Consider the following 55,374-nt stretch of genomic DNA (forward strand, 5'->3'; position numbering starts at 1 on the left):
TATAGCTTATTTTAATTTATTCGTTAGGAAGTGTCAAGAAATTCATTCTAATTATTGAAACTTTGTCAATAACGAAATTTTCTTACTTTAGCGTGACTGGTTAGTCATCATCATGGCAGAGAAGACTCGCCTTGTCGTCTCATTACCGCATCAAGTAACATCTATCTACTCTAATAATTCAAAAAACAAAAAAAACCGCTGGATAGCCGTTTTATCAACGTATCTACCTTGCGGTTTATGAATCTGGACTAACTAATACCATCAGATTTTATCTAATTTCAGCACCAAACTCAACTAATTTCTTCGTGATTTTAGTCACAGCTGCTGTGATTTCATCATCTGTTAACTGATTTTCAGCTGACTGGAAGGTCAAGGTATAGGCCAAAGATTTCTTATCGGCCGCAACGTTTTCACCTGTATAAACATCGAAAAGTTCAGCTTTGATCAAGGTTTTGACCTTGCTTGATGTGATGACGTCAAGGATTTCTTGGTTAGTTGTGACCCGATCAACCAAGAGGGCGATATCGCGTTTAGACGCTTGGAATTTTGGAATGTCTGTAAAGATGACTTGTGCTGGTTGTTTCTCTAACAAGGCAGTCAAATCAAGACTTGCCACATAAGTTGCTGGAATGTCGTAGGCTTTGGCAGTCGTTGGGTGAACTTGACCGATAAAGCCAATTTCAAGCTCATCAACCAAAATACGTGCTGTCCGACCTGGATGGAGCTCAGCGATTGCTTGATCAGCTTCAAAACGAACGTTGTCAAATTTGACGAGCATATTTTCAACCACACCTTTGGCAGCATAGAAATCATAGCCTTTACCAGTCATGGCAATCGCGACTTGTGGTAATTCTGTTGGGCGGTTGTCTGTTTCGTTTCCGAATTTCGCAAAGACTTGACCGATTTCATAAACTGCCAACGTGTCATTGCCACGCGCCAAGTTATAACGCACGATGTCTAGCATACCACTGATGAGATTCAAGCGAAGTGTGCTGCGTTCTTCACTCATCGGCATCGCAAGCGCTGTTAAGTTATCTGTTGGTAATTTCGTGAATTGCACTGCTTTTTCTGCTGTCGTCAATGAATAAGAGATAACTTCTGACAGACCAGCACCTTCAAGGTTAGTGCGAACATCACGGCGGAAAGCCTGCATACCTGTCAACTCACCAATTGTGTTACCAGCTTGCGGTAAGGTATTGGGAATATTGTCATAGCCATAAATCCGAGCCACTTCTTCGACAAGGTCTGCTTCGATTGCGATATCCCAACGGCGTGGTGGGACTGTCACGTCAAATGTTTCACCAGAGACAGCTGTTGTAAAACCGAGTTTATCGAAAATCGCCACAACGTCAGCTGAGTTGAGGGTCAAGCCAAGCGCACGGTTAATTTTGTCTAACGTGATTGAAACCGTTACATCTTGCGCGACAAAGTCATTGCTTGAAACAACGCCTGAAGTGATGGTACCGCCGGCCAATTCAACGATCATGGCAGCTGCGTAGTCCAATGCCGTTTCTACATCAGCATGGTTGATGCCTTTTTCAAAACGAGCACTTGATTCAGAACGCAAGTTGAATTTTTGAGAGGTTTTACGGATACTTGTTCCGTCAAAAATTGCCGACTCAAGGGCAACACTAGTTGAACTGTCAGTGATTTCAGTGTTTTCGCCTCCCATGACACCCGCAAGTGCCACTGGCTGACCGCCAACTGTGATGACAATGTCTTCTGCCGCTAAATCGCGCACTGCGCCATCCAATGTTGTCAGTTTTTCACCATTTTCAGCTTGACGGACGAGGATTTTCTTCTCGTCAAATTTAGCAAAATCAAAGGCGTGAAGCGGTTGGCCAAAGTAGAGGAGGACGAAGTTGGTCACGTCCACGACGTTGTTAATTGGGCGGATGCCTTCGTTCATGAGGCGGTTTTGTAGCCACTGTGGACTTGGGGCAACGGTGATGCCTTCGATGATGCGCATTTTGTAAGTCAAGACTTTGTCTGTCGTGACGTCTACTGCGATTTTTTCTGATGTTTTGGTGTCAGATTCTGTGACAACTTTTCCATCAAATTTGACTTGTTTGTTGTCGTAGATTGCTGCAACTTCATGAGCGACACCACGCATAGATAGCGCATCTGCACGGTTTGGTGTGATGGAAAGTTCCAACACGTCATCGTTCATCTCTAGGTAATCAAAAATTTCTGCACCATTTTCAGCGTCAGCTGGTAGGTAGTAAATCCCTTCAGCATAGGCTTTAGGCACGATATTTTCTGGGAAACCAATTTCTTGGAGGCTGCAGATCATACCAAGACTTTCAACGCCACGGATTTTCCCTTTTTTGATTTTGTGATTACCTGAAATCCGAGCACCCGGCAGAGCAACGATAACTTTGATCCCCGCTTTAATATTGGGCGCGCCACAGACGATTTGTGTTGGCTCATCTTCACCAACATTAACTTGGCAGATGTTCAAGTGTGTTTCTGGAATTTCTTGCGTGCTGATCACTTCACCAACGACTAATTTTGATAGTCCTTCACTTCGTGTTTCAACACCCTCAACTTCAATCCCACTGGTTGACATTTTTTCTGATAGGTCATGTGATGTCACGTCAACGTTGACGAGTTCTTTTAACCAATTATATGATACTTGCATTTTTTAGACTTTCTCCTTATTTGAACTTCAAGCTAATTTCCTAGGAAAAAAGAGATTTTACGAACCTGCGCAAGCGAAGAACCCTTAAATCCTATTTTTCTACGAAAGTTTGCGACTATGTCGCATCGCTTTTCCGTATCATTTTATTTGAACTTCAAGCTAACTTTCTAGGAAAAAAGAGATTTTACGAACCTGCGCAAGCGCAGAACCCTTAAATCCTATTTTTCTACGAAAGTTTGCGACTGTGTCGCACCGCTTTCAGTATAATTTTACTTAAACTGCTCACTCATCCGCGCATCACCTAAATAGAAACCACGGATATCGTTAATGCCGTATCTCAACATGGCAATCCGCTCTTGACCTAAACCAAAGGCAAAACCTGAATACTTCTTGCTGTCGATGCCGGCCATTTCAAGAACATTTGGATGCACCATACCCGCACCGAGGACTTCGATCCAGCCGGTCATTTTACAAACGTTACAGCCTTTTCCGCCACATTTGAAACATGAGATATCCGCTTCAACAGATGGTTCTGTAAATGGGAAGTAGCTTGGACGCAGACGGATTTTACGTTCTGCACCAAACATTTTCTTAACAAGCGTATCAAGCGTGCCTTTGAGGTCGCTCATGGCGATGTTTTCGTCAATCACAAGCCCTTCAATTTGGTGGAATTGATGACTGTGGGTCGCATCATCTGTATCACGACGGTAAACGCGTCCCGGTGAGATCATTTTAAGTGGCCCTTTGGTAAAGTCATGCGCATCCATTGTCCGTGCTTGAACAGGACTTGTATGCGTGCGTAACAAAATGTCAGAAGTGATATAAAAAGTATCTTGCATATCACGCGCTGGGTGATCCTTAGGCAAGTTCATACGCTCAAAGTTATAGTAATCCGTCTCAACTTCGTACCCATCAACGATTTGGTAACCCATGCCAAGGAAAATATCTTCGATCTCTTCCGTCGTTTGTGTCAAAATATGACGATTGCCTTTGGTTACTTTTTTACCAGGCAGGGTCACATCAAGTGTTTCATTTTCAAGTTTCTTGGCAATGATTAAGGCTTCAATCTCAGACTTTTTACTTTCTAAAAGACTGGTGATTTCATCTCTGAACTCATTAGCCAGAGCGCCTAATTTAGGGCGTTCTTCATTTGATAAATCCTTCATCCCTTTGAGGATATCCGTCAACTTACCTTTTTTCCCAAGAACTGAAACACGGAAATCATTCAAGGTTTTTTCATCAGCGATTTTGGGTAATTTTTCAAGTGCACTTGTACGCAAATCAGCGATTTTTTCTTGTAAAGTCAATTTTTTATCTTCTTTCTATTTTGGCATTTACTTTTGGTAGTTAAGTAATGACAAGAAAAAATACCGCCGTCATCACTCCAACGTAAAGGAGCGAAAACCGCGGTACCATCCTAATTCCTAGATTATCTCTAGCTTTATTATCATTATTTAATTGAGAAATTGACGTGAAACACTGTTTTTAAAAACAGTCACATCAATATCTTATTGAAGTGAACTTCACAAACCTGCCGCTAAATGGCTCTCAGTCATAACCATTTTCCCTGTTAACTTATCAGTCTGCTACTCTTTTCAATGTATAAGAAAATCATACTAAATTTAGACGGATCTGTCAACTTTCTTAAATGAGAGAATACGCCCTATGCTTAATCCTGCCCACGATTAAAAATCAAGTTCAAGATAATCGCCACAAGGGTTGCCATGACAATCCCGTTATTGAGGAACATCCCGACTGTATCTGGTAGCGCTTGGAAGAGTGTTGTCCCGTTAAAACCGACACCTGATGCGACTGCCATTGCTGCGATGAGTAGATTGTGTTCATTGTTAAAATCAACACGACCCAACATTCTGATTCCTTGAATCGTCACCATGCCAAACATGACTAACATAGCACCACCCAAAACAGGGGCAGGGATAATCTGTGCACAGGCACCAAATTTAGGCAACAGACCTAAAATCACTAGGAAACCTGCCGTGTAGAAAATCGGACGGCGCGTTTTGATCCCTGATAACTGAACCAAACCGACATTTTGTGAAAAGCCTGTATAAGGGAAGGTGTTGAAAATCCCACCTAATGCCACGGCCAAACCTTCTGCCCGGTAGCCATTTCTCAATCGTGTTTCAGAGATCTCATCACCTGTGATATCTGAAAGCGCCAGGTAAACGCCCGTAGACTCCACCATGGACACCAAGGAAATGATCGTCATCATCAAGATCGATGAGAAATCAAAGATCGGTTTTCCGAAGAAAAATGGCGTTGGGATATGGATCAGCGGTGCTTGCGCGATCGGTGAGAAGTCGACGACGCCCATGAAAGCTGCGACGACTGTACCGATGATGAGGCCGATGAGGATGGCGATGGAGCGGATAAAACCTGTCGTAACCGCATGGATGAACAGGATGACGAGAATCGTCACGACCGCTAAAATCACGCTGGAAAGTTCTGGTTTGGGGATGTTGTTGCCCATGTTCCCGATGGCGACAGGAATCAGCGTGAGGCCGATGGTTGTGATGACGCTACCTGTCACAAGCGGTGGGAAGAACTTGCGGATTTTTGAGAAGAAGCCTGAGATTAAAATGACAATCAAGCCTGAAACGATGATAGAGCCAAAGATGGCACCCGAACCGAGCTTAGCTCCGATGATTGAAAGGGGGGCGACGGATTGGAAGGCAACACCTAGGACGACTGGCAAGCCGATACCGAAGTATTTATTAACTTGGAGTTGTAGGAATGTCGCAACGCCACACATGAAAATATCTGTCGAGATCAGGTATGTTAGCTCTTTAGTCGAGTAACCGAGTGCACCTGCGATCATGATCGGCACTAGGATAGAGCCGGAATACATGGCGAGCAAGTGTTGTAGACCTAGGACTGCTGATTTGGAATGTTTGATTTCTTGAGTCTGCATGTTATAGGTCCGCCTCCGCAAAGATAACTTGTCCTTGATCAAAGCCTGCGATTCTAGCTAGGCTGACAACTGGGATGCCTGTTTCTTCGACCAAAGCACGGCCTGTCTGAAATGATTTTTCAATCACGATGCCAACACCTGCGATTTGCACGCCCGCTTCTTTTAAAATGTTGATCAAGCCAAGTGCCGCTTGCCCATTTGCCAAGAAATCGTCAATGATCAAGACTTTATCATTTTCCGATAAGAACTTGCGAGAAATCTGAACGGTCGATGTGATTTTTTTCGTAAATGAATAGACCTCAGCCGTTAGCAACTCATCATTCATGGTCACATTCTTGGCTTTTTTGGCGAAAATCATGGGTACGTCGAGTTCTTCCGCCACATAGGCTGCAGGCACATTGCCGCTGGCTTCAATGGTAACAACTTTGGTGATGCCACTGTCCGCAAATTTTTGAGCAAAGGTTTGCCCGATTTGGCGCATCAACTTAGGGTCAACTTGGTGAGTTAAAAAACTATCAACTTTGAGGATATCATCCCCCAAAACTGTGCCATCACGTTTAATTCTTGAAACTAATGCTTCCATCTTCAACTTTCTATCCATTAAAAAAGGCTCTGCGAAAAAAAGATCGCAAAGAGCCTGACTCCTTGCTTATTGTTTGGCATTACGGTGCCAAGTAGAGACGCTCGACCAATTACGAGCATAAATAAGCTGTTATTTTTAAATATATATTCTATATCCTGTCGGACCAATAGACATATGTCTGTGGCTGACGATAAAAACATCAAATGAATTTGATGATCTCCTATATTTTAGCATATTTTCTAAAACAAAAAAAGTGAAATAGGTTTTTATTTGTTATCTTCTGTTTAAGAATTATTGTTAATATAAAATAATTGCTGTTAAGATATCATGATAGATATTTAGGTGAGTCAAGTAAATTGAAAACAATAAAAGTATGCTTGAATAGCACTTTATTGTAGTGTCATCAGTGATAAATAAAGTTATTTCATCCAGAGATAAAATCAAAAAACGCACAATGGGTCATGGCAAAACAGGAAAAATAGGCAATTTCTGACAAGAATATCAAAAAAGAAAAAGCCTACAAACGGCTTTGCACTGAGATTAAAACCTTATATGCCACAAATAGGAATCGAACCTACGACCTTCACCTTACCATGGTGCTGCTCTACCGACTGAGCTATTGCGGCGTTATTTTATTTTACTTAGTTTGGAAGTTAAGCTCCTGCTATTTTTAATTGAAAGAGCAGCATGAAGTGGGAATTCTGCGATTTCCCTTATCCGCAGATTCGGGGCAGTGCCCCGAACTCTACCGACTATCCTAATGCTGGAAACAGGAATCGAACCTGCGACCTACGCGTTACGAGTGCGTTGCTCTACCGACTGAGCTATTCCAGCAGGATTAAATATTGTTTTAGGTTAAGATTATTAGAGACGTTGCTATTCTTAAAAGAGCAACATCTAGTGAAAATTCTGCGAATTTCTTTAGCCACCGATTCGAAGCAGTGCTTTCAAACTCTACCTTTCTATTTTACCCAAAAATTAGCTGTTTGACAAGAAATTTTAACAAAAAAATAAAGATAGCTTTTTACTGATCTTTACTTATTTTTTATTCCAATATTTAACGTATACTTTACTACTTTGAGTTTAAGAAATTAGCAATGTTTCAATCGCACGCGCAGCATCCTCATGAATAACTGGGAAGAATGCCCCCAATACCATGGCCCCTAAGATAGCGCCACCTGCAATCGGTTTTTCCCATTTGTAAAAGATTAGCGCACCAATCGTTGCACCAATACCGACAGGAATGGAAGCAACTGTTGCTGATAAAATAATCAGTGGTCCTAAGAAGCGACCTGCTGAGTTACCTGCACCCATCATGATATCTGCACCAAATGTACAGTTTGCAGAATTCACCGTAAATTTCCTAATCGCAATGATAATCCCACCAATGAGTAGACCAATTCCTCCACCAGTCAGCAAGGCTAACGGGAAATTCTTAATCGGTGCATCAACCCCAACACTCATTAACAAAGCTGGAATCCCAATCCCAACACCCGTTAACAAAGAACCACCTAAATCCAATATCCCAACAAGAGAGCCTTCCAGTATCCGTGCAAACAAGAAACTTGCGCCAAAAGCAGCTGCAGCACCGTAACCCTCACCGTCCATGCCGGCTTTTAACATGGCAACAACTGATACTTCATTAAATGCACCTACACCATAAGTCACATACATATGGGTTCCTGCAAAGGCTGCAGCACCCATTAAAGCGACGATAATCGGAAAAGCCCAATCTGCATACCAAAAACTTGTTGCTTTTTTGCTTTCTATTTCCCGCTGTTCAATTTCCCATTGTTCTTTTGATTCCATTTTTACCTCCTCATATCACTTCATCACGTTCTGAGTATCTTTATTTCACTGTAAATAGATCATGGAAATTTTGCAACCATTTTGGAATGCCTAATTTAAACTGTTCTATCAAATTCAGATCGAAACCACGGAAGAAGGCACTCAAGACAAATAAGATAATCACAGTTACAAACAAAATTTTAGTGAGTCTACTCCAACCTAACTCATCTACACCTTTACCGACAAGTATCCCTAACACAACACCTGGTACAGCATTTCCCATGATCAATTGTGCGAGGCCGCCAAATAAAGTGCCCCAAAAACCAGTTCTCTTCCCTGCATCCAAGGCAGCTAACCAAAAAACTATTGGCATTACGGTACTAATGAGCAGAGTTGCTGCTGGTACCAGAACATCTACTGCTGTAACTTGTAAGCTTGATGGAATGGCTGATGATGTGGCATTTAAGAAAGTTACGATACCAGCACCAATAACTGCACCGACAATCGCCATTCTTTTAGGACTATGCACGGTTTCTGAAATATTTTTATTTCTTGACAATAGGGCAGCTGCTGCCCAGTTTGGTAAAATACGATGTGTCACATCTTGTGTATAAGCACCAGCACCAACTGCTGATGCCCAAGCATTAAAGAAGAAGCCCAAACCAAATGAGAAGTGAGATGCAGCATCACCTTCACAGGCGTTCATTTCTCCTAATGTTCTAAACGCTCCTAGTGCTTGAACGGTTGGCGAGTGAAACATTCTTGCAGCACCTAAAGCTGCAGAAAATCCCATTAGGCCACCGATAATCACGGATTTAAGTACTACAATTAAAATCTCCAATGTCTTTCCTCCTTGAATGGATAGAGTCTATTAAACAAACGTTTCATCTCATAACCGTTTAAAGGCAACAGATTTCAAGCTATTTTTAGTCTTTACTGCCTCCTTTTGGACGTCAACAAATGTTACCTTGTCCATTGAAACAACAGTCATTTCAACGTGTACCAATAAATTGACAGTATAACTAACTTTTTCTCTTGCTAAAAAGAAGAAACAAAATTTTTCTGTGTGAGTCTCTTTAGTTGCCGAAAGTGCTACACCACACGTATCTTTCGCTCACCATTGCCCACGCGCTCTTTAGCAGCCATAAAATGAAGTGTGATATACGAGATAAATGATTCGTCTTGGGCGATTTTCAACCCTAGTTCCCGTGCGATAAGTTGCCTTATTTTTTCAAACAAGGCGATCTCATTTTTTTTGATTGCCTTCAAGAAAGGATTATAACCGTTCAGATAATGGTGTGTTCGCTCTAAGCTCAAGGTGAGATGGGCCGCTAAATTCTGAAATAATAAACTATCTTCATTAAATGGAATCTGGACCTCTTGCGTAACAAACTCTACCATTCGACTTGTAAGCTCTAAAACATTAACAGGTGTTGTTGCACTTAAGTCAGTATAAACATAATCATACTCTGCTTTAAGTAAGGGCTTGTGATAAATTTTTTCCAGTTCGCTTAATAACGAAGCTGTAAAACCTGTTTGCTCCCCTAAATTTAACAATTCTTCTCCATCACCAATCGGGCAATCTTCGATCATGCGCACCAATGAAATGGTCAACCTAAGCGCCAAGGTAAAAAGCTCAAAATAAGTCGTCTCATGAATGATCTGTTCTGAAAGAAGTGTGCCAATTAATTTCAGGACAGATTCGTAATAGATAGAAAATGTCGGCGGTAGGATGGACTCAAAATAATTAAATGACGCCTCTTTTTCAAAATTGGTCAACTTTGACATCATCATAAATAAGTCATAGTCAGTGAAGTTTTCTTGAATCAACCTTTCTAACAACATACGTCGTCGCCGTTCATCACCCGCAACACTAAATCCTAAGTGATTGGCAATCAATTGAACATCGTTGGCAGTGAATAATGCTTTGATTTGCTGTAAATCAAATATAATTGTGTTTTTAACAACACCATATTCATCTGAAAACGAAGTTGAACTAATGGGTTTGTCAAATAGTAAAAGTTGAATCATCATTTGTTTTTTGCGCATCTCAGCATCAAGCGGTGCACACAAGCGTTCTGTGCCCAATAATTGATTCAGTAAGTTTTTACAGGTTGCATCATCTCCTTCTACAAAATAGCCTAGACCAGGTTTAGAAACTAATAAAACCTCCGCGTCCTTTAACCATTTCCGGATATTTACAATGTCACTTTTCAAAGTTCTAGGACTGATGTCATTTAAAGCAGCAAGCTCAACAGCTGTTTTAGATGAACGAGACGATAGTAATTCTATCGTTGTATCAATCTCCCTTTGTGTTAATTGCATGTCATTTTCTCCTAACATCATTAGTATACAACGGATTTGAGCACTTGAAAATACAGTTAAATTGCACGAATGCATCGTGCAAACTCAAATACCTCGTTTACAAAAAAATCCCCCTGACAAACTACTGTCAAAGGGATAGAGACTTATTTATTTCAAAGTTTCAGCCATCATGGCATGAAGTGTTTTGACATCCTCAACATTTGTATCACCTGTCGTTTTGTCGATGATAGATGAATACACATGCGGAATAATTTTCTTAACACCTGCATCTACTGCAATTTGGACGATTTCTTGGAAATTTTCTAAATCAATCCCACCTGTTGGTTCAAGGTAGAAGTCATTTTCGGCACAGGCTGTAGCAACTGCCTTATACTCTTCAAGATGTGTTAGGCCTTTCATGTTGAAGAATTTGATCGAGCTACCACCCATATCTTTCAAAAGTGCAATAGCCGTTTCGATTGGAACAATGCCTGCAGGTGCTTGAGAAGACAATGGTCCTGTCGCTAGATTAACCATCCCAACAGTTCCTGTTGGTGACACAAGGCCGTTAATAATGGTATCATTTTGTCCCAAAAGCGCACGACTTGCACCAACACCAGTAAAGACTTGATTAACGTGCTGAGGTTGCAAAACTTCTGATAAACGTGCGACCATGGCAGATTGGTTAGGATCCCCTGCACCAAGACCTACTGACAAAGCGTTATCAGTTGCCGCAATATAGCGTTTCATATCTTCAATTGCAGCTTCATCAGTTGCGTAATTTTTCGATAAAACGCCAAGCACAGCATGACCTTGGGCAGCTTCATAACAGGCTTTGGCATTTTCAACAGAGTTCGCGAGAACATTTAAGCAAAGACGATCTTCAAGGTAGTTGGGTGTTTTTTTCATTATATTTTTCTCCTATTATCAATTATTTATCTCATGACATCCAAATCGTCATGTTTCATTTTTTCTTGTATAAAATGTTGCGTTAAAATCGGACTATCACCATATGTTGTATGGGCTAGTTGCGTACTTGTTGCAGCAAAATCAACAGTTTCTTGTAAAGACCACTGGTCAATCAAACCTTGAATAATTCCTGCCGCAAAAGCATCTCCCGTCCCAATGCGATCATAGGTTGTGACGACTTTGTCATCAGAATAAACGACTTCTTGTTTGTCTGAGAGAAAGCCACGAACAAATTTTGTCTGTCCCTGACTTGACTTTTCAGTGCCACAAAAATAGTCTAACTCATACGCTTTGACGAACCGCTGGTATAACTTTTCAACCGGCTCATGTGCTGCATCAAACGGCATCTCCAAAAGTAAGGTCAAATCTTGCTTACCACCAATTACGATATTAGCCTCTTTGAGAATCTCCTGATAGTCTTGAATTAAGCTTGAGCGTTCTTCTAATTTAACCAAACTCATGCGATAATTAAAGTCAAAACAAAGCGGAATACCTAACTCTGTTGTCAATTTAGCAAGCTTTAAAGCCTTTTTACGCCCAACTTTTGATGTTGACAGGGCAATGCCGCAAATATGTACTAAATCCATACCAGATAAGGCTACTTTCATCTGATTTTCTGAAATTCCGGTTGTACAAAAAGCACTTTCACTCCGATTCAGATATGTCACCTGACTTGGTCGATTGCCAAAGCCCATTTCAAGAAAGTAGGTTCCGATATGGTTGCCATTATAAATCAGATGATGGTCTTGAACACCCAGTCTTCGTATATTTGCTGCTGCAGCATGACCAACTGGGTTTTCTGGTAAAACGCTCAATAAGTGCGTTTGTACACCATTTCGTGCTAAACCTGACAGGATATTCAACCCTGTACCACTATAGCTCATGTCAAGTGTATCCGTCTGGTCGATCATTTTAAATTGTTGCGGACATAATCGCAACATCACTTCGCCAAAGGCTAAGATATGCTTCATTTTAGGACCCCATAATCGTCTGTAGTTTGTTGACAATTGCGGTCATTTCAGCACGATCAACAGCTCGAATGTCAAACTCAATGATGCCATTATTGGCCTGATATTCTCGTGTATAGACTGCCAAATCCCCTACTTTTAAATCTGCAATGACTTGTAGAGCTGATGTTTTCTCTGACGTCACTTTAACACTGGCTCTATAAATATCACGTCCTGCTGAATCTTGGACTTCCTTGGCAGATAGTCCTGAGATACTATTAAGTTCGCTGATAAATGGCGCGAGACGCGCTTTCATGCTATCTCCGTCCTCACTACCATTAGCCAAATAGGCTTCTAAAGCAGTCACAAAACCGATGATGTTGTCTTTACCAATCTTCATCGCACGACCAATGCCCTTGTTTTGAAGCTGAATCCAAGGGATATAGGGATCACGTCCAAGTACAACCGCACTTGATGGCGCTTCGATGGCTTTAGCACCTGAGTAAATGACAAGATCAGCACCTTGTGCATAGTATTTTTTCAAATCTTCCTCTGCAGCAGCATCGACGATTAATGGTAGGCTGTGTTTTTTAGCGATTTCAGACATTTGCGGAATCGTCAGCATACTTTTTTGAACAGTGTGATGACTTTTGATATATAGAAGAGCTGCGGTCTTGTCTGTTATTTCGATTTCAACCTGCTCTGGTGTACACTCGTTTGCCCAGCCGGCTTCAACCAGATGACCACCACCAAGTGTCACCATGACTTCAACACCTGTACCATAATTAACATTATGGCCTTTAGGGATGATAATGTCACGCTTTGATATACGGTCTGTTAGATGGTGATAAGCATGGTAGACATCGCCTTGACCAATAACTGCAGCCGTTGACAGAGCGATACCGCTACTTGCGCTTGAGACAACTGTTGCATTTTTAATATCTAACAACTTTGCAATATACTGCCCTGTTTTAACTGTCAAATCTGCCATCTCAAAGAAAGTCTGACCTGCCTCTTTCTGTGCCTGAGCAACTGCATCAGTGACTTTTGAAACACCTAAGATTGTCATTTTCCCAGAGGCATTAATGACTTGCTTGAGGTTGAATTTTTGATGAATTGTCATATTTTCTCCTTTGCTATCTCGTAAACTTTTCCTGCAATAACTGCGGCTGTTGGCTTAATTTGGACAGAGGTCTTGACTGTTTCCTGATTGGAATCAATCAACTGTTTATCAGCGTCATCTGTGACTTGGAATATCGTGATATCTGCATCAAACCCAACAGATAAGTTACCTTTTCTGCTAAGTCGCAAGGCTTTTGCTGGTGCCTTCGTCACACGATGAATGACTTTTTCAAGCGAGTAGCCGATACACATTAATTTCTCCATCGTCGTGGCTAGGTTATAAACGGGACCGTTCAACCGATTTCTTGAATAAATATCAGTTGAAATTGAGTCTGCTAAGATATTCTCTGCTTTCGCTTGCTTCGCCACTTGAAAATTAAAACTGTCTGTCCCATGTCCAATGTCAAAATGGATGCCTGCTTCATAGGCTTTTTTAGCAAACTCTTTAATTTGACCTGACTTATCTAAAATCCCATTGTCCTTGCCGTTAAAACAATGTGTGACAATATCGCATGATTCTAGATAAGTCATCAACTCTTCTAAGGCAACGGGTGCTGTTCCAATATGCACCATGAGTGGTAAATGCGCCTTTTTTTGAAGCGCCTTTGCCATGACCAAAGGTTTGACACCATTTTGGCCGATAACACTTTTGCTCATCCGAGCTTTGATACCAATAATAAACTCACTGAGTTCCTTAATGCGCTCTAAGTTCTTAGTTTCATCAACTTTTGACAAATCTGCTAACTCATCTTGGTGAACAATCCCATCTCTTGAAATATTGAGCAAGGCATAAACATTCGTCTTAGATTTTTTAGTGAGTTCATAAAATTCACGGATATTATTTTCACCAGTTGACCCTGCATCAACAATGGTTGTTACGCCATTCTTAACGCCAACTTCATCTGGGTAATCATAGTAAAGCGACATGTTTTCATAACAGTGCACATGTGCATCTATCCATCCAGCTGAAATAAACTGTCCTTTAGTATCAAAAATCTCACGGCTTTCAGCGATAATCTCTGCTGAAAGTGCTGAGATTTTCCCAGACTCTATCCCGATTTCAATCGGCTGATGATCCAAGGTTCTAGCATTTTTTATAATTAAATCATACATCCTCTATCTCCTTTCACTGTTAGCTTTTAAAACGGAACTTTGTCCAAGGTCGAATATAGTCTAATAAAATCAACTCATCCATTTGAATGCTACCCACTTTATTTTTCCGTTCATCTCTGTGAGGCTCTAAAACAATTTGTAATTCATTTTTATACTTACCAAACTGATCATTACCAATCACAATATCACCAACTTGAAAAATCTGTTCATTATCATGCGGTGGATTTTCTTGTTTATAATCCTTACGAACTTGTGTAGAGCGTACCATCTGTGAAGTAATATCACCACGTCTAAAATGCTGGTTCTCAAGCACAATCTCTTGTTCTACTGGATTTGCTGTTGGTAAAAGATCAAGCGTGAAAGCGATTTGATAACGATTCAGCTGACCTAAGGCGACCAACTCTGCTTCACTTGCATACGCATTGCCGACGATAACATCATCAATCAAACCTGTCGCAAACAAGTGCTTAGCCTGTACCTCTACTGGCAAATGGCGGTGCATCTCAAGTGTCGGCAAGCCATCATTAATATCCCAAGGTCCACCTGTCGCCACCTGACTTGATACAAATGCCGCAGTTCTGATGCCATGCTTTTTGAAGCGCTTAGAGCATGAGTTAAAGAACGCTAAAGGTAAAGCACTGCCCTCTTGCGGATAGAAATTGTGACAGCCGTAGATATAGGGTTCGTTGGCTTCATAGGTCAAAATGTTATCCAAATATGCGACATCATTTGACATATTTAACTCGATAATCAAGCCATACGGATTAAAAGACAGCTTCGCTTCTTTATTACCATCAAAACCAGCATCCAAGCGCAAGCCGTCTGCACCTAGTTCAGCAAAAAAACTTAAATCATCATATGAAATCTGTAACTCATCAAAAATATTAGGCGCAATATCTAAAATCACTTCATAACCTAATGCTTTAGCAGCTGAAATAATCTTTGAAAACTTCTAAGCAACTGCCGCCTTGCCCTGTGTTACTTCAAGCATAGACATGAAAATCCGCTCAAATCCTTGTGCCTTAGCAAAGGTAATGTAGGCTAAATCCTCTTCAAATACACTATTATCTGGATAAACTGATATTCCTAATCTTCTAAACATTCTTGTTCTCCTTTACGATCTTTTTATCCCACGTCTCTGTATGCTTATGATAGCGCCAGAAAATCAGACAAGCACTCATGATTGTCACGACAAGCACAAAATAAAGCAAGTGTGTCAAAATAGTCAAGCCCATACCAACTAAGATGGCAAGTAAACAAAACGGGACTAATTTGAGCATAGAGACTGTTTTGACAATCTTTGGAACATGATTTTTTTCCAAGCAAACCATGCTAGCGATAAAAACGATGACTGAGAGGATCGCGACATCATAGGTCATAAGTGACTCCTTTAGATTATTTTCTTATGTTACAGGTTGCTACCTATCCAGAATCATCTGAACAAGCCTAAAACTATGTAACTTTGGCTTTCGCCAAAGCATTTTTTAACTCTCAGCACCTTCTGATGCTAATTGTTCTTTTTCAAAAACTTTGAAAAATGGATAATAGATGACCAAACTCACTAGGAAGTTTATCACGACGAGAATGCCAGCCATAATATGCCAATTGGTTACCATCATTGCGCCAATTGGCGATGGTACCGTAAAGACTGTCCGAGATACTGTCATTGGAATAATGTGTGTAATCGTTGCAAGATAAGCAATCACAGTCATCACCAAAGGAGACAAGATAAATGGAATCGTCAAGGTCGGATTCATCACAATCGGTGCCCCAAAAATAATCGGTTCATTGATATTGAATAGACCTGGTAAGAAACCAATTTTACCTAACTCTTTCAGATAAACAGACTTAGAAGTCAAGAATAGACAAACCAACGCCAAAGTTGCACCCGCGCCACCGATCCAAACAAACCATTGTAAAAACATTTCCGTGAAGATGTTAGGCATGTCAGTTGCTGCGACATGATTTGAGAAAGCATCCATATTTTCAGCAATAGAACTTTCCCAGAAAGGACGAATCACTGGTCCCATGATTGCAGGCCCATGGATCCCCAAAATCCAGAAGAAACAGATCAGGAAAACTGTCACTAAACCACCGAGTAAGCTATTCCCCGCAAGGAAGCCTTGCAATGGCATCAGCAGATTTGAAAGCGTTGCATTGATATCAAAGCCGAGCATATGCCGAATTACCCAAAAGAGGATCAAACATGCACCCGCTGGAAATAAGGCAACAAAGGAATTGGCAACTTCTGGTGGCACCCCTTCTGGCATTTTAATCGTAATATTTTTGACCTTCATAAAGCGATATATTTCAACTGAGATAATCGCTGTAACAATCGCGCCAAACAAGGATTGTACGCCTAGATTGGCAATATTAAGATAACGACCAGCGGCAACAACCTCAGTTTGTAGGTTTGTTTTTGCTACTTCTTCAAATAAGCGAACTGGCTTAATACTTGTGACGATAAACGACATGACCGCAATAATACCAGCTGTCAATTGATCTAGTTTATAACTTTGAGCAAGCGAACTTGCGATCCCAAAAGTTGCATAGAGTGCCAAAATACCAACTGTAAAGCGATAAGGGATATCCAAAATAGGTAAATATGGTGTTAATTTCTCAGCTACTGCTGGAATTGGAAAATTAAGAAAAATAACGAAGAATGAGCCAACCAAAGTCAGCGGCAATGTCGAGATAATCCCTTTTCTGACAGCAAGCATATGTCGCTGTCCCCCGATTTTAGCAGCAATAGGCGAGACCTTTTGCTCTAAAAATGTAATCAATCCGTTCATACAGACTCCTTAAGTAAATAGTGAGTCGGCTTACTTTGTCTCTAGATTTTGGCATGAGTCCATACGAACGTCTTCGTTATCATCAATCAGACTTGCCACAAGGTAATACCAACGATTCAGAAAACACGAAAGAAAGCGTTTCCTTAATTATGATTATAACATTATAATGTTTAATTAGTCAAGAAAATAAAAAAAGAAAATCAAGTTATTTTAAACTTCATAATCGATTAAATATGGTGTGGCACTAGAATCGTAATAAGACGTTGTGTATTCCACAAGTTGACCCATTTCAGAAAAAGCTGAACGTGTCCGCTTTAGAACAACGTCTGAGAGATCCGGTAGAACCTGATGTAACCATTCTGGCGTTTTTTGAGCACAAAAGGCATCTTCTATTTTATAAATATCAACACCTTGCTTGACCAAAAAAGAGTAAAATGAAAACTGATCTGAAGCCTTATCAGGTAAACTATCTGCTTTTTTCAACGGAAAATAATGCTTAACAAAGATGCTTGAAACACCGTCTAATTGATACATCCGATGAATTTCATAGATAGTGTCAAAATCAAATTTATCATTAATCGTAACATCTTCAGATTTCCCGATATAAGCAATTGATTTTTGGACCGCAACACCATGGTCATTTAAAATTTTTGTAAAGGTTTTAACTTTATTGAAAACATTGATAGGCTGATTACTGATGACTTTAGTCCCGACTCCACTTTGTTTATGGAGATAACCACCCTCAACGAGTAGATCAACAGCCTTACGAACCGTGATTTTACTCACGTTAAACTGGATTTCTAACTCATTTTCAGTCGGAAAAAGGCTACCAACTTCATATTTTCCGCTTATCAGATCAGCTTTTAAAACATCAAATACTTTCTGATACAAAATCTGATTTTTTTGCCTCATTTTAAACTCCTAACTTAACAAAACTCGATACCGCCTCACATTGTCTAATCTGCGCTGCAATAAAATCATGCGCATCATCAAACACAAGTGTCTCAAACTCACGATCATCAAATCTCAGATTGAAACGATAGCTTTCCTCATCATGTTTGACAATGTAGCCATAAGCTTCAAGCGTCTTGACAAAAATATCAGGACGTTTTTGTTTGACGACCTCTTTTTTAACAAATTTGAGTAAGAATGTCGTCATATATTTAAGGGCATATTCTAGATCAACGTCACCGATGATCTCATAAATTTGTTGTTCAAAAGGTGCTAAGTTCACTCTTTTTTCAACATGGTAAAAATAATTGGCCAAGTTTTCAACTGTTCGACCAAAGTCAGATGAAAAATGTAATGAAATACCGTTGGTTTGATTAGCTAAAGTTTGTTGGACTTGTGAGGCTTGGAGTTTTGCAATCAACTCAGCGCCTTCAGCCACAAAAAAAGGTTGATCAAAGTTTAATTGCTGTGGTTCCATTGCTGGTAAAGTCATGTCGAAATCAGCATCTGTAAAGACTTGAAACTGATTGGTATAACGCTTGTCCTCTCGTGAAATCAAGCCTGCTTGAACAAAATCTTCAATCTGACGTTCTAAATTTTGAACGTCACCGAAGGTTGCCTTAATTTTCCGTAAAGTCACATCGTCTTGATCAGCCAAAAAATTGATCAAATCTTGGAAAAATGGTCGTTGCGTTAAGCGGTTATGATTGAAAATCTTAATTTGCATTTGTTAGGGATCCTATATATTCTAAAGCTGAGTATGTTGCTAATGTTGCTGGGTTGCTGCCGAGCTGACCTAGTGGTACGGCCAGTCCAAGCTGATTAAAATAGTCTTGCCAGTAGGCTGAGATCAAATTTTCTCCGTCACCAAAAGACATGGCTGATTCTGATAGTTTGACCTGATCAGCAAAAGCCACAACGACCAACTGAGAGCAATAAAAACCCGCAGCATCTGGATAAAAGCTGTGGTTGTATGGCTTTCCTAGATGTCTTCTAGCTTCTAGTAGTACGGTTGTTGCATCCAGGTCGGCCAATCTAAAAACATCTACTGGTTGATTTTCTATTACAAAATCAGCCATCGTTTGTTCGACCACGCCATGTTTAGTCGTTGCGTGGATGACTGTTGTTTCACTGCTTGCAATGGCTACATGGGTATAAGCGCCCGTAGATTCAGAAATGGCTGTCGCAAATTTGTTCGCTTCATTTGGGTGCGTTTTGACAAATAATAAGTCAGCTGGTTTTATTTCAAATGTCATGATTTTCATTATACCAAAAATCTAGTTGTTTTGTTGTCTTTCTTGGTTATAAAGCATGCATAAAAAAAGCACGCTCTCGCGTACTTTCTTATAAACCGTATTTTTTGTTGAAACGGTCCACACGGCCGTCGGCTTGTGTGAATTTAGCTTTACCAGTGTAGAATGGGTGTGAATCTGATGATGTTTCCACACGGATTAATGGGTATGTGTTGCCATCTTCCCATTCAACAGTTTCTTTTGAGCTTTTTGTAGAGCCGCTCAAAAATTTGAAGCCTGTTGAAGTATCCATAAATACAACTGGTCCATAATTAGGATGGATGTCTGCTTTCATGTTCGATATTTCCTTTCTGCCTTGGGCTGTTTGCCAGTCCAAAGTAATCAATACTAGATTATTCTATCAAAATTTAAGGGTAATTTCAAGGCTTACAATCAATTTTCATCAACTAATTTGATATCAACACCAAGTGATGTCATTTTTTCGATGATATTATCATAGCCACGTAAAATGAACTCAACATTTGAGATTTTAGTTTCACCGTCGGCCATAACACCGGCGTTAACCAAGGCTGCACCAGCACGTAGATCTGTTGCTATCACTTCTGCACCGTGTAAGTCATTCGGAGCGTGATAAGTAATCTCACCGTTATTGGCCACGATATTAGCACCCATTCGTGCCAATTCAGCCGCATGGTTAATTCTTTTTTCATAGATGGTATCGATGACTTTACCACGTCCATTAGTCATCAAAAGTAAAGGGGTGATTGGTTGTTGCAAATCTGTCGCAAAACCTGGATATGGGACGGTTTTAATGCTGACTGATCTTAGATTTTCTGATTTCAAGACTTCAATCGAATCATCTCGGATGATCATCTGAACGCCCATCTCTTCGAGTTTAGCAATGAATGACTCCAGATGTTCGTAGATCACATTATTCACGATAACACCATCACCAAAAGCAGCCGCAAGGCTCAAATAGGTCCCTGCTTCAATCCGGTCAGGAATGACTGTGTGACGCGCACCACCTAATTTTTGAACACCATCAATCCGGATGACATCAGTACCTGCACCACGGACTTTCGCGCCCATGTTATTAAGCAAAGTCGCCACATCAATAATTTCAGGTTCACGCGCTGCATTTTCGATAATCGTCCGCCCCTCAGCCTTAACAGCAGCTAACATCGTGTTAATCGTTGCACCAACAGATACCATATCCATGAAGATTGTCGAAGCGCGCAAAGGGTTACCATCAGTCGTCAAATGCATCGCATTTTCCTTGAAGGTCATGCGTGCACCTAGGGCTTCAAAAGCCTTGATATGCAGGTCAATCGGACGAGGTCCCAAGTCACAACCACCAGGCAAGCCAACTGTCGCTTCACCAAATTTACCCAACAAAGACCCATTAAAGTAATACGAAGCACGCAAAGAATTAATCTTACCATAAGGTAGCGGTTTCGACTCGACACCACGTGGATCAATGACGACAATCCCCGCCTCAATATCACGATCAATCTTAGCGCCCATAATTTCTAAAATTTCAATTAAACTCGCCACATCAGAAATATCCGGCACGCCTTCCAAAGTCACCACATCATCCGCCAAAATGGTTGCAGGAATCAAGGCAACGACTGAATTTTTTGCACCAGAAATCGTCACTTCTCCTGAAATGCGTTTTCCTCCATTAATTACTATTTTTTTCATTTATTTATTAAAGTCCAATTCTTAAAATTCAAATTCATGCTCATCTATTTTACCATAAAAATAGAAATTTGACACCCTGTAGCCCAATAAAAAAGCAGACCATGGTGGCCTACTTTTTCAGTCATTTTTATCATCTATTCAAACACAAATTGGAAGTTATGAAGCATGTTCTCATAATAACTAATATATGTATAGTGCCAATTAAAACACGGTTTTTCAGCACATTCATAACTGATTAATAACCTCTTGATTATCGAGGTAATATTAGAACTAGGCACACTTTTGGCGCACTAAATCTCGCTATTCCATTTCTTAATTTTCTCAGGTCTAAAACCAGACCAAAATTCTAATTCCTCTTCAGTCTCATCATCTATGATTTTAATAAATGGCAATGAAGTAATGTTGTACTTGGCTTTCAGTTTTTCGACCTTCTTCTCACTCCAGGTGCGTTTAACTTCATTATGGCTATCTAACTCAATAGAGTTGGTTTGCTCCGAATTGCCGTAGTAAGTGTTTTCGTATGGCATACCTAGACTATCCATTAATTTAGTAGTCATTTTACAAGGCATGCAATGTGGCTTTGTGTATATAACTGCGTGGATATTGCTCATTTTTTATATCTCCTTCTTATTCAAGTACACCTTTAACATAATGCTTGTAGTATACTTTTGGCATCTTATCTTCTTTCATCGCAGCTGTATGCTCAGATAAATAGAATCCTTGCCATTTCATCATGCTACGATCGTGATAGTTGCGGATCTCTTCAAACTGACTGTAGCTTCTGTCTACTCATGGCATGTGTTTCTCCTTATGCAAAAATACTGTTAGTTTTATTAACTAACAGTATACTATATTTTAAGGATTTTGCATACAAAAAAAGCCCTACAATTATCTGTAGGGCTTTTTTTATATACTCTAAAAATTTAAAACTTGGCCGGCATAAATCAAATCAGGATTACTAATCCCATTTGCTGAGATCAGAGATTCAACTGTCGTGCCAAACTGTGCTGCAATACCACTCAACGTGTCACCGTACTCAACCACACAATAGCTTGATTTGGCTACTGATTGACCGCCTACAACGTTTAAAGATTGTCCTTGGTAAATAATGTTAGGATTGCTTAAAGCGTTAATACGAGCCAATTCTTGCCATGTAGTACCATACTTCACAGCAATCGTACTTAGATTTTCACCGTACTGAACGATATGAGTTTGGCTAACATTAGTAGCTGGTGCAGCTGTTGATGCATCTAATGTCTCAACATCATACACGCTCAACCAACTCATGATACCATCAAGCAAGACTTTATCGCCTGATTTCTCTATGATTTGGTAAGATGTCCCTTTGACCCACTGTGGAATCGCTTCACCAGTAGAGTAGTTGTTAGCGCTAAAGTTGACTTTAACAGTCATGCCAACTTCTTTGGCGCTACCTTTGACTTTATCAGCCTCTTTACCTGCATCAATTGCTGGTGTTTCGGTAACTGGTTTAGTGGCATTACCGTTTTTATATCCGTTATCGGTTACACCTGATAGATCGATATTACCATCAAGGCCACCTGCCACATATGTTGATGTAAACTGGAAAATTTGGATGTTATCCCATGATGGAAAGTAATTGTAATTTGGCACTGGTGTCACATTATAATCTGGATACTCACCAAGCCAGAGACCAAACTTATCAGAAATTCGTTTCAAGTCCAAGTTATTTGTCAAGAAATGCTTATATCCGTAAAGTAAAGGTGTATACCCTCGATCTTTGATGTACTGCAACGACCACAGAATCACATCGGTGTTCGCCACACCGTCCTCAACGTCAAGCGCCACAATAGACCCTTTAGGTGTCTGAACTTGAGCAAGCATGGTGTCTAAGATATTCTTGGCCAAAGTTGTATTGGTCACACTCTGATACCAAATATAAGTGTGGGCACGTTTACCCTGTGCAATTGATGACTGGACTTGTGAGGCATAGGTTGATTGCCAATAAATCCCAACGCCATTATAACCACCAATCTGTGAGATTGAAAACTTGTCATGGGCATAACCGAACTGTCCTTGATTACCTTGATAGACAGCCCAGTCCACACCTTGGTCACCAACTGCCGCAAAAGCTGGATTAGCGTAAGCAAAAAGCCCTAGCCCAATGGCTAAGACTGCTACTGTTTTTTTTAGTTTTTTCATTTGTTCACGTCCTTTTCTCTGATCTGAATGAAAATATCTTTCATTTTTTGAGGTAACGGAAGGAATTCACTCACGTTTTCAATGAATGAAATTCCTTCATTTGCAATATAGAACATGATGACGATTTCACGCAGAGGAACACCATCTCCGATAATTTTCTGCATTTCTACAGATACTGCAATCACAACAAAGATCAATATCTTTTTAAAGATCCCTTTAAAACCTACTGAGCTAGATACTTCCTTGTTAACAAACGCCTTGCCAAGTCCTGTCAGATAGTCAACTATGACCAATACAACAATTGCGTGTGTCAGCACGTCCAAGCCCCCTAATATTCCAGTAATTACACCACCAACTAAACCAAACAGCATTGAAGCTGTGTTAAAATATTTTTCCATTTTTCCTCTTTTCTAGTATTCTACTGCTATACTTGTAACGAACGTATTTGACATATTATTAGAGTCACTAGAGTTCCAAGCGCTCGACCCGCCACTCATAAAGCGAAGCATACCAAACCGTAATTCCGAATTAGATATTGCTCCTGTAGAGAGAATCTCTACTTCCCATACCCGATAAGCGCCACCAGAAAGCACTTCCATTTCTGGAATCAACTGCTGCGATACATACTTCCATTTCAAATTATAGTTTGAATAAGAATTGCTAATATCCAACGTGATTCGTAAAAATTTGTTATAACAAAGCAGGTCAATGTGCAGATACTTGACACCTGTCAAATCTCCTAATTTCAATGCCTTGGAATCACTATTTGCGTTTGCGTCAAATTTTCCAGTCCAGATGACACCTTTTTTCATATGGCTAGCGACAATTTTGGTTAGCGTCACAGTAGCACCAGTTGAAACATATGAATAGAGCGGGAACGTATAGATTAGCCCGCCGTTGTTCAAATCTTGTTGGTTCAGCACCTCTACCAGTTCTAATCGTAACTGGTTATTGACAGGCACATAATCGCTAGTGCCTGGCGTTCCTGTTGATGTATTGTCCTGAGTCAGGTCAATCGTGATACAAATATAGCCTGTCTTGTTAGCCTGCGCTGTCAATTGCACTTGTTGAGTATTCTCAATCAATCTACCTTGCACAAGCGCCTTGCCAGATGCAACATAGACGTTCAAACCTGTTGCGGTCACTGTCATTCCTGAGATGACTTTATTATCTGAGCTTTGCGCCAGATAGCTGTATAGCTGTGCATCCGCTTCTGGCGTGACTTTCGCCTTGTCAAATTGATAACCTTGTAATGTCATTTTTCTCTCCTTAATTTAACAACTCGCTGAGACGACTCTTTACATGGCCAAATTTCAGCGTAACCCTGTCAGAATCGCTTGGATATTCATAACCAGTCAAGACCGATTTATAAATTTTTCCACTTTTGTAAATTGTGGCCAACATGCCAAGATTTAACTTTTCAACACTGAAAAACTCATTGTCTTTTGACATCGTGAAACTGATCTCGTGTGAGTAGTAGTTTCCCTTAAGTTCGCTGTTGGCTAAATCGTCATAGCTAGGCTTATCAGTCGCTGTCGTATCGTATATAGCCACTTTAGTTGTCGTAGGTTTAAACACAGCAGGGTCAGCATAATTACTTGTGATGTCGTTGTTGGTAGTTAGATAACGTTCAGCGAGTACATTTGGTCCTTCTGAGTTAGTTGTGTTTTTGTTGACAATTAGCAGATGATTTTGGGTATTTTTTCCAACTTCCGTTGTGGAAACCTCCCAATCTTGAAAATCTGCAATATTATCTTTAAGCTGCATAGTGTCAGTCACTGCTTCAATAACCGTCTTGATTCGACCGTTTTCAAACTTATCAAATCGCCACACAACGTTGTATTTCTTGAAGCCATTAATGGCATAGCTCATCAAGTTTGTAGCCTTTGGTGGCTCATCTGGTTGGTAGATGTGTGGCGTGTTTGTCTTGACTTCGATATCTAAGATATTCAAATCCTTAGACGCATCTTGTAATAGATACCTATTAATCAAATTCTTGAAGTGTTGCTCAAAACTCGACCCGCTCATACGTGTTGCTGGGAACTCAAAGTTTACAAGACCTAGCAAGTCTTTTGCAACCACTTTTTTATCTTCATAGCTCGAAATAACTCCGAAAAATGAAACCGCTGAACTATACATGACTTTAGCTAAAATAAAATCGCCACGAACGAATGAAGCGTCGTCTGGTAATTCAAACGTACTGGCATCTTGTGTGATGTAGTCTGGCTGAATGCTTGCCTTAGAAACGATAATAGGTTCTTGTGTAATCGCTCCTTTACGGTCAATGATCCAAATATTAACCTGTTCACTCATACTGTGATATACTCCTCTCTGTATACAAATGACACGTCACCAGTGTTGTGGAATGCTAACGTGACATGTCCCTCTGGTATCGCAATCAAATTAGACCTTGATAGGTCCTGTTGTTGGTAGACGTCTGAGATGGTGCCATCTGGTGCTATCAGCTTCATTCTCTGATTTTGTACGATACTTGACACAACCAACCTATACCCATCAGGCACATCAATGTTGTAGCCATCTGACTGTAACACTTTTGATCCATCTAATATTTCCCAATATGGATTTGTGCAGGGGCCATGCACTGTTATTTCAACAGGTGACCCTTTTGCTGACCCAATGTAAACTGAGTTATTCTCAATCTGAAACACGCCAGATTTACCGTTATAATCTGATTCGTACACAAATGGATAAACATAGTAATTGTTACTTGGTTTGCCAGAATAGAAGTCTGATGGCATATCAGACACATCGCCACGAATCAACATCGGTTCACGGAAATAAGTCGACATCGTAGCTAGTGTTGACCAGTTCTGGTTGATTAAGTACAACTGAAACACACCATCCTCAGGCACAACAAATGATATTGTCGCAGTCTTGAAACCTGATGAACTAGCTGTAATGCCAAAATCAGAGTACTTGTAGTTCTTCTCGCCAGTGCCATATCCAACTCTGATTACTGGTCTGTCATAGTCTGGATTATTGTCTGTCTTGATATCGACACGAAAAGATAAACGGTCGCCTTTTCTAACTTTAAGTCCCCAGGCATTTATGAAACTAGAAAGCTTATTGTTGCTTGACGTTAGTTTCAGAATGTTAGAATTTGGTTTGTCAGAAGCAGGTACCTGCAGTTGATAAGTACCTTCTGGATCGCTCATATTCGACCAATCCTGCATATTGTTTAAGAAGTTTGGATTGGCAATCAAATTTCTAGGCTTGTTAGTGCCTGCGTATATCTTGCCATCACCTTCGGTATCTGAGTTTGGCTTGTAGGTTTCAGATATTTCTTTATAGAAAGGTGTGAGAAAGTCGAAGATAACCTGTTCAAGCAGTACTTGATTTGTGTTTATATCTGACTTAGTAATCTCATTAAGGATGCAGTCTCTAAACAGTTCAGTTCCTTCTGTGATATAGACAAGTCTGTATGGTGGATAATTCAAAAACTCAACGAATTTTCGATATTCAACCATTTCTGAATTATCGTCACCAAGACCAAAATAGAGATTTAGTTTTAGGGTAGAGGCTTTCATATCAACCCCGCTGCTTTTAAAACTAGCCCCAGCATTAAAAATATTATTTTCAATAGCTGCACCAAAACCCTCAGGACTTACAGAAAAAATAGAGTCTAAATCATCTAAATCTACTAAGTCGTTTTTGGCATTGTATATTTTAAGAGTCGTTCCAAAAATCATCTATACTCTTGACCTCCTTGTCATTTCTTTTTCGAAATAATCTAAGACACTTTTGCCATTTAAAATGACATCCATGTCCTTTTCATATATCAATTGAAGTAATTGAATTACCTTGCTTGTGCCAGGATCTAACACTGAACTTGACGTGTCAACCCTTGAAACACTTGTTGGTTTAAACGTTGCATTATAACCAATAAAAGGCAAAGGTTGTTGGTTATTTAAACCATCCGCAAAATGTGGGAGACCACGCTTAATTTTCTCAGTATCAGAAGCCTTGTCAATTCTGGTGTTTTTAGGCAAAGGTAGCATGACATCACGGCCTTTTGGAATGAATGAGAATCCATTAGGAAGAGTAATCAATTCTTCGTATAGCGCACCTTTTTGGTCATTCACAAGCGCGAATTGGCCAAATGGAAGTCCAGGTGAACCATTAGCAAATCCAAGCGCCTTTTTAGCCGCTGATCCTAAATTGTTAATCATGTTATTGATACTAGTGGTAAAACCTCCAGTATCAGCCTCTAGTTTGGTAGTTTTACTATTTGGGATTTTGTTAATAGCTTCCCATGCATTTGTTGCGGGTACTGTTGTGTTATCCTGGGCATTTAGCTGCTTGGTAGGAGTTTCGGTTGTATTGAATTTGTTTATATTTTCTTTGGCAAATGCTACAGGTTGACCAGTCGCGTCAACACCATTAAACAATTTCATCAAAGCGGGGTATTGGTTAAATTCTTCAACGCTACCTTTACCAGTTAGCACTTTATTAATCAAGTCAGTGTTATTGGCGACAAATTGCTTCTCTTCCGGATTCATTGATTTATAATTATTTAAGTTCAACTCAGAATTAATCATCTTAGCAATCAAGTCAGAGTCATTAATCATTAAATCTTTAGTTATAATATTATAATCATTATAATCATTGATTGATTTTATGGAATTTACGATTTTTTCATCATCAACATTTAATGACGCTTTCTTCTCCTCAAGCGTCATGCTATCCCATTGTCCGGCTTTGAAAAGCGCATCCATTAGTTGTTCTCGACCTTTTACGGTAAGTTCCCCTGTCTTAGGGTCTAGCTCCAAATTTGACCACTCAAGGCCAGCTTTTGAGATTAGCGTGGATATAGTCTTCATCTTCTCAGACATAGAGTTATCCAAATCGCTCATTTTAGCCCTGAATTCACTGACAGATACTCCAGCTTTCTGGGCGTATTCTGCTATCAAAGCATCCTTTTGATTAATATCGCCTTTGAAAGCTGATACACGTTTTGCGTAAATTTCAATCATTGCTTCTTGATGATTTTTTTCAACTTCTTGATATTGCTGACTATTTTTACCAAAGACTTCTACAGCTTTTATACGTTTTTTGTAGCTGTCATCTTCTTGGGTAGCTATCTCATCCAGACTTTTAATATAGGCTTTGCGCTCTTTTCCGTTCATTTCTTCAACGGTTTTACTTGTATCTTCAAGCATTTTTATTTTCTGTTGGGCGCCAAGACCTAAAGCTTCAACTTGCTCAACAGATAAACTTTTTGTTATTCCAAGAATGATACCCTTCTCTGCTTCCGTTAAATGTCTTTCATTTTGGCGTGCATTATTCATGATATCCGAAACTCTTTGTGTAGAAGCTGAAACCTGAGCTTCTTGCTCTTCATTAAGTTGTTTCTGTTTTTCGGCCAATTCCTTAGCTTGTTTCTGCATATGAATTGGTAGCAACTCAATGCCATCAGCAGTGTCTTTCTCATCCTTTTTGTTAGCTTTTTTTATACCATCTTCAATATCTTTCAAGTTTTGAACGATATCTTTTGAAGCAGTGCTATAGCTGTTTTTATAAGCAGTCAGTTTTGTTTCAGTATCGTTGACTAATGTTTCGGTTTTATCAAGGACATTTTTTTGAGCTTTAGTAACATCATCACCCCAATTAGTTGCTTGAGATGCCTTGTAAGCCTCATTAATTGCCCATATCCCACCAGCGACAATAGCAGTCGCACCAACTGCAATAGCTGCAGGACCTGCAAGAGCAACAAGAGAAGCACCTAAACCGCCAATACCCGCAGCACCGCCTGCAGCAGCTGCACTTGATTCAAAAAGCCCCATAGCACCTGCGCCAATTCTCAAGGCACCGCCTACTGTGGAAATTCCTTTAGTGATTTTAGTAAGTCCAACAACGGTTGGACCAGCTATTGCGACAATCCCGCCTATTTTTAATATACGGTCTATGTCATCAGCACTCAGCTTACTAAGCGTGTCAGACAATGATTTGACAGACTTTTGAAGCTGTGGCATGTACTTTTCAGCAATATCAATCAAAGCCTCACCAAGCGGTAACAGGGCTGTCTGAGCTTCACGGAAAGTAGATTTAGCACGAGCTCCAAAAGTTTCATTTTGTTGCTGTTTGACCTTTTCCATCGACCCTGCGACATTATCATAAGTACCATTAACATCATTCAATGATTCAATAATCTTCATGGCATTATCTTCACCGAGTGCAGACCAAACAGTACTAGCAAGCGAAAGTTTATCTTGTTGGTTAGTAGTACTTTCTAGGTCGCTGATGATAGATTTAAATACATCTTGTGATGTACGATTACCATTTTTGAACTCAGAAAATACGTCTCTCGTCCCTTGAGAGAAACTACTTAAATTTTTCTCAATTCGGCCATCATTAAGCGAAATCGCAAACTCTTTGACGAAGTCATTGACCTTATCAAGATTATAAGCACCTGACTTTAGACCATTATCAAGTACTGCAAACATGCCCTTAGCATTAAACCCAGCCTGTGACCACAACTGGCCATACTCAGCTAAGTTATCACCAAGCTCACCAGTCTTATCAAGACCAGTCTGTACGCCTTTGACGTATAAATCCATAGCATCATCAGCAGACAGACCAAAGTTAACCATTAACGAATTAACACCACGCAGAGACTCGCCCATATCCTGACCGAGTGTGTCTCGTAAGACCATTGCGTTTTCGGTTACTTTTTTAATTTGGTTATCTGGAATATCACCAAGTTGTCTTTTGACTTGAATAAGCGATTCAGCAACGTCATCAATGCTTTCGCCAAAGCCATCAGAATAGATGCCCTGAATAGCTTGCTTGGTGACTGCACTCTGCTGTTCAGTCAATCCAAGAGAGCTAACAACTCGTGCATTAGCTGATTCAAAGTCTGATGCCATTTTACCGACAGCAGTACCTAAACCAATCACTGGCACTGTCAATCCAACCGTTAGTGCTTTACCAAGCGTCTCAGTCTTTTCGCCTAACTTGCCTACTTTTTCCCAAGCTGCGGCATTTTGGTCAAGATTTTTCTTTACCCTGTCAAACGCTTGGTCAGCTGATGAGCCGTACATCTCCATCTCACGCTTAGCCATTTTGAGCGTTGTACTCATCTTGACACCCATAGTGTCCCTGAGTTCCAAAGCTCGTTTAGTTGCTGTTTCAAGCTCTTTGGAGTCGACATCACCTAGAGCACGTTTAGTCTGCACCAAAGACTTGACGACATCATTAGCTGACTTGCCAAAACCATTTTTATAGATGTTCTCAGCAGACTTTGTCAGTTCCTTGACATCTTTTTCAGTCATGTTCAGGCTTTTTTGGATATTTTTAGAAGCTGCTTCCATTGCCGCAGCAGTATTTTTAGAAGATTCCTTAAAACCTTTCTCGACTTCTTCAGCCGTCAATTTACCTTCTTTTTTGACGGCCGCCATTGCAGATTTAAAGCCTTTATTATCGGCAACAACTGAGGCTTTCAAAGTAGCTAACTCTATAAATCCAGCCATTAAACATCACCTCCATATCTTTGATACTTTTCAATTGCTTTTTCGTCTGCTGACGTTTGACGAATACGCCAACACGTTTCAAGAAATTTACGACCATCATCACTTTTGCTCATATTACTCAACCATGCGTCACGCAGATAGAGCTTATACTGACTGTACGGCAAGTCTTGGACTTTATCCAAAGGCACGCCAGAGTAATCAGCAACAGCCTTATAATCGCTTGTATTACTTGTTAAATCCTGTTCCCACTGCTCTTTTTGAAAATACTTGTCAATTAGAGCATTCAAGACATTAACGTCTTGCGGAACAGGAATCATAAGTTTGGGTGTTCATCAACCTCTGAGATAACCCCAATCGCTGCGCTAAGAATTGCTGTCAATTGTACTGAGTTTAGCTGCTCAATATCTTCAAGTGTGAATTCTCGGCCTTCCTTATTTGTATTGAGAAACTCTAAAGTCAGTTCGTAGATACGAGAAAACTCATTCTCGGAACGGTTCACTTTGTTAACAAAACGTGTAGATGGCATTGGAATATGTAATTCTGAGCCGTCAATCCAGATAAAGTCAATTGTTTTTTCGGTGAGTTCTTGTAAATTAATTGCCATTTTTGTCTCCTATTCAAAAAAAACAAGGGCATTAAAGCCCTTGTCAGTAGTTAATTAAGCACCTGCTGTAGGAAGTTCAATTTCAATCTCTGCCATGAAATTCTTGATAAATTCGATTGCTGAAAGCTCTGCATCAATGACCGTCTCTTTTCCGCCTTGGAATGACATAGTAAAGCCGTTTGTTGCATTTGCTACCATTGTCAGTCTAATGTTTTTTCCGTCATCTTTTGTATGCACGAATCGAACAAGTACGTTTTTTAGTGGGTTATTTGCTCCAAAAGTGATAGTTGATACTTTTTTGACAGTATCTTCAGCGATTGTTGCGTTTGTTAGCAATCCGATTTTGTCTGGATCGAATGTCAGAATTCCAGATTTAAAGCTACATTCAGTTTTTGTAATCTTACGTTTCACGACTTTACCGTAAGAATTTTCTACATCATAGACAGTTGGTTTATAAGTGAATTCTGCTCCTCCTGACGTATGACCAACGTTATTTAAGGCTGTTTCGATTGTTACATTATCGGGAATCACAGAGCCTGTAAATTCTGTCAAATACAGTTCTCCCGCTCCTAAAATAATGTCATTTGGTGATAGAGTAGTTGTTTCTGCCATTTTAATTTCTCTCCTTTGTTTTCAAAACGAAAAACGTGGTTAGTTCCCACGTCTGATAAGTGTCGTTAAACATTGCACCGCCACCAGATACAGCGCCAGTAAAGGCGATATCTGGTAAGACAACTGCTTTGTTCTCTTTTTCTGTGCTGAAAATATCAATCATTTTCTTCTTGTAGCTTTCAGCTGTATCATAATCAGGATGAATACATCTAATTTCAAGCGTATCTTGGCCAACATAGCCTCCTGTAGCAGTGCTTATAAAGTAAATGATTGATATATCTTCAACGGTTGTGCTGAAAGATGGATATATCTTGTCTGTTAATTCAGGATATCGCTGCTCAATCAGTTGTTTGACTTGATAACCTTGTAGCATTAGTTAGCACCTCCAAGCAATTTTGATATAGTGCTTTGTTCCTGCTCAATCGTATCTTTGAGGTAAGGGTTAGGTTTTGAGCCTCTAGTCCATATTTTCTCACCAGTCTTGGGGTCATCATAAGACCAAGGTGTTTTACGACCATCACCATTTACTGCATAGATGCCAGTGCCCTGATGATGATAGATAGCGTGATCAGAAGTATTACCAACTGCACCCCGAACTTCATCGCCGATAATTTCAGCACCAAGAGATTTGGTGTCGGCTCTTAGCTCACCAGTACCGACACCGACTTTTTCTTTAGCTTTTTCAGCTATATGATCTAAGGTCAGTTCCATATTCTGCATTAACAATTCTTGCATCTTATTAACCGAATTATCACAAGCCTGTTCAAAAGCTCTAGTGTCAGCCATTGGCAATCACCTCCAAAAATAATTGAGCTAAGCGACCCTCGTTGTTAACACCTTTTACCAGGTATTTTACACCGTCTCGTTCAAGCCGATATTTGCCAGCTATTAGCGTTTTCTTCTTAGTCAGACCTAAATAGTCGTATTGCTTCACACGAGCCCCAGAACTGCCAAATGTGAGCTGATTTTGGGCACTCTGGTCATAGATACTGACAACTATCTGAGTATCTTGTTTAACCCAACCGTCTTTGAGAGAACCAGAAGGTCCTCTTACTGGTGTGCTTTTGTAGAGGTCAAAGACTAACCTCTTACGTAATGGATTCATCTTCATCCTCCCATACGCCTAGACGTCTGTTAGCGTTAAGAATAGATGCCACACGAGGCGGTACATCATCAAGATAACTTGTAGAAACTCCTGAATATCCTTCAGATGCCAGGCCTTCTGTGCCGATTCTATTGACCGTAATTACAGATAAGCTGACAACTGCTGAACTCAACTGGAGGTTAAGCTCAGACTGATTGGTATCAGACAATACCTCTTGTGTTACATCGTCAATAATTTCTTGCAACTTACCATCAGATAATTCATTCTCATCTAATCTTGCTTTGAGACGTTCTAACAAAGTTTCTGCCATATTTTACCTACTTTTTGGTTTTTTTAGGAGTTTTAACTTTAACTGATTCGCCATCCAACTCAATCAAAGATTTACCTTTAAGTGATTCGTGGCGACCTTTGCTTTCTGTAGAAACAAGCTCTTCAATTCTAGTTTCATCAGTTCCTTCATAAACATCGCCAACTCGATATTCTTTGTCTCCATCTTTTAAATCAACAAACGCTTGAACAACTTTGTATGCCATTATGTTTTCCTCCTAAATCAACCGCCAGTTGTTTCGTAAGATACGTAAATTGCTGGGCGTGCTTTTTCCAATACGATCAGATCGTAGTAGTTCGTTCCTTTGATAGTATCACGGTTACCGTCACGGTCTTGTGATGCTGGAATGAGTGTCACATCATTGTATTTTTCAATCGGTGCAGCAACATGAAGTGGCACAAGAATGAAGTTGATTTTTTTAGGTGAATCAACTTGTAAACGTGATTTAGCTACTTTGATGATTGGCACATCACCATCAAGCTGAGCAACTTTACGATTAATACCATTAATTTGTGCTTCATTTACTGTGAAGCTCTTAGAAACTTTATCGTTGTTCTTCAAAGCATTGTAATATTCAGATGAGGCAAACATAACGAATGGTCCTACAACTTCTGCGTCAGTCATATAGGTTTCCGCAGCATCATATGCAGTTAAAGAATTAGCAGTTGTGATTTTTTCAATAACAGTCTTCCCAACATACTTACTTGTAGAATCATCTGATTCTGCGGGTTTAAAGGCTGCTTCAATCAAGCGCTTTACTGCTGTCTTATCTTTTTCAGGAGTAGCAATCAAACGCGAATGCTCTTCGATAATCGATGCAACATTATAAGACCCATTCTCTGATTGGTCAAGAACATCAAGGTCATAAGCCATCCAACGTTCTTTTCCGAGTTTGACAGTCTCTTTAGAAACATCAATCTTAGCACGTGCATTAGTAGCGTTACGTTGATAATCAGAAGCTGTGAAACCTTTCATTTTATTGATGCGTACTTCTTTAGCTCCTGTGAAGTCCGCATCTGTGATATCACTTGCGCCACCTTTAAGGACTTCCCACACTTGAGATTCTGCTGCAAATTCTTGGTCGACCTGTTCAAGGTCTTTACTGTTTAAAATTACTGACATTTTCTATTCTCCTTTTGATTTTTCATAGGCTTGCTGGGCTTTACTGCGCCAATCAGAGCCATTTCCTTCGCCTGCCACTTTTGGTTTGGCGGGCGTTCTGTCTTTCATGATTTCACTAACAATAGAGTCCTTAAAAGCCTGCATTAGTCCTTTGAATTCATTGAATTTTTCCTGAGATACGTCTTCTTTTGTATCAGCGATGAATTTAGCAAAAGTTTCAGGTAACTTTTCATCACTAAGTAGCTTGCGTGATTTGTCGACTGCATCACGCTTAGCCACGTCCTGTTCAAGTTTTTCGAGTTTTGCGATTCGATCCTGTTCTTTTTCGGCAGCTGAAAGTTTAGAAATACGTTCTTTTTCTTCCTGATCACTTTGCCATTTGGCGAACTTCTCATTGATAATCTTATCGACATCAGTATCAGAGTACTTTTTGTCCGAACCAGCTGGATCGCTTGTTTTTGGATCAGTTGGCTCTTTAGGTTCAACTGGATCAGCTGGCGGGTTTTGTGGTGCAGGATCAACTGGATCAGTCGGATGTGCGAACATCTGCAAGTTCATTGGCAATAATTGTTGTTGTTTCATGTTTAGTTCCTCCCATACCTTTTTACGTGGATGCATGCCTGCACGCTCCCATAAAGTTTACTGTCATTCATGCCTGGACAATAAGAAAAGCACCTGTCATTGACAAATGCTTTGCTTGAGTATAAAAATAGCACTCAATCTCTATGACTGTGTGCTAGAAAATTATATTTTCCCATACATCTTTGGGTATTTCTTCGAGAGGTTCATTTTTAGATATAGCATTATCGACTGCGGATTTCATTTTCTCAAACCCTTCACTTTCAATGTATTCCACGCTGTCGTGAAGTGGGTCCCAAAACCCTATAATTCTAGTTGGAAAAGGGACTTTAAAATGCTGCTCGTATTTGGCTTCTAAAAGTTCAAACTTATCCATGCATTATCCTTTCAATATCATACCGATTATGAAGTTAAGATATTCTGGGTCATCAGATATCTTTTTCATCACTACTTCAGACCTTCTACTAGTCTGAGAAAAAATTTTCCCTTTACCTGGCTCAAATAAACTCTCTAATCCCACACTCAAAATTTCTGTGGCATTAGAATAGGTTTTACCAATGTATGGTGTTATGAAATTATCTTTTTTAGTTTTTTCATTAACACCATACCAATATAGCGTGTTTTTTATCGGCTCTTCTTGCTCACCTTTTGTTCGATAAGCAAGAAATTCCTTAGACAACTTCAGCGCATCAGGGTTGAAGTGTTCAACGTAGTGACCAATCTCATGGAAACTAACGGTATTGCTGTTCTTACTAAGCATAATACTTACGCCATTATCAACTATACCACTTCGCCATGTTCTCCCTTTTAATCCCACATCACTAAAAAATCCACGATCGACATTTTTGGAATAGATGGTCTTTCCGTTAGCGTGCGCATATTCTGCCCATTCTTTTGGATAGAACGAGAAAGCATCAGTAAGCCTTGCTTTTGTATCTTTTGCAGAGCCTTTTGCCCATCCATTTTTTGGAACGGTACCGCCAATCTCTCTAAAGTTAGAAAAGACATCTTTAAGAGCCTGTTTATCACCAATTTTACTAGCTACATCAAATTTAGAATTTACTAATGAACCTAGTGAAGTTATATCCGCGTGACTTGCAGTGTTAATATCTATCGAATCCATATACTTTTTAATTGATTCAATCTCTCTATCATCATTATACACCTTATCAAGAGAAGTATCATCAGTTTTACCACTAATCTGCTCTTTTAGTTTCCTAATCTCGTCACCACGTTTTTCGGCTGCTGCCATATCAATTACAGGCACCATAGTGCATCTACAATTTGGATGCGCTGGAATATCAGGTAAGTTTTCTATATCAAACTCTTTGCGATTAAGTTTACGACATATCTTACTGGTCTTGTCGTCCATTGTCGCAATCCATTTGAGTTTTGTATATCCTTTAGCACGATATGACTCAATCTGACCTTGATTAAGGGCGTGCATGTACTCAGTGCGTACAAGTCTTTGCGTTTGTCCTCGTCCAACATCAAGACGGCCGTCAATCGTATTTGCGACTTCGTAAATTGATTTACCTTGAATAATGCCGTTAGTCAATTCAGACTTTAACGAATTGATTAGCTGCGCTTTATTTTTCCAGATTCTATCTGAGAAATTAGCGTCATGCCAAGGCCTTTTGATCAGTTCATCAATTGCTGACTTATTCAACACATTCGTGTTCAGTACATCCGCAGCTGCCTGACTGCCTACTAAAGTAGCGTGTTGCAATGATTGCTTGGTATAATCAACTTCTTTAGTACCAAGTTGTAGTATTGAGTCATTGATTTGCTTTTCGATTTTTTGGAGATTGTTATACCTGTAGAAGTCTGATATTAAAGGCTTTTCAATGTTCATCTTTTGGTAAGTATCAAAGATTTCAGCTTTAATATCTTTAGATGCCTGCTGATAAACTGATAGCCACTGACGTGTCGCTTGCTCATTCTCGTTGTAAGCTTTGTGCAGCGGATTCTGTAGCCTTCGTTGCCAGTAAGTCATCTTCTCCATTATCTGTTACCTCCTGCCCAACAGAAGCAAAATTAAACCCGTTGTTGCTAGCGTTCTCTTGTTCCTCTGCAATGGTTTCAAGCTCCGCTTTAACATCAGGCACAATATCATCACCAAGCTGTGTGAGCTGTGTTGATTTAGAAGTAATGCCATTCAGCATCTGAACGAACTGAGCGATCTCTTGTGAGTTCTGAGGTAAGTTTGCCTTGAACGTGATTCCAATCGTCAGCGGGTCAAATACTTTAGATTTAGTTGACAGAAATCCACTAATCATCTGTAGTCGTTTAAACAAGGCCTTTTTCATCCACTTGACTTTTTCTAATCGTATCTGTTCAAGTCCTAACAGTTTGTATCTGATTGCCACACCAGAGGCATTATTAGCAAAATTTTGGTCACTCATATCAGGTACGAACGATAGTTTATGAATATCTGAATCAAGGCGATTCTTGATATTCTCAGCATATGCGTCGTTAATGTTCTTGACCAGCCAAGTAACATCTCCGCCATCAGTAACCTTAAAGCCACCATTTAATTTAGCTTGACGTACGTCCTCTGGTGTAGTTGCGTTGAGATTTCTAAACACCATCATAGCGTCTGTATTATCGGTCAAGTCGTTCACACTGTTTGACACCGACAGATTGTAAGCGTCATTCATTGTGATAATTGGCTCAAAGTCGCCTTGCTCCCACCGATTATTCTTAAACTGGATAACAGGACAAGCGCCAATTTTATGAGGTTCATCATATTCTTCAACGAATGATGAGACATTTATTTCTGATTTGATAGTGTTAAAAGAACTCTTAGTTCGTATATATGAGTAGACACGTCTAGATGTATCGTCATAGACTGTCATAGTGACTTTAATCTTATTGCCTTTCAAATCATCTTCGTCAAAGACGATTGCATCTGTCACACTTTCACGTATCCTACCATCATTTATGACCATGACATTCATTGGGTCAACCGCTTCAAAGCAATAGTTACCTTGTTCGTCAAGCCATTGAAGCTCATAAGACTCACCATAAATTGACATGAATAGCAAGTGATCACTATTGACAGATGGCTCTGAGTTATAAGAGAAGATGTCAGATAAATCTTGAACATCTTCCATCTTAGTATAATTCACGTTACCAGTGTAACCAGTAACAATCGTACTGATATAGCGAGGGAAGTTGTGGACGATCTTCGCGTCTTTCTTTCCTTTGCGGTTAGCTTTCCGCAAGATATCATGGTTACCTTTGTAAGCATTCAGTAATTGCTTTAATCTTAAACGTCTGTTCATGACGTGGCTTTCATATAATTTTCGTGCTTCATCAAATGTTAGCATGTTACTCCTTATCTAAATCCAAACTCTGAGATGTCAAATGACTGTAATTTATTAGCATTCGATATTGCTCTGATTGCAGTAGCTAAACTATCGGGCGCATCATCATGTTCTGCATTCTCTGTGTAATCTAATATCCCATTAACGTAATCTGCATCAGTACCTTTAACGAAAATTATCCTAGACCAATTCGATCTAAGATAATTAGATATTTTGATAAACTTATTTTCTCTTTCGTGGTATGTTTGAGTTGGTATTCTTAACCCTTCAACTTTCTTAGCAACATAACCCTTATCAGCATTAAGTTCAAGATGCATTGTTCCAGCTTTGAAATTGGCGTGATACTTACTGATTTCGCTAAGACAGTCATCTACGTGTTTGCCTTGCCACAATTTACCGAATACAAATAGCTTATCATCACGTTCTTTGATAATCGTGTAAGCTGTACCATCAGAGCCACCAAAGGCCGCATCAAGTTGGCCTATGCCATCATATATCTGGTCAGTTAATTTACCATCATCAATTGTCGGATTGGTAAACATGGCATCAGCATCAGCGATATGTTTCAACTCATAGTTAGCTGCAAACAAAGATGGTGTCATTACTTCTCTAAGTTTCTGTAACTGATTATCAGTAATCAATCCCGTTTGATGACAGTCAAAACGTTGGATATTAGGCATCTTTGAGATTGCATCATCCTTGTGCCAAGGTGTGCCAGTGTTAACAAATCTACCACCACGGTTTTTCACGTTTTGAAGTTCCTGATACTGTAGCTTAGTCCGCTCACGTTCAGCTTTTGACACACGATCCTTGATGTTAACAATGTCATCAGTGATCACGATATCAGCATGCTTACCAGTAAGAGATGCGTAAATACCCATTCCAAGCAATTGAGATGTACCACGAGATGATGACTTTAAATTCGTATCTAATTCTGTTGTAGTATCTTTTAAAAACTTCAATTCAACACCATATAACACTTTAGTAAGTATTTGAAAATGGTCTGATTTCAATATCTTAGAAACCTGAACAATGATTTCTACAACGTCCGTGTCGGTTTTCCTCAAGAATATAACATTCTTATTTGGGAATAATATCATAAGCAACGCAATAGCCACAGCTAGTGTAGTAGTCTTGTACGATCCACGATGAGCAAGTAGAGTCTGATCATCTCTTGCAAACAAAAATGACTTGAGCCACTCATTGTGAATGTCTACTAAGTCCTTGAAGCCTACTAGATTACCAAATTTTATAGGATCAGTTTTAGTTAAATTGAGATACTGCTTCTTCTTTTCGTTCATGATGTATCACCATCCGAGAAGTATTTCTCAATCTCTTTTGCTGACTCAGAAATGTCAAGAGAACCGTTGATAGTCGTTTCAGTCTTTTCAACTAACAGCCCTGCCATTTGTAGTAAAATCTTGCGGTCCTGAAATCCTTTCTCAGTTAAGGCAAAGGTGTAAGAAGCGTTGAGAACGTCTGATACTTTACCTTTGATTAATTCCAGCGTTGTTTCGTTTACTAACTTCACAAAATCAGGCTTTTTCATGGCTTTGTAATATGTATTTTTAGCAACTTCGGCGACTGAACACATCTCTTCAACGTTTTTACCCACATTATCGGGGTTTACCAAGGCTTGAAGCAACCTATTTTCCGCTTTAGTAGGTCTATATTCGTTCACTTTTGTATCACTTTTTGGCATTCTCATCACCTCCAATCTACACAAAAAGCCGTGAATTTCATCACAGCCTTCTTTATACTACCGCACTACCATAACATTACATGTCGCATGATTAACAACATATTGTGTTGTAGAACCTATGAAAAATTTATCTATCATCCCTTTACCTGTTACGCCAATGAATATTATATCTATCTCATTTTCTTTAGCATATTTCAGGATAGCTTTTTTAGGATCCCCGAACATATATTTTTCTTGAATTTCAACTCCATCAGTATTTAGTTTATCAACCTGGCATAAAATACTTTCTGCTAAAGCATTAATCTTAGAGGTATCTACCACAGACATATCAAACTCATCATAATATCTGTTGACCTCCTTAACTGTAAGGGCGGTGAGCTTAGCCTCATTTCGCTTTGCAGTCTCAATGGCCTCATATAATGCATTGTAAGATTGCTCAGACCCGTCTACAGCAACTAGAATGTTCTTATACTGTTTATGCATAATAATCATCTCCTTAAGCTTATTATAGACCTATTGAACAAAAAAAGAAAGCGTTATCTATACACAAAAAAACAACCAGTGCTCAAACCACTAATTGCTTTTTATTTTGAATTCCATGATACTAATATACCACACTAAATGGGGACAAAACTACCCATTTTTTTGTCCCCCTGAAAAAATTTTTTAAAACGATATTCCTCGCTGTATTGCAAAACTTTCTAAGATATTATATCTAACAGCATATATCTGTCTGACACCAACATGCAAATAGATTGTACCAATCGTTGTCCAGTCAAGGTAATTATTCATGCCCCAGAAACATTCATGAATAATCTTCTGCAAATCTGGGGACAGTCCACTCACAGTCCGCTCAATATCTTTTGCCAACTGATCATAGTACTGATAAGCCTTATTGCCTTCTTTTTTCATGAGCTCATCAAGCGGTGGTTCTGACTTCTTACGACTGCCTTGAATCCACCAATTAACATCTGTATCACGATTTAGCTCTGCTGTGACCAATGCCTCAGCTTTTAGCCGTGGAATCTTCGGGTACATCCGCATTTCTTCTTCTAGCCTCGCTAGAGTCTTTCGGCTTAGCTCCTGTTTTTTTCTAGCCAATCTCATCCTCCTAATCAAAAATGATAGTAATCCATTTTTTCGCAGTTTTTATTTTTCCAATGTTCACGACATGTTGTTTTATATCTGTCTTCTCCCATCCATTTAATTAGTCTTGCACGAATGATTGGAGTAGAACAGTGAAATTGTTTTGCTAAGTCTTTAAGGGTCCAATTATAATATTCATACGCTTCAACTATTTCATCTTTATAACGATCAATATCAGTCCGGCGAGTAGTAGGTTGATAACCTTTTTGAAAACCGCATCCATTATACTTTATTTTCCCAGACGCCCAGAGCCCTCGCATATATTCCTTATAAGCAGGCCTACCCACATTTTTATACCACTCCGTCTGATTTAATCGATGCGCAGTTACAATAATCAGTCTCATACCAAATATTTTAGAATTTAAACCATCTGAAGGGCTAGATTTTCTGAATAGCGGCATATATACATCTCTGCTTGCCTCTTTGTTTAAATAATCAAATTTCATTTCTTAACCTCCTAACTATAATACTTAGATTTTAATTTTGACTTATCATTCTTTGTATGTTACTCTTAATAAAGAATTTCGTTATTTCGTTATAGTACCTTTCGTAGATTTTTTAAGAAAGGGGAATGCAATATGACATTCACATATACAAACGAAGATTTTGAATACAGAGTATCTCTCGATACAGTTAATAACACATTTAAAGCAAGTCTTGCTGATGATCTCAGCATCAACGCTTCTGGTGTAACACTTGAAGAAGCGGTATTCAATTTAAAATCAATGATTTAAAGGAAAGATAATAATGGAAAACTATCCACCTTTATAGCAGCATCTACTTAATTATTTGAGTAGGTGCCTTTTTATTTTTGTTCAACTATGCCTTAACAGCTTCCATCAGTGCCTCTTGCACTGTAATTTTTATATGTCCTCCCTAATCTCAATTTCCACACGTGGATTCAATGAGTATCGTTTTTTAGAACTCAATTCACTGATTTGATTGTCATCTTCATATGCGTGACCATTAATTGAATCAAGCACTGACTTCTCAAGATTATCTAAGTCAGGCTTTTTGACAACAATTATAGTTTCATCCTCAAGTGCCTGTTTATTTTTCTTAACTTTAGATATTGCCAAAGGTGGTTTGATGAAAAATATCAATTCCACTTTTAAAGCAACCCCTGCATCAAACTTATCTAATCCATACGTCAACCATTCTTTTAGAAACTTCTTTTTCCATGCCGTGTATTCTTTTGGCATGTATGGCCTACCTTGCCTAGTAAACCTAGGTCTTGGAGATGGATAAGGATCTAGATTAATTACTACCATAGGAATCCTCCAGCAACTTCCCACATCTAACGGCTAATGCTGCAGTACTGTCAGATATTTTCGTCCAATCATTTGCCAATCGCAAAAGTGGCGACTGGTTTTGATCAGTGTTAAATTTATTGAGTAAATCCTCAAAATTGAAATCAGGCATTTTTCATATCCTTCCATAATTCATCTAGCCATTCAAGCAACATACTAGCTTGTTTCATAGCCAACTTTTCATTGTTGTATTTCTTAGTGAACTCCTCAAGCGATTTCACAACCCAGTTCCAAAACTCATCTGTCATGAAACCAAGTTTCGCAGCTTGATTGTTACACTCGTATATCCATTTTTCTATATCGGCAAAAAATTGTTTATAGTCCATAATTTTTATATCCCACCTCCACCCCTGTTATTTTATTTTTGAATTTTACAGTTCGACTTTTTTACTTCTCTAAACTTCATCTTTTGTGTGTCAATGGGGGTTGGGAATAAACCCACCCCCTTGACATCAATTGTTAAGTTTACTTAGAGGGCTTTTTGACCCCTTTTTTTGACCGTCAAAATGCCTAAAGCACATTAGGCTTTTTGGTACTTTTTAGGGTATAACTTTCAGGGCTTTTTGACCATAGTATAGGTATCAATTTTCCTTATCTGTTTCAGGCTTTTTGACCCAACCATTACTATCTCTTTCATAGTCTTCACTGTTATCTATCCATTTTTTTACAGTCTCTTTGTTAGGCTGCCCTTCAATTCCTTCAGCTAATTTACCAATGAGTACTTTACCTTCTTCGTCCATTAGAAAGTCAAATGCCATGTCTAATTTTTCTTTATTAGCAGCAGCTCGTGCAGCTTTTTTGTCCTCTGATGAGTTCGCTTCGCTACCTTTTCTAGCTCCACGCTTGTAAGGTGGCTCACTACCAACTGGCTCAAGGTCTTTCAGTACTCCAGCATCATCTGAATAATGTAGCGGATAATTAAACCAAAGATTTACAGAATCGAATTTCGGAAACTCTCGGAGTGTTCCTTCAAGCCGCCATGCGGTCATAAGGTCAACACGCTTGCTAAGTTGTCCTAACTCAAATCCTGCGATATGTTCAGCACGTTCAGTACCTAGTGCTGCTGTCAGATGCTTGCGCATTTCAGCAGCTGATAATAAATCATCTTGGCCAATTTCAGGAAAGTAAGCAGGTTTTTCATCACGGATAATATCGGCATAGAATTTAGATATAGCTCTATTTTTCTGCTGATCACGTAATGACTTAGTGACGTCTAACTCTATCAGGTCTAGGATTGCATCAGGGTCACGTGCAAACACACCAGAACCACTTGAGCGGTCCATTGATGACTTACCACCCTGTGCACCTTTCGAGTGGTGATGACAGTAGATAACTGACGTGCCTAATTCCATGGCTACCTTATCGAAGTTATTCGTAAACTTAGCCATCTGCTCCGCATCATTTTCTGAACCTGTCAATACTTTATAGATAGGGTCAATGATGACGGCATCGAACTTCTCTTTTTGAGCACGTCTGATCAGTTTAGGCGTTAGCTTATCCATTGGGATAGAGTGACCACGCATGTTCCAAATGCTGATATTTTCAAGATGTTTAGGCGGTATTCCCATTGACTGATAGATATCCTTAAACCGTTTATATGCTGACGGTCGGTCCAACTCCATGTTGAGATAGAGGACTTTACCCATTTCACAGTTGAAACCAAACCATGGAATGCCCTCAGCTATTGAGATTGTCATTTCCATAAGTGCAAATGACTTACCAGCCTTAGATGGTCCAGCAATTAACATCTTATGCCCACGTCTGAGAACTCCATCAATCAAGACAGGTGCAAGCGGTGGGTCTTCCTGGAACATCTCGGCCAAGCTCTCAAACTCTGGCAAATCATCGTTCAAGTCCTCAATCCAAGTCTGCCATTCTTCCCATGAAGCTTTACCGATATTAGTATCTATCAGAAACTGCTTATGGTCGCCACGGACAACCCCAGGCATGCGAGACAATCGTGAAGGATTCTTGTTCTGGCCATCTACTTGTAGACCATTCTTATTACAGATTTTATAGAGGTACTCAACACGTTTTCTGTATTCTTGATAATCGTTAGCATCTACTTTGACAATTGCATGAACTGACTTACTGCCAGAATAGACAAGCGCTGCGATTGGTAATTCTAGCTCACGCATGACTGCATTCTGTTTGGCAATAGATAAGTTGTCAGATTCTACTAGAGCATACTTGAATTCTTTAACATTATCATTTTTGACACCTTTGCCGTCTAACGGATTGAAACGAATCCATGCCCCAGCTTCTTGGTTATAATCTCCTACAACCCAACCGATATCCTTACTTTCTGAATACTTATCAAGCTCATTAAGAAGTTGTTCGGCTGTTTTTGAGTAGATACCTGACCCGCTAACAGAAAATTTACCATCTTCTTTTTGCCAACTATCAACAACATAACTGACATAGTCGTCATTTGCAAAAAGTGTTTTGATGTATGTTTTTAGCTGTGTTACAGGATTCCAATTGTTATCAGGCTCATGGATTTCTTTACCTTCAACCCACGATTTATCAACAATTTTATAATTCCCTGTACTTTCATAACTTATTTCATCATCCCAACCGAATGTTTGCATACCATCGCCATCATATTGACGAGGTATCCACCCATTTTCTTTAGCCTTCATTGTGATGAAAGCACCAGTGACAGGAGTATCTTTACTATGGCCAAGTGACTCCCATTTACTTTCCATTTCTCGTGAATTGTATCTACTATCTTGTTGTGACCATGTGTCCCACACGTCGAATCCATAGCCTTCCTGTTTTAAGGCCATACCCACCGACACCCAATCAAGATAATCTAACTGTGTCGGTGGTATATATTCGAGTAGTGGGATTAAGTCAAATTTATCATCCATTATTTTTATGTTCCTTTATATTCACTAGGTACAATATCAGCAGGGATCCGCCAGCCATTCCCAGCAATCCTGTCAATTAACTTTCTAGCACTATCAAAATTCCAAGTCCCGACATGCTGGAAACCTCGACTTTCTAAAAATCGTATCTGTTTGGGTGTTGTAAGACCAGCCATTTTGCGCTTATTCAGCTTATCAAGCAGCACAGTAGCCTTGCCAGCATTTTCAATTTCCTCAGGGAAGATTCCAAATTTTTCAAGTGCGGCAACTTGTTTATCTGAAGCTGGTGCCATTTCCCATCCAAATGAAGGTGCATAGTTCATCAGGTCCTCGGATTGGATAGACATCTCGAATTGCAACGGATCAACAAGTTTACGCTTGCGTTTCTTCATCTCTGCCAATTTCTCAGCAAGTGAATTCTCACGATCCTGAACGACTTCACTTTCTGCAACTTCTGCAATTTCTTCTAAATCAAATAACGCTGGCTGTTCTTCTTCGTCAAGTTCGGCCATTTTCTCAGTCATTTTGGCTGCAATCTCATCATCTTTAGCAATCAGATTGGCTGGATGGACTAGCTCGTGACGTTCTGTATGCCAAAGAAAATCTAAAATTAAACAATCTTCTTTTCCTTCAGCAAGTCTCAGCCCACGTCCAATACACTGCACATAGAGCGGTCGTGACTTAGTAGGTCTCAGCATGATCACACAGTCGACTTCTGGCGAGTCCCAGCCCTCAGTTAGTAGCATCGAATTACACAGTACGTTGTACTTGCCTGCGTCAAAGTCTGCTAGTATCTCAGCACGGTCTTTTGATTCTCCGTTGACCTCAGCTGCTTTAAAACCTTTTTCGTTCAGAATATCACGGAATTTCTTAGACGTTGCGACTAGTGGCAAGAATATGACTGTCTTGCGGTCGCTGCAGTATTTAATCATCTCATCAGCAATCTGATACAAATATGGGTCTAGTGCGCTACCAACATCACTAGCCTTGAAATCACCAGCAGTCATTGCAACGCCTGACAAGTCGATTTTCAAAGGGATTGTCAATGCCTTCATTGGTGACAAATAACCATTCCTTATGGCATCTGGTAGAGAATACTCATAGGCCAATGAGTCAAAATACTGACCTAGATTTTTCTTATCTGTCCTATCTGCGGTAGCTGTAACACCTAAGACTTTAGCGCTACTAAAGTAGTCAAGTACTGATTGATAGCTACTGGCCATGATGTGATGGGCCTCGTCCACTATGATTGTGTCATAATGGTCACGTTTAAAACGCTTCAAACGTTTCTCACGCATGAGTGTTTGGACACTACCGACGGTCACACGATAGAAAGAATTTTCTGCGGTATCGTCTGCTTTCTCTACTGCAGTTTTCAATCCTGTTACTTTGAAAAGTTTGTCTGCAGCTTGATCAAGCAATTCACCACGATGTGCCATGATTAGCACACGCTCGCCTTTGCTAACAAGTGCCTTAGTTAGGTCTGAAAATGTTACAGTCTTACCTAGGCCAGTAGGTAGTACCAGCAACGTTTTATTATTGCCATTTTCCCATTCTTCTTGAATATGCTTGTTAGCCTCAATCTGATAAGGACGTAGCTCCATCTTCTACCTCCTCTAGTTCTAAAGACATTTGTGGATCAGCTTCTTTTTCTAATTCATAAGCCTTTGCTTCAGCAGCATTATAGTCTTCATCAAAATCAAACTTGACTGTGACCATGTAATCTTTTTCTTTGTATGAAAAATCCTGACCAATACTTACAAGCCATTTTGAAAATTCCTTGACAGCTTCAGATGATTGAAACTTAAATTTTCCAGTAAGATTTTTTTCAGCAAGCATAATTATTACCCTCCGAAGTTATAGCCACCAGTTGGCGGTGTTTGTGGTTGTTGAGGAGTTGCACCAGGGAAAGGCGTAACTGGTGGTTGTTGATTTACCTGCGGTTGTGGTGGTGGTGTTTGTTGGTAATTTTGTTGAGGTGCTTGATATGCTGGGGACGCTGCTTGTTGTGTAGGTTCGTTGAAAGTCTTCACACGATTGTTTTTGCCAGGGTTTCCATCCCTATCTGTATAGTTGTTAATTTCAAGCTCAGCTATTCCTTTGGCACCCAATACTGCTTGCCAATTTGGACGGAGTGGTTCCCCTTTTTTCTTTTGACCAATTGAAATGAAGAACTGAGAGATTCTCCATTCTCCCTTGCCATACAGATATAAGTTTTCCTTAACTGTTGACTTTTCACCTGTAGAAGCATTAATGAATTCCAATGATAAAATAGCCATATTAGTTCCCGTAGGTACTTTTGCTTGATAATTAGGTTTTGGCTGATAAGTACTGCGTTCAAAATTCACAACTGTGAAAGGGTACGTACCCGCATCAAATAATGCAAAAGGGGTTCCCTCATTTGAAATTTCGTCATCCCAACCAAATGTTTTCATATCTTCCATTTTTCTATTCTCCTTTTTCTAAAAGCCTCTTTTGGCTGTAATTTGGGCAATAATATTCGCCCATTGTGCAACAAGTCCACCTTGTACTAAATCAGATGGATAATCTTTGACTGATACCTCTGCAGGCATAAACCCTTTTTCAACGACAACTGCCTTGACTTCATCTTCTGTCACGCCATTTGCGGTCATAAGCTGTGCAAGTTGTGGATCAATACCTGGATCAAGCACAATTGGATCACGAGAAAATTGATTTTGGTTAGCAGATGTATCGGCTACCTCCCCGCCTCCAGGAGTCCAAGCACCAGGAGTCGGAATTAATTCAACTTGCTCTGGCTGTGTTTCAACGACAGGTGCTTCTTGTGGCTCAGGCTCTTGTACTGGTGTATGAGTCTCGTTGAAAATATGCGCAATAGTGCCAAACTCAAATGGTAACTTGTCAGGTAGGCCATGTCGATTTTTAGCATCCCACCCTGGATAATGTGTCGCATACATAACCCTATGACCACCAGTTGCCTTTTTGGATTTGGTTTTTTCGTCAGTCAGAACTGTCATTTCATAGTTAGCGAATAGCACCATGTCAGCCCATTCTTTAACGATAGCCCCAGTTTTATCTTCCATTTTGAGTTGATACCGATCAAATGCTCCCATCTGATCAGGCTCTTCTTTCTTCTTCAATTTTGCATGGGCAGTAAGCACTACATTAATGCCAAGCTCTACTAAGTCAGATAATTTGTTGATAAGTAATCCAAACTCTTTTTCTAAGGCGATGTATTTAGCACCGTAATCATTATTACTATCAGTCCATTTACCAAGAACTGCTAAGTACTCCTTACAAATTCGTTCAGCCCAGTCTGCACTATCAATAATAAGCGTGCTACAAATTCGACTTTGCTTAACGTAGTTCACTTCATCTAGTAACATTTGCCAGCTATTCGGATTATCAAGACGTTGGATGTTCATATTGGATGTAGACCCTTCCGTGTCTATAAAGACAGGGTTAGGGAACTGTGATGCGAATGTTGACTTACCAATACCCTCCACACCATACAACACAACTTTTTGAGCGGTAGCAGTTGGACCACTTGTGATATTAAATGTCATTTAATTTCTCCTTTAAAATTGATATTTAGGTGCTTCTACTGCTACTTGAGGCACTTCTTCGCTATAACCATCAGTAATGATAATGGAGCACTCATCACCAGTTGAGACACGAGTGGCGATAATTTGTAGTTGTTCTGTCTCAGCCCATTGACCAAACTCGGTTAATGTTTCAAGGTCGAACTGTTCAAGTTTATCTACCAATATAAAGCCACATTCAGGATTGAGCTTGCGGACAATTGCAGTCGATACTTTCAACTGTTCAGCGCCTGACATGTTATCCCATTTTTGACCATTATAAAGCAGCTCACCTTCAGCAACGGATAGACCAGGCAGTGGCAAGTCAGCGTTATCAAGCAGCTTAGTTTTTTCAAGCCTGATATCCTCAATCTCAGATGTCAGACCATCATACTGGTCTTTGTAATTTTGAGCATCTTCATTGGCCTTATCTTTATCAAGGTTGGCCCTAACTTTAAGATTAATCTGTTCGACTTGTGCAATATTTTGTTCAAGCTGCTCAGTTGATTCATCAATCAAGTCCATTGCAGATTTTTCAGCAATTGCTAACTTAGTTTCAATGTCAGCACGTTCAGCAATCAATCTATCAATTTCTGTATCAAGATTATCTTTTAACTGCGCTAACTGGTCACGTTGTGATCTCAGACGAGCATTTTCACCATTCTTGGCCAAGATTGACTGCTGTTGTGTGATAAGCTCAGACACACTCACAAGCTCTTTAGGTGCATCAGGATAATAGACCTGTTCGGCAGCAAACTTTTTCTTCTGGTCAGCAATCTGACCAATCGTAGTTCGCTGGTTATACTTTTCATTTTCTTGTTGTTCAAGCACGGCCAACTGCTCGCCGACTCCGATGATTTGAAGCAACGTTTTAGCCTTTTCTGAGTTATTGGCCTCAATGAATTTAGGCAAGTTGATTGAAAACTCCTCAACGAATGAATTAAGTAGCTGCTGACCTGCTTTGTTCCCGCTTGGGTCAATTACCTTCAGATCACTATTCTTGCCGTCACGACGTATCTCTAGGCCATTGTCAAGGACAATATGCAGATTAGGTGGCAATACACTGCCCTCACGTTGTGCCTGACTAGGCTTGTATTTATTTCCGCCTAACGCCCAAGCGATCGAGTCCAAGATTGAAGTCTTTCCTTGACCATTACGACCTCCGATTATCGTCAAGCCGTTCGCTGTCGGTTCGAGTTGGACAGCTTTGACACGCTTGACATTTTCTATTTCTAGTTTGTTAATTTTTACCATGTTTTGTACCTTTCTTTTGGTATAATTTGAATATGAATAATAAAAAATTAAAAGTTGAATTAGCAAAATTGATTGATGAAATTGATGATTGGGAAGCAGAGATGGAATTAAGTGGTGGATCATTTATTCCAGCTTATGTTTACCTTAGTGTTTCTTACCCGGTATTAAAAGAACTCCGAGCTAAAGGTTTAGTAACTTTTAATATGGAGTACTTAAATACTGGTGGAGCAATAGATTATGTCTCTGTTACTCCAAAAGGTTATACTTACATAGAAGATGAAAAAAGTGAGCGAAATAAATGGTTAATTCGAACAGTCATCATTGGAGCAGCTTCATCATTCATCACATCAGTTATTACCTCTTTAACAATAAACCTATTATTACTGCGATAAGTAAACATATGAATGCTGAAGAGCAAAGAACTAAAAGTAATCTTAAAACTGCCACATCATCTCTAAGCATTTCGTTTTCAATTTTTAGAGATGTATTTCTTTTTCGAATATGATAATTGATAAATTTTAAATTGTTTAACTTTTCCTCTTTGTCAATTTTCACTCAATACCCCCAAACCCGTGTAGCGGTCTCAAACATCTCGTATCGTGCTAATTTCGCTTTAAGCCGTTCATTTTCAGCTTCAAGTTGACCACAGTACAAATCTAGATCTCTGAAAGCTACTCTCATTTGCTTAGCCTCAACTTGTAGACGTTTGATTTCACGGCTCTGACCTTCGTTATTTGCCAACAACAAAGCATGTTGGCTTACTTCAAATTGTGTCATTTGATTCCTTTCTAGTAATCAACCCAGAACATATTTTTTTCTGCTTCTGCACTTATCCATGCGCTATAAATTTTCCGGTTGATATAAACTTCTTGGCGATTGACTTTAGCATATCCATTCTTAAATTCAGAATCTCCAGCGGTCATGGCTTTCATTCTAGTCTGATAGGCTGTTTCACCAAGGTCAAATTCTTCTTTGAATTTCTTTTTAGATATCCAATTTCCATCAGATAAATCAAGTGCCATATAATCCTACTTTCTGTGGTATAATTTGTGTATATTAGTTTTTAGTGAGCGCTTTCCAGAGCGCTTTTTTGTTTACCTGAATTCATCTAAGCTGATATCAAGTGCATCAGCTATCTTGACCATCGAACCAAATGAAAGCTCTTTAGATAATCCATTTCTCAATTTTGAGAAACTCTGTTCGCTTATACCAGTTAACTTTGATAGCTGATAAGTTGTAATTTGCTTTTCATCTAGCATTTTTTTTATTTTATTCCACATATCTCCCCCCCAAATACACTATATATAGTGCCTAATGTGTATTTTTTTACACAAAATCACAATATATTGTGATTAAATCCTTGACTACTCACTACATGTTGAGTATAATTAAGCTATCGCTAGCATTGATAAATGGTCCTCCAAAGTTTGTTTATCAATCTATTGAAATACTACAGAAAGGAGTTAACTTAGATGTCAAAAAACAAAATTACGCATATTCGTTTATCAAGTGAATATGAACCAACTACTGATAAAATTACTCAAGTAAAACTTGAAGATGGAACAGTAGAAAGTATCAGTCAAGTTGTTCTTTACATAGATAATAATAACTTTTACTACTATGTAAATTCGTTTGGCAATCAAATTGAAGTTGAAACTGTACACCCAAATGGTATATTGCCATACATCCGTACTAAAGCAAATTCAACTACAAAAGACAATTTACTTAGTCTCCCAAGATTTTAGTAATTAACTACTCGTCGATTTTGACGGGTATTTTATTGCCGAAAATATCAGTATCCGGTTCAGGTATATCATAGAAGAATGACACAGTTTGTGTAACCTTTCCTATGGTCTTACTAGGGGAATTACTAACACAAAATTCAACCGGCTCAATATATCCATTAGCTAATCTGCTTAGTATCTCTACTAACTTTTGTTCAAAATTATTCATTATTCGTTTCCTTTCTAACGCAGCTTGAAATCATCAATGATTTTCAAGATAATTTTATGAGCCTGCGGTGTGCGAAGACGTCCGCTTAAAGTGTCAATCATGACATTTTTAGCAACATCATACTTTGCTGCCAAACTCATTTTTTCAATTCCATTTGTGGTAATGAACTCATTAACCAAGTTCAAACCATGGTCATCAACTGGCATACTATGCCTCCTTTCTAGCCCATCATGGCTTTTTTTATTTCTCAACTCAATTAAGCGAGGACACTTTTATGGCTATTGCCAACCTCTTGACCTCTCATGTTGGGTAGTTATTATCATGCCCTAGAGATAGCTATATTATTGAGTTAAGATTTTGTATAAGAAAAAGTTAGCGTTTTTTACATTTTTTATTGACAATAACTATAAGTTCTTGTACAATAAAAGCATAGTTAAAACACCTAATAAAAGCTTATTAAACATTCTTGGCGGAGCGTTCTAAGTGCTTTTTATAGGTCTATTCGCTAACCGAAAGGCTAACTTATCTTTACAAGATTAATTCTATAATATCTTATAGCTTTTGTCAAGTAAAAATAATAAATTTTTATACTTTTCGGAATTATAATTATAGGATGCTTGATATGACTGTATTTGAACAAATAAAAAAATTAGCCAAAAGCAGAGACATTGCTATGAAAGATTTGGCTTTAAAGTTGGGTTTTAGTGAAAATCTATTTTACACTTGGAAAAAGACTAATCCTAAAGCAGCTGATTTAGCAAAAGTCGCCGACTACTTCCACGTGTCTGTAGATTACCTGCTCGGTCGTGAAGAGCAAACAGCACCTCAATTCTCTCCTGAGCTACTTGACGCTATTGATAATGCTGAGGGATATTCTGGTAAGCCAATAGATGACCACGACAAAGAGATTGTAAAAAGTCTGTTAGCTGCTTACTTTGCTGGACGAGACAAGTGATGAGGGCAAATATATGGACTATCACGATATTTTACGTGAGACAGGTATAGTCTTAATATGGGCTCCTGAATTACATGATAAAGGCTTATACATTCCTCACGCAGAAGAATGCAACTCTGAGAACGGGATTATCTTTGTAAGGGCTGGTTTAAGTGAAGATGAGACAGAGTGCGTTATACTGCATGAATGTGGCCATAATATAAAAGGGCACACTCTTTCAAAACTGAGCGCACCACAATTACATATTATTAACGAAGCTAAAGCTAACCGTTTCATGATTAGCTGCAAGGCTAAAGATTATTTAGAGGAGATAGATTACCACGTCTACTACTACACGCCTGAAAGGTTCTTGAATCGATTTAAACTGTCAGTAGAGAATTTTTATGATATGGCTGAGCAGGAAATGGAAAAGGTAGCTTTTGAGTATCGTACTCAATTAATATATTGATAGAAAGTAGAGAACCGATGGGATTTTTTAATATCTTTAAAAGTAGAGAGAGTAAACAAATTGAAAAGATCCAAGTTAGAATGGACGTTCTTCCACAAGAGGAGCCCTCTGAAATAGAAGTTGCTAGAAGTTACGACAAACATCTTTTAAGCGAGGGTATCTCACTAGGAAGTGTTGTTCTACTATGGTGGTGTGATGGGAAAAGCATAGAGGCTTACATTCCAAGATACTTCTTATATGATTATTCGATAAATGCTAATATTGAATTCATAAAGCTTTTTGATAAGGGGTTCTTACGTTGGTCAACTCCGAAAGAACACCTCGAAAGTTTGAAAGTTATAGAGCTTAAGAACATTCTAGAAAAATATGGCCTCCCCGTAAGTGGTAGAAAAAAGATAGAATTAATTGATCGCATCAAAGCCAATTTAACTGACGAGGATCTCGCTACTAATATTAATGGTAAGGTATACAAAGTAACTGAATTAGGCAATTCAATTCTAAGAAAATACTCAAATATTATATGGGGTCATAAAAACAATTCAAAAGATGGTTCAGTAAATGCGTTTACATTCGAGAACAAACTGACCGGTACTCCTGAGTCACATGCAATTGAAATATTAGAAAACGCGTTCATTTTAGATATTAAAAATCGGAATTTTGGGATGTCGACGATACGCTTAAAAAACATTTCAAACTACAGGGGTGGGGATATAGATGCACTCATGCAAAGTTTCTGCATTGAAATTAGTGGTCTAAACAACTCTGGACGCTATCTATGGGTGCCTGAGTATTACCCACATTTAGGTAAATCACTTAAAGCTGAAATAGTTAGAAATGATTTAAATGATATTGAAATAGAAGATAGACTTAAAACTGCTTGGGAGATCTGTTATAAACTATTCCCCATGTCAATTGTAAATACCAAGCAAGATGCTCTTGATCTGTTATTTTTGGCACTAAATGAAGATAAAGAAAAATTTGATCTTTTAATAAAAAAACTATATAAAAAAGCGCCTGATAAATATAAACTGAATTATTAGCACAAAAAAGCGCCACTCACCACCTCGGCCAAAAGATTGTGAGTAACGCTTACCAAAATATAGTAAACAATACTGGAATACAGTAGGTTTTACTATACCCATTTTACCACAGAAAGGGGCATAAGCCAATGTGGATAGAACAAAAACCAAATGGGAAATTCCTTTTCCGAGAAAAGTATCGTGACCAATTTACTGGAAAACAAAAAATTATATCTGTAACTCTTGATAAAGATACACGAATCACCCGTTCTCAAGCTCAAAAAATTCTGTTAACTAAAATTTCAAAAAGCCAACATCACGCATCAAATGCTATAAGCCCTATAGTATTTTCTGATCTGGTATCGGAGTAGTTTCAATTGTATACCAAACAAGTCCGTAGCTCAACAGCATATACAGTAAAAGGGAATGTAAAGCTCATATTGGAAATGGTAGACCCCGATATACTCGTTTCAAAGATAACAACTAGTTATATCAGATCAAAATTTGAAGCCGTAATGTTCGGTGATCGAAATATCTCAACTACCTATGCACGATCTATAAGAACAAGATTGAAGTCAATTTTCCAATATGCTTGCGAACATGGCTATCTAACAGAAAATCCTATAAACAATTTTAGACTGCCAAAGAAGAAAGAAAATGTAAAACAGATTTCTGAATTTTTTCTTGAAGAAGATGAATTAAATAAAGTAA

At 39.2% G+C, this 55,374-nt stretch carries 64 protein-coding genes, 2 tRNA genes, 3 pseudogenes and 1 riboswitch; of the genes and pseudogenes, 8 read left to right on the top strand and 61 right to left on the bottom strand.

All coding sequences use genetic code 11. The features are described from left to right. Window positions 1-268: 268 nt before the first annotated feature. From pheT to LRA01S_RS04975, 47 genes and pseudogenes are all read right to left on the bottom strand, one after another. Entirely contained in the window at window positions 269-2,641 is a 2,373-nt protein-coding gene (pheT, locus tag LRA01S_RS04750) for a phenylalanine--tRNA ligase subunit beta (RefSeq protein ID WP_061774475.1), read from the bottom strand. 269 nt (window positions 2,642-2,910) lie between these two features. After that, complete coding sequence (gene pheS / locus LRA01S_RS04755; protein ID WP_061774476.1) at window positions 2,911-3,948, bottom strand: phenylalanine--tRNA ligase subunit alpha; 1,038 nt, start codon at window positions 3,946-3,948, stop codon at window positions 2,911-2,913. Window positions 3,949-4,310: 362 nt separating this feature from the next. Continuing rightward, window positions 4,311-5,573, bottom strand: a complete 1,263-nt coding sequence (locus tag LRA01S_RS04760) for a nucleobase:cation symporter-2 family protein (protein ID WP_061774477.1) — start codon at window positions 5,571-5,573, stop codon at window positions 4,311-4,313. A gap of 1 nt (window position 5,574) precedes the next feature. Next, entirely contained in the window at window positions 5,575-6,156 is a 582-nt protein-coding gene (locus LRA01S_RS04765; RefSeq protein WP_061774478.1) for a xanthine phosphoribosyltransferase, read from the bottom strand. A gap of 49 nt (window positions 6,157-6,205) precedes the next feature. Next, window positions 6,206-6,301: riboswitch (purine riboswitch) on the bottom strand. Window positions 6,302-6,709: 408 nt separating this feature from the next. Beyond that, window positions 6,710-6,782: transfer RNA gene (locus tag LRA01S_RS04770), tRNA-Thr, on the bottom strand. 135 nt (window positions 6,783-6,917) lie between these two features. Further along, a tRNA-Thr gene (locus tag LRA01S_RS04775) sits at window positions 6,918-6,990 on the bottom strand. Window positions 6,991-7,239: 249 nt separating this feature from the next. Continuing rightward, window positions 7,240-7,965: a DUF4310 family protein gene (locus LRA01S_RS04780; RefSeq protein ID WP_061774479.1), complete on the bottom strand. Its 726-nt coding sequence runs from the start codon at window positions 7,963-7,965 to the stop codon at window positions 7,240-7,242. A gap of 40 nt (window positions 7,966-8,005) precedes the next feature. Beyond that, entirely contained in the window at window positions 8,006-8,785 is a 780-nt protein-coding gene (locus LRA01S_RS04785) for a DUF4311 domain-containing protein (protein WP_061774480.1), read from the bottom strand. Between the two features lie 48 nt (window positions 8,786-8,833). After that, window positions 8,834-9,022, bottom strand: a pseudogene (locus tag LRA01S_RS11405) (DUF4312 family protein); the annotation flags it as partial. Between the two features lie 14 nt (window positions 9,023-9,036). Continuing rightward, entirely contained in the window at window positions 9,037-10,269 is a 1,233-nt protein-coding gene (locus LRA01S_RS04790) for a BglG family transcription antiterminator (protein ID WP_061774481.1), read from the bottom strand. Between the two features lie 147 nt (window positions 10,270-10,416). After that, window positions 10,417-11,157, bottom strand: coding sequence for a 2-dehydro-3-deoxy-phosphogluconate aldolase (gene dagF, locus LRA01S_RS04795; protein ID WP_061774482.1), 741 nt, complete (start codon window positions 11,155-11,157; stop codon window positions 10,417-10,419). Window positions 11,158-11,183: 26 nt separating this feature from the next. Continuing rightward, the gene (locus LRA01S_RS04800) at window positions 11,184-12,188 is read right to left on the bottom strand and encodes a sugar kinase (RefSeq protein ID WP_061774483.1); all 1,005 of its coding nucleotides are present in this window, start codon (window positions 12,186-12,188) and stop codon (window positions 11,184-11,186) included. A gap of 1 nt (window position 12,189) precedes the next feature. Next, entirely contained in the window at window positions 12,190-13,287 is a 1,098-nt protein-coding gene (locus tag LRA01S_RS04805) for a DgaE family pyridoxal phosphate-dependent ammonia lyase (RefSeq protein ID WP_061774484.1), read from the bottom strand. Further along, on the bottom strand, window positions 13,284-14,399 hold the full coding sequence (locus LRA01S_RS04810) for an amidohydrolase/deacetylase family metallohydrolase (protein WP_061774485.1): 1,116 nt from the start codon (window positions 14,397-14,399) through the stop codon (window positions 13,284-13,286). Before LRA01S_RS04810 ends, LRA01S_RS04805 begins: the two co-directional genes overlap by 4 nt. A gap of 19 nt (window positions 14,400-14,418) precedes the next feature. Beyond that, window positions 14,419-15,501, bottom strand: a pseudogene (locus LRA01S_RS04815) (DUF871 domain-containing protein). Beyond that, window positions 15,494-15,778: a hypothetical protein gene (locus LRA01S_RS04820; protein WP_061774486.1), complete on the bottom strand. Its 285-nt coding sequence runs from the start codon at window positions 15,776-15,778 to the stop codon at window positions 15,494-15,496. Before LRA01S_RS04820 ends, LRA01S_RS04815 begins: the two are co-directional and overlap by 8 nt. Window positions 15,779-15,883: 105 nt before the next feature. Beyond that, window positions 15,884-17,191, bottom strand: a complete 1,308-nt coding sequence (locus tag LRA01S_RS04825; protein WP_061774487.1) for a PTS sugar transporter subunit IIC — start codon at window positions 17,189-17,191, stop codon at window positions 15,884-15,886. A gap of 210 nt (window positions 17,192-17,401) precedes the next feature. Further along, the gene (locus LRA01S_RS04830; protein WP_061774488.1) at window positions 17,402-18,103 is read right to left on the bottom strand and encodes a GntR family transcriptional regulator; all 702 of its coding nucleotides are present in this window, start codon (window positions 18,101-18,103) and stop codon (window positions 17,402-17,404) included. A gap of 1 nt (window position 18,104) precedes the next feature. Continuing rightward, complete coding sequence (locus LRA01S_RS04835; RefSeq protein ID WP_061774489.1) at window positions 18,105-18,869, bottom strand: DUF1803 domain-containing protein; 765 nt, start codon at window positions 18,867-18,869, stop codon at window positions 18,105-18,107. Then, complete coding sequence (locus LRA01S_RS04840) at window positions 18,859-19,398, bottom strand: YiiX/YebB-like N1pC/P60 family cysteine hydrolase (protein ID WP_157738523.1); 540 nt, start codon at window positions 19,396-19,398, stop codon at window positions 18,859-18,861. Before LRA01S_RS04840 ends, LRA01S_RS04835 begins: the two co-directional genes overlap by 11 nt. A gap of 88 nt (window positions 19,399-19,486) precedes the next feature. Beyond that, complete coding sequence (locus LRA01S_RS04845) at window positions 19,487-19,729, bottom strand: type B 50S ribosomal protein L31 (protein ID WP_003138626.1); 243 nt, start codon at window positions 19,727-19,729, stop codon at window positions 19,487-19,489. Window positions 19,730-19,827: 98 nt separating this feature from the next. Next, the gene (murA, locus tag LRA01S_RS04850) at window positions 19,828-21,096 is read right to left on the bottom strand and encodes a UDP-N-acetylglucosamine 1-carboxyvinyltransferase (protein ID WP_061774491.1); all 1,269 of its coding nucleotides are present in this window, start codon (window positions 21,094-21,096) and stop codon (window positions 19,828-19,830) included. Window positions 21,097-21,386: 290 nt separating this feature from the next. Continuing rightward, window positions 21,387-21,707: a glutaredoxin family protein gene (locus tag LRA01S_RS04855; protein ID WP_061774492.1), complete on the bottom strand. Its 321-nt coding sequence runs from the start codon at window positions 21,705-21,707 to the stop codon at window positions 21,387-21,389. A gap of 304 nt (window positions 21,708-22,011) precedes the next feature. Then, window positions 22,012-23,277 (bottom strand): LysM peptidoglycan-binding domain-containing protein, encoded by a 1,266-nt coding sequence (locus LRA01S_RS04860; RefSeq protein WP_061774493.1) that lies wholly within the window; start codon window positions 23,275-23,277, stop codon window positions 22,012-22,014. Next, a complete protein-coding gene (locus LRA01S_RS04865) occupies window positions 23,274-23,675 on the bottom strand; it encodes a phage holin family protein (RefSeq protein WP_061774494.1) in 402 nt (133 codons plus the stop codon). Before LRA01S_RS04865 ends, LRA01S_RS04860 begins: the two co-directional genes overlap by 4 nt. 12 nt (window positions 23,676-23,687) lie before the next feature. After that, on the bottom strand, window positions 23,688-24,536 hold the full coding sequence (locus LRA01S_RS04870) for a hypothetical protein (protein WP_061774495.1): 849 nt from the start codon (window positions 24,534-24,536) through the stop codon (window positions 23,688-23,690). Between the two features lie 10 nt (window positions 24,537-24,546). Further along, window positions 24,547-25,590, bottom strand: a complete 1,044-nt coding sequence (locus LRA01S_RS04875; protein ID WP_061774496.1) for a hypothetical protein — start codon at window positions 25,588-25,590, stop codon at window positions 24,547-24,549. Continuing rightward, a complete protein-coding gene (locus LRA01S_RS04880; protein WP_061774497.1) occupies window positions 25,587-26,987 on the bottom strand; it encodes a phage distal tail protein domain-containing protein in 1,401 nt (466 codons plus the stop codon). The genes LRA01S_RS04875 and LRA01S_RS04880 overlap by 4 nt, the downstream gene beginning before the upstream one ends. Further along, entirely contained in the window at window positions 26,988-30,767 is a 3,780-nt protein-coding gene (locus LRA01S_RS04885; protein WP_061774498.1) for a phage tail tape measure protein, read from the bottom strand. It lies immediately after the preceding gene. Next, the gene (locus LRA01S_RS04890) at window positions 30,767-31,084 is read right to left on the bottom strand and encodes a hypothetical protein (protein WP_061774499.1); all 318 of its coding nucleotides are present in this window, start codon (window positions 31,082-31,084) and stop codon (window positions 30,767-30,769) included. Before LRA01S_RS04890 ends, LRA01S_RS04885 begins: the two co-directional genes overlap by 1 nt. Then, on the bottom strand, window positions 31,081-31,371 hold the full coding sequence (locus LRA01S_RS04895) for a hypothetical protein (RefSeq protein ID WP_061774500.1): 291 nt from the start codon (window positions 31,369-31,371) through the stop codon (window positions 31,081-31,083). Before LRA01S_RS04895 ends, LRA01S_RS04890 begins: the two co-directional genes overlap by 4 nt. A 54-nt stretch (window positions 31,372-31,425) precedes the next feature. After that, complete coding sequence (locus tag LRA01S_RS04900) at window positions 31,426-31,983, bottom strand: hypothetical protein (RefSeq protein WP_061774501.1); 558 nt, start codon at window positions 31,981-31,983, stop codon at window positions 31,426-31,428. A 1-nt stretch (window position 31,984) separates the two neighbouring features. After that, the gene (locus LRA01S_RS04905; protein WP_061774502.1) at window positions 31,985-32,356 is read right to left on the bottom strand and encodes a hypothetical protein; all 372 of its coding nucleotides are present in this window, start codon (window positions 32,354-32,356) and stop codon (window positions 31,985-31,987) included. Further along, a complete protein-coding gene (locus tag LRA01S_RS04910; RefSeq protein ID WP_061774503.1) occupies window positions 32,356-32,769 on the bottom strand; it encodes a hypothetical protein in 414 nt (137 codons plus the stop codon). The genes LRA01S_RS04905 and LRA01S_RS04910 overlap by 1 nt, the downstream gene beginning before the upstream one ends. Further along, window positions 32,762-33,088 (bottom strand): hypothetical protein, encoded by a 327-nt coding sequence (locus LRA01S_RS04915; protein WP_061774504.1) that lies wholly within the window; start codon window positions 33,086-33,088, stop codon window positions 32,762-32,764. Before LRA01S_RS04915 ends, LRA01S_RS04910 begins: the two co-directional genes overlap by 8 nt. After that, entirely contained in the window at window positions 33,072-33,398 is a 327-nt protein-coding gene (locus LRA01S_RS04920; RefSeq protein WP_061774505.1) for a phage head-tail connector protein, read from the bottom strand. The genes LRA01S_RS04915 and LRA01S_RS04920 overlap by 17 nt, the downstream gene beginning before the upstream one ends. Window positions 33,399-33,405: 7 nt before the next feature. Further along, window positions 33,406-33,621: a hypothetical protein gene (locus tag LRA01S_RS04925; protein WP_061774506.1), complete on the bottom strand. Its 216-nt coding sequence runs from the start codon at window positions 33,619-33,621 to the stop codon at window positions 33,406-33,408. A 17-nt stretch (window positions 33,622-33,638) separates the two neighbouring features. Further along, window positions 33,639-34,538, bottom strand: a complete 900-nt coding sequence (locus LRA01S_RS04930) for a hypothetical protein (protein WP_061774507.1) — start codon at window positions 34,536-34,538, stop codon at window positions 33,639-33,641. A gap of 3 nt (window positions 34,539-34,541) precedes the next feature. After that, entirely contained in the window at window positions 34,542-35,120 is a 579-nt protein-coding gene (locus tag LRA01S_RS04935) for a capsid assembly scaffolding protein Gp46 family protein (protein WP_061774508.1), read from the bottom strand. Window positions 35,121-35,274: 154 nt separating this feature from the next. Beyond that, window positions 35,275-35,493 carry a hypothetical protein gene (locus LRA01S_RS04940; RefSeq protein ID WP_061774509.1) on the bottom strand — a complete coding sequence of 73 codons (219 nt, stop codon included), beginning with the start codon at window positions 35,491-35,493 and terminating at the stop codon, window positions 35,275-35,277. Window positions 35,494-35,496: 3 nt separating this feature from the next. Further along, a complete protein-coding gene (locus tag LRA01S_RS04945) occupies window positions 35,497-37,122 on the bottom strand; it encodes a minor capsid protein (RefSeq protein ID WP_061774510.1) in 1,626 nt (541 codons plus the stop codon). Beyond that, on the bottom strand, window positions 37,055-38,449 hold the full coding sequence (locus tag LRA01S_RS04950) for a phage portal protein (RefSeq protein WP_061774511.1): 1,395 nt from the start codon (window positions 38,447-38,449) through the stop codon (window positions 37,055-37,057). Before LRA01S_RS04950 ends, LRA01S_RS04945 begins: the two co-directional genes overlap by 68 nt. Before the next feature lie 8 nt (window positions 38,450-38,457). Next, entirely contained in the window at window positions 38,458-39,408 is a 951-nt protein-coding gene (locus LRA01S_RS04955) for a hypothetical protein (RefSeq protein WP_239519086.1), read from the bottom strand. Window positions 39,409-39,743: 335 nt separating this feature from the next. After that, window positions 39,744-40,148: a phBC6A51 family helix-turn-helix protein gene (locus LRA01S_RS04960; protein WP_061774513.1), complete on the bottom strand. Its 405-nt coding sequence runs from the start codon at window positions 40,146-40,148 to the stop codon at window positions 39,744-39,746. A gap of 57 nt (window positions 40,149-40,205) precedes the next feature. Then, a complete protein-coding gene (locus LRA01S_RS04965) occupies window positions 40,206-40,631 on the bottom strand; it encodes a universal stress protein (protein WP_061774514.1) in 426 nt (141 codons plus the stop codon). Between the two features lie 183 nt (window positions 40,632-40,814). Further along, window positions 40,815-41,249 carry a transcriptional regulator gene (locus tag LRA01S_RS04970; protein ID WP_096824046.1) on the bottom strand — a complete coding sequence of 145 codons (435 nt, stop codon included), beginning with the start codon at window positions 41,247-41,249 and terminating at the stop codon, window positions 40,815-40,817. A 14-nt stretch (window positions 41,250-41,263) separates the two neighbouring features. Further along, the gene (locus tag LRA01S_RS04975) at window positions 41,264-41,740 is read right to left on the bottom strand and encodes a hypothetical protein (RefSeq protein ID WP_061774516.1); all 477 of its coding nucleotides are present in this window, start codon (window positions 41,738-41,740) and stop codon (window positions 41,264-41,266) included. A gap of 132 nt (window positions 41,741-41,872) precedes the next feature. Between LRA01S_RS04975 and LRA01S_RS11045 the strand changes: the two genes are divergently transcribed. Beyond that, window positions 41,873-42,028: a hypothetical protein gene (locus LRA01S_RS11045; protein ID WP_167372312.1), complete on the top strand. Its 156-nt coding sequence runs from the start codon at window positions 41,873-41,875 to the stop codon at window positions 42,026-42,028. A 129-nt stretch (window positions 42,029-42,157) separates the two neighbouring features. Here the strand turns inward: LRA01S_RS11045 and LRA01S_RS04980 are convergent, their stop codons facing one another. The 9 genes from LRA01S_RS04980 to LRA01S_RS05015 all read right to left on the bottom strand — a co-directional run bounded on the left by LRA01S_RS04980 (window position 42,158) and on the right by LRA01S_RS05015 (window position 50,288). After that, entirely contained in the window at window positions 42,158-42,565 is a 408-nt protein-coding gene (locus LRA01S_RS04980; RefSeq protein ID WP_061774517.1) for a RusA family crossover junction endodeoxyribonuclease, read from the bottom strand. Continuing rightward, entirely contained in the window at window positions 42,552-42,716 is a 165-nt protein-coding gene (locus LRA01S_RS10915) for a hypothetical protein (protein ID WP_156470220.1), read from the bottom strand. The genes LRA01S_RS04980 and LRA01S_RS10915 overlap by 14 nt, the downstream gene beginning before the upstream one ends. Further along, window positions 42,709-42,930 (bottom strand): hypothetical protein, encoded by a 222-nt coding sequence (locus tag LRA01S_RS04985; protein ID WP_061774518.1) that lies wholly within the window; start codon window positions 42,928-42,930, stop codon window positions 42,709-42,711. The genes LRA01S_RS10915 and LRA01S_RS04985 overlap by 8 nt, the downstream gene beginning before the upstream one ends. Before the next feature lie 255 nt (window positions 42,931-43,185). Then, window positions 43,186-45,477 carry an AAA family ATPase gene (locus LRA01S_RS04990; protein WP_082785393.1) on the bottom strand — a complete coding sequence of 764 codons (2,292 nt, stop codon included), beginning with the start codon at window positions 45,475-45,477 and terminating at the stop codon, window positions 43,186-43,188. Between the two features lie 5 nt (window positions 45,478-45,482). After that, window positions 45,483-47,078 carry a DEAD/DEAH box helicase gene (locus LRA01S_RS04995; protein WP_061774520.1) on the bottom strand — a complete coding sequence of 532 codons (1,596 nt, stop codon included), beginning with the start codon at window positions 47,076-47,078 and terminating at the stop codon, window positions 45,483-45,485. Next, window positions 47,053-47,313 carry a hypothetical protein gene (locus LRA01S_RS05000; protein ID WP_061774521.1) on the bottom strand — a complete coding sequence of 87 codons (261 nt, stop codon included), beginning with the start codon at window positions 47,311-47,313 and terminating at the stop codon, window positions 47,053-47,055. The genes LRA01S_RS04995 and LRA01S_RS05000 overlap by 26 nt, the downstream gene beginning before the upstream one ends. A gap of 5 nt (window positions 47,314-47,318) precedes the next feature. Beyond that, window positions 47,319-47,918 (bottom strand): hypothetical protein, encoded by a 600-nt coding sequence (locus LRA01S_RS05005; RefSeq protein ID WP_061774522.1) that lies wholly within the window; start codon window positions 47,916-47,918, stop codon window positions 47,319-47,321. Window positions 47,919-47,936: 18 nt separating this feature from the next. Continuing rightward, window positions 47,937-49,019 (bottom strand): ATP-binding protein, encoded by a 1,083-nt coding sequence (locus tag LRA01S_RS05010; RefSeq protein WP_061774523.1) that lies wholly within the window; start codon window positions 49,017-49,019, stop codon window positions 47,937-47,939. A 12-nt stretch (window positions 49,020-49,031) separates the two neighbouring features. Continuing rightward, window positions 49,032-50,288 (bottom strand): AAA family ATPase, encoded by a 1,257-nt coding sequence (locus tag LRA01S_RS05015; protein ID WP_061774524.1) that lies wholly within the window; start codon window positions 50,286-50,288, stop codon window positions 49,032-49,034. A 32-nt stretch (window positions 50,289-50,320) separates the two neighbouring features. On the opposite strand from LRA01S_RS05015, the gene LRA01S_RS05020 reads away from it, so the two are divergent. Next, window positions 50,321-50,680: a hypothetical protein gene (locus LRA01S_RS05020; protein ID WP_061774525.1), complete on the top strand. Its 360-nt coding sequence runs from the start codon at window positions 50,321-50,323 to the stop codon at window positions 50,678-50,680. Window positions 50,681-50,843: 163 nt separating this feature from the next. On the opposite strand, the gene LRA01S_RS05025 is transcribed toward LRA01S_RS05020, so the two are convergent. The 3 genes from LRA01S_RS05025 to LRA01S_RS05035 form a co-directional block, all read right to left on the bottom strand. Next, window positions 50,844-51,065 carry a hypothetical protein gene (locus LRA01S_RS05025; RefSeq protein ID WP_061774526.1) on the bottom strand — a complete coding sequence of 74 codons (222 nt, stop codon included), beginning with the start codon at window positions 51,063-51,065 and terminating at the stop codon, window positions 50,844-50,846. 11 nt (window positions 51,066-51,076) lie between these two features. After that, on the bottom strand, window positions 51,077-51,310 hold the full coding sequence (locus tag LRA01S_RS05030; protein ID WP_061774527.1) for a hypothetical protein: 234 nt from the start codon (window positions 51,308-51,310) through the stop codon (window positions 51,077-51,079). Between the two features lie 72 nt (window positions 51,311-51,382). Then, entirely contained in the window at window positions 51,383-51,568 is a 186-nt protein-coding gene (locus LRA01S_RS05035; RefSeq protein ID WP_061774528.1) for a helix-turn-helix domain-containing protein, read from the bottom strand. A 192-nt stretch (window positions 51,569-51,760) separates the two neighbouring features. On the opposite strand from LRA01S_RS05035, the gene LRA01S_RS05040 reads away from it, so the two are divergent. Further along, window positions 51,761-52,033 carry a DUF3892 domain-containing protein gene (locus tag LRA01S_RS05040; protein WP_061774529.1) on the top strand — a complete coding sequence of 91 codons (273 nt, stop codon included), beginning with the start codon at window positions 51,761-51,763 and terminating at the stop codon, window positions 52,031-52,033. Window positions 52,034-52,040: 7 nt separating this feature from the next. On the opposite strand, the gene LRA01S_RS05045 is transcribed toward LRA01S_RS05040, so the two are convergent. Both LRA01S_RS05045 and LRA01S_RS05050 read right to left on the bottom strand, forming a co-directional pair. Further along, a complete protein-coding gene (locus LRA01S_RS05045; protein ID WP_061774530.1) occupies window positions 52,041-52,241 on the bottom strand; it encodes a hypothetical protein in 201 nt (66 codons plus the stop codon). 14 nt (window positions 52,242-52,255) lie between these two features. Then, on the bottom strand, window positions 52,256-52,447 hold the full coding sequence (locus LRA01S_RS05050; RefSeq protein WP_031366573.1) for a hypothetical protein: 192 nt from the start codon (window positions 52,445-52,447) through the stop codon (window positions 52,256-52,258). Between the two features lie 416 nt (window positions 52,448-52,863). Between LRA01S_RS05050 and LRA01S_RS05055 the strand changes: the two genes are divergently transcribed. The 5 genes and pseudogenes from LRA01S_RS05055 to LRA01S_RS11050 all read left to right on the top strand — a co-directional run. Further along, the gene (locus LRA01S_RS05055; protein ID WP_061774534.1) at window positions 52,864-53,196 is read left to right on the top strand and encodes a helix-turn-helix domain-containing protein; all 333 of its coding nucleotides are present in this window, start codon (window positions 52,864-52,866) and stop codon (window positions 53,194-53,196) included. A 13-nt stretch (window positions 53,197-53,209) separates the two neighbouring features. After that, window positions 53,210-53,644 (top strand): hypothetical protein, encoded by a 435-nt coding sequence (locus LRA01S_RS05060; RefSeq protein ID WP_061774531.1) that lies wholly within the window; start codon window positions 53,210-53,212, stop codon window positions 53,642-53,644. Between the two features lie 17 nt (window positions 53,645-53,661). After that, window positions 53,662-54,684, top strand: a complete 1,023-nt coding sequence (locus LRA01S_RS05065; protein WP_061774532.1) for an SAP domain-containing protein — start codon at window positions 53,662-53,664, stop codon at window positions 54,682-54,684. 128 nt (window positions 54,685-54,812) lie between these two features. Continuing rightward, window positions 54,813-55,034: a hypothetical protein gene (locus LRA01S_RS05070; RefSeq protein ID WP_061774533.1), complete on the top strand. Its 222-nt coding sequence runs from the start codon at window positions 54,813-54,815 to the stop codon at window positions 55,032-55,034. Between the two features lie 6 nt (window positions 55,035-55,040). Then, a pseudogene (locus tag LRA01S_RS11050) lies at window positions 55,041-55,374 on the top strand (phage integrase SAM-like domain-containing protein); the annotation flags it as partial.

The sequence above is a fragment of the Pseudolactococcus raffinolactis NBRC 100932 genome (genome assembly GCF_001591765.1).
Classification (GTDB): Bacteria; Bacillota; Bacilli; order Lactobacillales; family Streptococcaceae; genus Pseudolactococcus; species Pseudolactococcus raffinolactis.

Excerpts from the sequence above, each read along its gene's own strand:
- LRA01S_RS05040 (WP_061774529.1), top strand. The coding sequence starts at position 51,761 with ATGTCAAAAAACAAAATTACGCATATTCGTTTATCAAGTGAATATGAA.
- LRA01S_RS05005 (WP_061774522.1), bottom strand. The coding sequence starts at position 47,918 with ATGGAAGATATGAAAACATTTGGTTGGGATGACGAAATTTCAAATGAG.
- LRA01S_RS04885 (WP_061774498.1), bottom strand. The coding sequence starts at position 30,767 with ATGGCTGGATTTATAGAGTTAGCTACTTTGAAAGCCTCAGTTGTTGCC.
- LRA01S_RS04995 (WP_061774520.1), bottom strand. The coding sequence starts at position 47,078 with ATGGAGCTACGTCCTTATCAGATTGAGGCTAACAAGCATATTCAAGAA.
- LRA01S_RS04870 (WP_061774495.1), bottom strand. The coding sequence starts at position 24,536 with ATGACATTACAAGGTTATCAATTTGACAAGGCGAAAGTCACGCCAGAA.
- LRA01S_RS04980 (WP_061774517.1), bottom strand. The coding sequence starts at position 42,565 with ATGGTAGTAATTAATCTAGATCCTTATCCATCTCCAAGACCTAGGTTT.
- LRA01S_RS04845 (WP_003138626.1), bottom strand. The coding sequence starts at position 19,729 with ATGAAAGCAGACATCCATCCTAATTATGGACCAGTTGTATTTATGGAT.
- murA (WP_061774491.1), bottom strand. The coding sequence starts at position 21,096 with ATGAAAAAAATAGTAATTAATGGAGGAAAACGCATTTCAGGAGAAGTG.
- LRA01S_RS04990 (WP_082785393.1), bottom strand. The coding sequence starts at position 45,477 with ATGGATGATAAATTTGACTTAATCCCACTACTCGAATATATACCACCG.
- LRA01S_RS04900 (WP_061774501.1), bottom strand. The coding sequence starts at position 31,983 with ATGGCAGAAACAACTACTCTATCACCAAATGACATTATTTTAGGAGCG.
- LRA01S_RS04950 (WP_061774511.1), bottom strand. The coding sequence starts at position 38,449 with ATGCTAACATTTGATGAAGCACGAAAATTATATGAAAGCCACGTCATG.
- LRA01S_RS04930 (WP_061774507.1), bottom strand. The coding sequence starts at position 34,538 with ATGTCAGTAATTTTAAACAGTAAAGACCTTGAACAGGTCGACCAAGAA.
- LRA01S_RS05070 (WP_061774533.1), top strand. The coding sequence starts at position 54,813 with ATGTGGATAGAACAAAAACCAAATGGGAAATTCCTTTTCCGAGAAAAG.
- LRA01S_RS05050 (WP_031366573.1), bottom strand. The coding sequence starts at position 52,447 with ATGCCAGTTGATGACCATGGTTTGAACTTGGTTAATGAGTTCATTACC.
- LRA01S_RS04865 (WP_061774494.1), bottom strand. The coding sequence starts at position 23,675 with ATGGAAAAATATTTTAACACAGCTTCAATGCTGTTTGGTTTAGTTGGT.
- LRA01S_RS04825 (WP_061774487.1), bottom strand. The coding sequence starts at position 17,191 with ATGAACGGATTGATTACATTTTTAGAGCAAAAGGTCTCGCCTATTGCT.
- LRA01S_RS04905 (WP_061774502.1), bottom strand. The coding sequence starts at position 32,356 with ATGCTACAAGGTTATCAAGTCAAACAACTGATTGAGCAGCGATATCCT.
- LRA01S_RS04945 (WP_061774510.1), bottom strand. The coding sequence starts at position 37,122 with ATGGAGAAGATGACTTACTGGCAACGAAGGCTACAGAATCCGCTGCAC.
- LRA01S_RS04780 (WP_061774479.1), bottom strand. The coding sequence starts at position 7,965 with ATGGAATCAAAAGAACAATGGGAAATTGAACAGCGGGAAATAGAAAGC.
- LRA01S_RS05030 (WP_061774527.1), bottom strand. The coding sequence starts at position 51,310 with ATGGCACTTGATTTATCTGATGGAAATTGGATATCTAAAAAGAAATTC.
- LRA01S_RS04915 (WP_061774504.1), bottom strand. The coding sequence starts at position 33,088 with ATGAATCCATTACGTAAGAGGTTAGTCTTTGACCTCTACAAAAGCACA.
- LRA01S_RS04800 (WP_061774483.1), bottom strand. The coding sequence starts at position 12,188 with ATGAAGCATATCTTAGCCTTTGGCGAAGTGATGTTGCGATTATGTCCG.
- LRA01S_RS04910 (WP_061774503.1), bottom strand. The coding sequence starts at position 32,769 with ATGGCTGACACTAGAGCTTTTGAACAGGCTTGTGATAATTCGGTTAAT.
- LRA01S_RS05035 (WP_061774528.1), bottom strand. The coding sequence starts at position 51,568 with ATGTGGAATAAAATAAAAAAAATGCTAGATGAAAAGCAAATTACAACT.
- LRA01S_RS04890 (WP_061774499.1), bottom strand. The coding sequence starts at position 31,084 with ATGATTCCTGTTCCGCAAGACGTTAATGTCTTGAATGCTCTAATTGAC.
- pheT (WP_061774475.1), bottom strand. The coding sequence starts at position 2,641 with ATGCAAGTATCATATAATTGGTTAAAAGAACTCGTCAACGTTGACGTG.
- LRA01S_RS05020 (WP_061774525.1), top strand. The coding sequence starts at position 50,321 with ATGAATAATAAAAAATTAAAAGTTGAATTAGCAAAATTGATTGATGAA.
- LRA01S_RS05055 (WP_061774534.1), top strand. The coding sequence starts at position 52,864 with ATGACTGTATTTGAACAAATAAAAAAATTAGCCAAAAGCAGAGACATT.
- LRA01S_RS04935 (WP_061774508.1), bottom strand. The coding sequence starts at position 35,120 with ATGAAACAACAACAATTATTGCCAATGAACTTGCAGATGTTCGCACAT.
- LRA01S_RS05015 (WP_061774524.1), bottom strand. The coding sequence starts at position 50,288 with ATGGTAAAAATTAACAAACTAGAAATAGAAAATGTCAAGCGTGTCAAA.
- LRA01S_RS04820 (WP_061774486.1), bottom strand. The coding sequence starts at position 15,778 with ATGACCTATGATGTCGCGATCCTCTCAGTCATCGTTTTTATCGCTAGC.
- LRA01S_RS10915 (WP_156470220.1), bottom strand. The coding sequence starts at position 42,716 with ATGCCTGATTTCAATTTTGAGGATTTACTCAATAAATTTAACACTGAT.
- LRA01S_RS04840 (WP_157738523.1), bottom strand. The coding sequence starts at position 19,398 with ATGACATTTGAAATAAAACCAGCTGACTTATTATTTGTCAAAACGCAC.
- LRA01S_RS04960 (WP_061774513.1), bottom strand. The coding sequence starts at position 40,148 with ATGCCAAAAAGTGATACAAAAGTGAACGAATATAGACCTACTAAAGCG.
- LRA01S_RS04760 (WP_061774477.1), bottom strand. The coding sequence starts at position 5,573 with ATGCAGACTCAAGAAATCAAACATTCCAAATCAGCAGTCCTAGGTCTA.
- LRA01S_RS04985 (WP_061774518.1), bottom strand. The coding sequence starts at position 42,930 with ATGGACTATAAACAATTTTTTGCCGATATAGAAAAATGGATATACGAG.
- LRA01S_RS04835 (WP_061774489.1), bottom strand. The coding sequence starts at position 18,869 with ATGCAAATTAAGATTTTCAATCATAACCGCTTAACGCAACGACCATTT.
- LRA01S_RS04975 (WP_061774516.1), bottom strand. The coding sequence starts at position 41,740 with ATGAAATTTGATTATTTAAACAAAGAGGCAAGCAGAGATGTATATATG.
- LRA01S_RS05060 (WP_061774531.1), top strand. The coding sequence starts at position 53,210 with ATGGACTATCACGATATTTTACGTGAGACAGGTATAGTCTTAATATGG.
- LRA01S_RS04790 (WP_061774481.1), bottom strand. The coding sequence starts at position 10,269 with ATGCAATTAACACAAAGGGAGATTGATACAACGATAGAATTACTATCG.
- LRA01S_RS04920 (WP_061774505.1), bottom strand. The coding sequence starts at position 33,398 with ATGGCAGAAACTTTGTTAGAACGTCTCAAAGCAAGATTAGATGAGAAT.
- LRA01S_RS04925 (WP_061774506.1), bottom strand. The coding sequence starts at position 33,621 with ATGGCATACAAAGTTGTTCAAGCGTTTGTTGATTTAAAAGATGGAGAC.
- dagF (WP_061774482.1), bottom strand. The coding sequence starts at position 11,157 with ATGAAAAAAACACCCAACTACCTTGAAGATCGTCTTTGCTTAAATGTT.
- LRA01S_RS04965 (WP_061774514.1), bottom strand. The coding sequence starts at position 40,631 with ATGCATAAACAGTATAAGAACATTCTAGTTGCTGTAGACGGGTCTGAG.
- LRA01S_RS04880 (WP_061774497.1), bottom strand. The coding sequence starts at position 26,987 with ATGATTTTTGGAACGACTCTTAAAATATACAATGCCAAAAACGACTTA.
- LRA01S_RS11045 (WP_167372312.1), top strand. The coding sequence starts at position 41,873 with ATGACATTCACATATACAAACGAAGATTTTGAATACAGAGTATCTCTC.
- LRA01S_RS05045 (WP_061774530.1), bottom strand. The coding sequence starts at position 52,241 with ATGAATAATTTTGAACAAAAGTTAGTAGAGATACTAAGCAGATTAGCT.
- LRA01S_RS05010 (WP_061774523.1), bottom strand. The coding sequence starts at position 49,019 with ATGACATTTAATATCACAAGTGGTCCAACTGCTACCGCTCAAAAAGTT.
- LRA01S_RS04765 (WP_061774478.1), bottom strand. The coding sequence starts at position 6,156 with ATGGAAGCATTAGTTTCAAGAATTAAACGTGATGGCACAGTTTTGGGG.
- LRA01S_RS04830 (WP_061774488.1), bottom strand. The coding sequence starts at position 18,103 with ATGAGGCAAAAAAATCAGATTTTGTATCAGAAAGTATTTGATGTTTTA.
- LRA01S_RS04805 (WP_061774484.1), bottom strand. The coding sequence starts at position 13,287 with ATGACAATTCATCAAAAATTCAACCTCAAGCAAGTCATTAATGCCTCT.
- LRA01S_RS04895 (WP_061774500.1), bottom strand. The coding sequence starts at position 31,371 with ATGGCAATTAATTTACAAGAACTCACCGAAAAAACAATTGACTTTATC.
- LRA01S_RS04940 (WP_061774509.1), bottom strand. The coding sequence starts at position 35,493 with ATGGATAAGTTTGAACTTTTAGAAGCCAAATACGAGCAGCATTTTAAA.
- LRA01S_RS04875 (WP_061774496.1), bottom strand. The coding sequence starts at position 25,590 with ATGAGTGAACAGGTTAATATTTGGATCATTGACCGTAAAGGAGCGATT.
- LRA01S_RS05025 (WP_061774526.1), bottom strand. The coding sequence starts at position 51,065 with ATGACACAATTTGAAGTAAGCCAACATGCTTTGTTGTTGGCAAATAAC.
- LRA01S_RS04810 (WP_061774485.1), bottom strand. The coding sequence starts at position 14,399 with ATGTATGATTTAATTATAAAAAATGCTAGAACCTTGGATCATCAGCCG.
- LRA01S_RS04860 (WP_061774493.1), bottom strand. The coding sequence starts at position 23,277 with ATGAAAAAACTAAAAAAAACAGTAGCAGTCTTAGCCATTGGGCTAGGG.
- LRA01S_RS04855 (WP_061774492.1), bottom strand. The coding sequence starts at position 21,707 with ATGAGCAATATCCACGCAGTTATATACACAAAGCCACATTGCATGCCT.
- LRA01S_RS05065 (WP_061774532.1), top strand. The coding sequence starts at position 53,662 with ATGGGATTTTTTAATATCTTTAAAAGTAGAGAGAGTAAACAAATTGAA.
- LRA01S_RS05000 (WP_061774521.1), bottom strand. The coding sequence starts at position 47,313 with ATGCTTGCTGAAAAAAATCTTACTGGAAAATTTAAGTTTCAATCATCT.